Annotated in this window: 43 protein-coding genes, 3 tRNA genes and 1 pseudogene (1 of these 47 running past the window's edge); 18 read left to right on the top strand and 29 right to left on the bottom strand. The window is 42.1% G+C overall.

Annotated features, from left to right (window positions below; genetic code table 11):
- Nucleotides 1-167: 167 nt before the first annotated feature.
- Nucleotides 168-240: transfer RNA gene (locus tag I2I33_RS09575), tRNA-Gly, on the bottom strand.
- Nucleotides 241-251: 11 nt separating this feature from the next.
- Nucleotides 252-324: transfer RNA gene (locus I2I33_RS09580), tRNA-Gly, on the bottom strand.
- 253 nt (nt 325-577) lie between these two features.
- Here I2I33_RS09580 and I2I33_RS09585 point away from each other — a divergent pair.
- The 3 genes and pseudogenes from I2I33_RS09585 to I2I33_RS20275 all read left to right on the top strand — a co-directional run.
- On the top strand, nt 578-1,090 hold the full coding sequence (locus I2I33_RS09585; RefSeq protein WP_087420195.1) for a gamma carbonic anhydrase family protein: 513 nt from the start codon (nt 578-580) through the stop codon (nt 1,088-1,090).
- A gap of 29 nt (nt 1,091-1,119) precedes the next feature.
- Entirely contained in the window at nt 1,120-1,770 is a 651-nt protein-coding gene (gene rpe, locus I2I33_RS09590) for a ribulose-phosphate 3-epimerase (protein ID WP_087420194.1), read from the top strand.
- Between the two features lie 83 nt (nt 1,771-1,853).
- A pseudogene (locus tag I2I33_RS20275) lies at nt 1,854-2,501 on the top strand (cell division ATP-binding protein FtsE); the annotation flags it as partial.
- Between the two features lie 431 nt (nt 2,502-2,932).
- On the opposite strand, the gene I2I33_RS09600 reads toward I2I33_RS20275, so the two are convergent.
- Entirely contained in the window at nt 2,933-3,391 is a 459-nt protein-coding gene (locus I2I33_RS09600) for an SPOR domain-containing protein (RefSeq protein WP_051466006.1), read from the bottom strand.
- A gap of 388 nt (nt 3,392-3,779) precedes the next feature.
- Between I2I33_RS09600 and I2I33_RS09605 the strand changes: the two genes are divergently transcribed.
- On the top strand, nt 3,780-4,328 hold the full coding sequence (locus I2I33_RS09605; protein WP_087420193.1) for an RNA polymerase sigma-70 factor: 549 nt from the start codon (nt 3,780-3,782) through the stop codon (nt 4,326-4,328).
- A gap of 22 nt (nt 4,329-4,350) precedes the next feature.
- On the opposite strand, the gene I2I33_RS09610 is transcribed toward I2I33_RS09605, so the two are convergent.
- From I2I33_RS09610 to I2I33_RS09650, 9 genes are all read right to left on the bottom strand, one after another.
- Complete coding sequence (locus tag I2I33_RS09610) at nt 4,351-7,695, bottom strand: ABC transporter permease subunit (RefSeq protein WP_087420192.1); 3,345 nt, start codon at nt 7,693-7,695, stop codon at nt 4,351-4,353.
- 21 nt (nt 7,696-7,716) lie between these two features.
- On the bottom strand, nt 7,717-8,940 hold the full coding sequence (locus I2I33_RS09615; protein ID WP_087420191.1) for an amidohydrolase family protein: 1,224 nt from the start codon (nt 8,938-8,940) through the stop codon (nt 7,717-7,719).
- 40 nt (nt 8,941-8,980) lie between these two features.
- A complete protein-coding gene (locus I2I33_RS09620) occupies nt 8,981-9,799 on the bottom strand; it encodes a peroxiredoxin family protein (protein ID WP_162613730.1) in 819 nt (272 codons plus the stop codon).
- Nucleotides 9,800-9,809: 10 nt separating this feature from the next.
- Nucleotides 9,810-10,880 (bottom strand): TlpA disulfide reductase family protein, encoded by a 1,071-nt coding sequence (locus I2I33_RS09625; protein ID WP_087420189.1) that lies wholly within the window; start codon nt 10,878-10,880, stop codon nt 9,810-9,812.
- An 86-nt stretch (nt 10,881-10,966) separates the two neighbouring features.
- Nucleotides 10,967-12,397: a PKD-like family lipoprotein gene (locus I2I33_RS09630; RefSeq protein WP_087420188.1), complete on the bottom strand. Its 1,431-nt coding sequence runs from the start codon at nt 12,395-12,397 to the stop codon at nt 10,967-10,969.
- Nucleotides 12,398-12,417: 20 nt separating this feature from the next.
- On the bottom strand, nt 12,418-13,164 hold the full coding sequence (locus tag I2I33_RS09635; protein WP_087420187.1) for a DUF4843 domain-containing protein: 747 nt from the start codon (nt 13,162-13,164) through the stop codon (nt 12,418-12,420).
- A gap of 32 nt (nt 13,165-13,196) precedes the next feature.
- Nucleotides 13,197-14,651, bottom strand: coding sequence for a RagB/SusD family nutrient uptake outer membrane protein (locus I2I33_RS09640; RefSeq protein WP_087420186.1), 1,455 nt, complete (start codon nt 14,649-14,651; stop codon nt 13,197-13,199).
- A 4-nt stretch (nt 14,652-14,655) separates the two neighbouring features.
- Entirely contained in the window at nt 14,656-17,940 is a 3,285-nt protein-coding gene (locus tag I2I33_RS09645; RefSeq protein ID WP_087420185.1) for a SusC/RagA family TonB-linked outer membrane protein, read from the bottom strand.
- An 86-nt stretch (nt 17,941-18,026) separates the two neighbouring features.
- Nucleotides 18,027-19,193, bottom strand: a complete 1,167-nt coding sequence (locus tag I2I33_RS09650) for a FecR family protein (protein ID WP_087420184.1) — start codon at nt 19,191-19,193, stop codon at nt 18,027-18,029.
- Between the two features lie 278 nt (nt 19,194-19,471).
- On the opposite strand from I2I33_RS09650, the gene I2I33_RS09655 reads away from it, so the two are divergent.
- The 4 genes from I2I33_RS09655 to I2I33_RS09670 all read left to right on the top strand — a co-directional run bounded on the left by I2I33_RS09655 (nt 19,472) and on the right by I2I33_RS09670 (nt 24,926).
- Nucleotides 19,472-22,021 carry a prolyl oligopeptidase family serine peptidase gene (locus I2I33_RS09655; protein ID WP_229128256.1) on the top strand — a complete coding sequence of 850 codons (2,550 nt, stop codon included), beginning with the start codon at nt 19,472-19,474 and terminating at the stop codon, nt 22,019-22,021.
- Nucleotides 22,022-22,105: 84 nt separating this feature from the next.
- A complete protein-coding gene (locus I2I33_RS09660) occupies nt 22,106-22,573 on the top strand; it encodes a CYTH domain-containing protein (RefSeq protein WP_087420183.1) in 468 nt (155 codons plus the stop codon).
- An 80-nt stretch (nt 22,574-22,653) separates the two neighbouring features.
- Nucleotides 22,654-24,684, top strand: coding sequence for a transketolase family protein (locus I2I33_RS09665; protein WP_183312849.1), 2,031 nt, complete (start codon nt 22,654-22,656; stop codon nt 24,682-24,684).
- A gap of 169 nt (nt 24,685-24,853) precedes the next feature.
- Nucleotides 24,854-24,926, top strand: a tRNA-Met gene (locus I2I33_RS09670).
- A gap of 269 nt (nt 24,927-25,195) precedes the next feature.
- Here the strand turns inward: I2I33_RS09670 and I2I33_RS09675 are convergent.
- The 3 genes from I2I33_RS09675 to I2I33_RS09685 form a co-directional block, all read right to left on the bottom strand.
- Complete coding sequence (locus I2I33_RS09675) at nt 25,196-25,723, bottom strand: GNAT family N-acetyltransferase (protein WP_087420181.1); 528 nt, start codon at nt 25,721-25,723, stop codon at nt 25,196-25,198.
- A gap of 17 nt (nt 25,724-25,740) precedes the next feature.
- A complete protein-coding gene (locus tag I2I33_RS09680) occupies nt 25,741-26,664 on the bottom strand; it encodes an EamA family transporter (RefSeq protein ID WP_087420180.1) in 924 nt (307 codons plus the stop codon).
- Nucleotides 26,665-26,810: 146 nt separating this feature from the next.
- Complete coding sequence (locus tag I2I33_RS09685) at nt 26,811-27,377, bottom strand: Crp/Fnr family transcriptional regulator (protein WP_087420179.1); 567 nt, start codon at nt 27,375-27,377, stop codon at nt 26,811-26,813.
- 205 nt (nt 27,378-27,582) lie between these two features.
- Here I2I33_RS09685 and I2I33_RS09690 point away from each other — a divergent pair, with 205 nt between their 5' ends.
- Genes I2I33_RS09690 through lpxA form a run of 4 tightly spaced genes read left to right on the top strand, consistent with a single transcriptional unit; the run spans nt 27,583 to nt 34,167 of the window.
- Nucleotides 27,583-28,758 carry an efflux RND transporter periplasmic adaptor subunit gene (locus I2I33_RS09690; RefSeq protein WP_195666796.1) on the top strand — a complete coding sequence of 392 codons (1,176 nt, stop codon included), beginning with the start codon at nt 27,583-27,585 and terminating at the stop codon, nt 28,756-28,758.
- Between the two features lie 47 nt (nt 28,759-28,805).
- Nucleotides 28,806-31,979 carry an efflux RND transporter permease subunit gene (locus I2I33_RS09695; RefSeq protein WP_118302453.1) on the top strand — a complete coding sequence of 1,058 codons (3,174 nt, stop codon included), beginning with the start codon at nt 28,806-28,808 and terminating at the stop codon, nt 31,977-31,979.
- A gap of 6 nt (nt 31,980-31,985) precedes the next feature.
- A complete protein-coding gene (locus I2I33_RS09700) occupies nt 31,986-33,368 on the top strand; it encodes a TolC family protein (RefSeq protein ID WP_087420176.1) in 1,383 nt (460 codons plus the stop codon).
- Between the two features lie 19 nt (nt 33,369-33,387).
- Entirely contained in the window at nt 33,388-34,167 is a 780-nt protein-coding gene (gene lpxA, locus I2I33_RS09705) for an acyl-ACP--UDP-N-acetylglucosamine O-acyltransferase (protein WP_087420175.1), read from the top strand.
- 253 nt (nt 34,168-34,420) lie between these two features.
- Here lpxA and I2I33_RS09710 read toward each other — a convergent pair whose 3' ends face one another.
- Both I2I33_RS09710 and I2I33_RS09715 read right to left on the bottom strand, forming a co-directional pair.
- A complete protein-coding gene (locus I2I33_RS09710) occupies nt 34,421-34,723 on the bottom strand; it encodes a hypothetical protein (RefSeq protein ID WP_140402554.1) in 303 nt (100 codons plus the stop codon).
- A 342-nt stretch (nt 34,724-35,065) separates the two neighbouring features.
- On the bottom strand, nt 35,066-35,974 hold the full coding sequence (locus I2I33_RS09715) for a DUF5996 family protein (protein ID WP_087420173.1): 909 nt from the start codon (nt 35,972-35,974) through the stop codon (nt 35,066-35,068).
- Nucleotides 35,975-36,141: 167 nt separating this feature from the next.
- Here I2I33_RS09715 and I2I33_RS09720 point away from each other — a divergent pair, with 167 nt between their 5' ends.
- The 4 genes from I2I33_RS09720 to I2I33_RS09730 are packed head-to-tail and all read left to right on the top strand — an operon-like array spanning nt 36,142 to nt 39,564.
- Entirely contained in the window at nt 36,142-37,272 is a 1,131-nt protein-coding gene (locus I2I33_RS09720; RefSeq protein WP_087420172.1) for a hypothetical protein, read from the top strand.
- A gap of 18 nt (nt 37,273-37,290) precedes the next feature.
- Nucleotides 37,291-37,932 (top strand): ABC transporter permease, encoded by a 642-nt coding sequence (locus tag I2I33_RS20280; protein WP_087420632.1) that lies wholly within the window; start codon nt 37,291-37,293, stop codon nt 37,930-37,932.
- Nucleotides 37,929-38,843 carry a glycine betaine ABC transporter substrate-binding protein gene (locus I2I33_RS20285; protein WP_087420171.1) on the top strand — a complete coding sequence of 305 codons (915 nt, stop codon included), beginning with the start codon at nt 37,929-37,931 and terminating at the stop codon, nt 38,841-38,843. Before I2I33_RS20280 ends, I2I33_RS20285 begins: the two co-directional genes overlap by 4 nt.
- Nucleotides 38,833-39,564: an ABC transporter ATP-binding protein gene (locus I2I33_RS09730; protein WP_087420170.1), complete on the top strand. Its 732-nt coding sequence runs from the start codon at nt 38,833-38,835 to the stop codon at nt 39,562-39,564. The genes I2I33_RS20285 and I2I33_RS09730 overlap by 11 nt, the downstream gene beginning before the upstream one ends.
- Before the next feature lie 10 nt (nt 39,565-39,574).
- Here I2I33_RS09730 and I2I33_RS09735 read toward each other — a convergent pair whose 3' ends face one another.
- Nucleotides 39,575-39,724 carry a hypothetical protein gene (locus I2I33_RS09735; protein WP_158571833.1) on the bottom strand — a complete coding sequence of 50 codons (150 nt, stop codon included), beginning with the start codon at nt 39,722-39,724 and terminating at the stop codon, nt 39,575-39,577.
- A 151-nt stretch (nt 39,725-39,875) separates the two neighbouring features.
- On the opposite strand from I2I33_RS09735, the gene I2I33_RS09740 reads away from it, so the two are divergent.
- Both I2I33_RS09740 and I2I33_RS09745 read left to right on the top strand, forming a co-directional pair.
- Complete coding sequence (locus tag I2I33_RS09740; protein ID WP_087420169.1) at nt 39,876-41,495, top strand: hypothetical protein; 1,620 nt, start codon at nt 39,876-39,878, stop codon at nt 41,493-41,495.
- Nucleotides 41,496-41,504: 9 nt separating this feature from the next.
- Nucleotides 41,505-41,987, top strand: a complete 483-nt coding sequence (locus tag I2I33_RS09745; protein ID WP_087420168.1) for a GNAT family N-acetyltransferase — start codon at nt 41,505-41,507, stop codon at nt 41,985-41,987.
- 9 nt (nt 41,988-41,996) lie between these two features.
- On the opposite strand, the gene I2I33_RS09750 is transcribed toward I2I33_RS09745, so the two are convergent.
- The 11 genes from I2I33_RS09750 to I2I33_RS09800 all read right to left on the bottom strand — a co-directional run.
- Nucleotides 41,997-43,043, bottom strand: coding sequence for a hypothetical protein (locus I2I33_RS09750; protein WP_118594257.1), 1,047 nt, complete (start codon nt 43,041-43,043; stop codon nt 41,997-41,999).
- Nucleotides 43,027-44,301, bottom strand: coding sequence for a DNA cytosine methyltransferase (locus I2I33_RS09755; protein WP_087420166.1), 1,275 nt, complete (start codon nt 44,299-44,301; stop codon nt 43,027-43,029). The genes I2I33_RS09750 and I2I33_RS09755 overlap by 17 nt, the downstream gene beginning before the upstream one ends.
- A gap of 157 nt (nt 44,302-44,458) precedes the next feature.
- A complete protein-coding gene (locus I2I33_RS09760; protein ID WP_158571832.1) occupies nt 44,459-44,617 on the bottom strand; it encodes a hypothetical protein in 159 nt (52 codons plus the stop codon).
- Nucleotides 44,618-44,768: 151 nt separating this feature from the next.
- Nucleotides 44,769-45,326, bottom strand: a complete 558-nt coding sequence (locus I2I33_RS09765; protein WP_087420165.1) for a sigma-70 family RNA polymerase sigma factor — start codon at nt 45,324-45,326, stop codon at nt 44,769-44,771.
- Nucleotides 45,327-45,666: 340 nt separating this feature from the next.
- Complete coding sequence (locus I2I33_RS09770; protein WP_162613729.1) at nt 45,667-47,349, bottom strand: PKD-like family lipoprotein; 1,683 nt, start codon at nt 47,347-47,349, stop codon at nt 45,667-45,669.
- A 14-nt stretch (nt 47,350-47,363) separates the two neighbouring features.
- Nucleotides 47,364-48,059, bottom strand: a complete 696-nt coding sequence (locus I2I33_RS09775) for a DUF4843 domain-containing protein (protein ID WP_087420163.1) — start codon at nt 48,057-48,059, stop codon at nt 47,364-47,366.
- A gap of 29 nt (nt 48,060-48,088) precedes the next feature.
- The gene (locus I2I33_RS09780) at nt 48,089-49,555 is read right to left on the bottom strand and encodes a RagB/SusD family nutrient uptake outer membrane protein (protein WP_162613728.1); all 1,467 of its coding nucleotides are present in this window, start codon (nt 49,553-49,555) and stop codon (nt 48,089-48,091) included.
- A gap of 19 nt (nt 49,556-49,574) precedes the next feature.
- Nucleotides 49,575-52,967, bottom strand: a complete 3,393-nt coding sequence (locus I2I33_RS09785; protein ID WP_087420161.1) for a SusC/RagA family TonB-linked outer membrane protein — start codon at nt 52,965-52,967, stop codon at nt 49,575-49,577.
- A gap of 173 nt (nt 52,968-53,140) precedes the next feature.
- Nucleotides 53,141-54,328: a FecR family protein gene (locus I2I33_RS09790; RefSeq protein ID WP_087420160.1), complete on the bottom strand. Its 1,188-nt coding sequence runs from the start codon at nt 54,326-54,328 to the stop codon at nt 53,141-53,143.
- 52 nt (nt 54,329-54,380) lie between these two features.
- Nucleotides 54,381-56,666 carry a Gldg family protein gene (locus tag I2I33_RS09795; protein ID WP_087420159.1) on the bottom strand — a complete coding sequence of 762 codons (2,286 nt, stop codon included), beginning with the start codon at nt 56,664-56,666 and terminating at the stop codon, nt 54,381-54,383.
- Between the two features lie 18 nt (nt 56,667-56,684).
- A protein-coding gene (locus tag I2I33_RS09800) for a Gldg family protein (RefSeq protein ID WP_087420158.1) crosses the window boundary here: on the bottom strand, nt 56,685-57,671 show its final stretch. It continues 1,302 nt past the right edge of the window; the window shows 987 of its 2,289 coding nt (coding positions 1,303-2,289); the start codon falls outside the window, past its right edge; the stop codon is at nt 56,685-56,687.

A 57,671-nucleotide genomic window follows, 5' to 3' on the forward strand; every position in this document is an offset into this window, starting at 1 on the left:
AGATTATTTTATTGAACTATTTATAATTTTGCATGCATGAGAAAAGAAGGAAAATACACACTTTTTGAAACACTATCCATCTTTTTTTACCATGCGCCCAAACAGGGAATCGGAATATGAATTGAATAAAAAAAACGTGCCAAATAATTGACACGTTTCAAGCGACGAGCGAAAAACGGGGCTCGAACCCGCGACCCCGACCTTGGGAAGGTCGTGCTCTACCAACTGAGCTACTTTCGCATTTAAAAGCGAGCGAAAAACGGGACTCGAACCCGCGACCCTAACCTTGGCAAGGTTATGCTCTACCAACTGAGCTATTTTCGCATTTATTATTCCAATTAAGAACTCTGCCGTGGGTTATTCCCGACTGCGATGCAAAAGTAACACCTTTTTTCTAAAAGCAAAAAAAATCAGAGAAATTTTTCCAGCCTCAAGAATGAAATCTTTAAAAAGACCATCCCCTCTTGTTTTCTGCCATATATTTCGTAATTTCGACACGTTAAATTAGTTTACAAACCGGGAAGTTGAAAATTGAATTTCATTTTCCATTTTTCAACTCTCAATTTTCAATTATATTATGGCAATAATCAGAGAATTAAATGGACACACGCCGAAATTCGGTAAGAATTGTTTTTTAGCTGAAAATGCCGCTGTTATTGGCGACGTGGAGATGGGTGACGATTGTAGTATATGGTACGGAGCTGTTCTGAGAGGTGATGTACATTATATTAAAATAGGCAACAAAGTAAACATTCAAGATAACGCAACAATACACGCTACCTATCAAAAATCTCCGACCAATATCGGGAATAACGTTTCTATCGCCCACAATGCCGTGGTTCACGGATGCACGATTCATGATAACGTACTGATCGGCATGGGAGCTATCGTTCTTGACAACGCTGTCATTGAAAGTAATTCCATCGTAGCAGCCGGTAGTGTGGTGACGAAAGGTACTGTTGTTGAATCCGGTTGGGTATATGCCGGGGCTCCCGCTAAAAAATTGAAACAAATGGGTCCGGAACTCTTACGTGACGAAGTGGAAAGAATCGTGAATTCCTATTCCATGTATGCTAGCTGGTACAAATAATTTAAATTCTAAATTTTAAACTCTTTAAAATGAGCGTTATTGTTTCTCCCTCGCTATTATCTGCAGATTTTCTGCATCTATCAAAAGATATTGAAATGGTCAACCATAGCCAAGCCGATTGGTTTCACTTGGATATCATGGATGGCGTATTTGTCCCTAATATATCTTACGGACTTCCAGTAGTTTCCCAGATAAAGAAAATGGCCACGAAACCACTGGATGTACATTTAATGATTGTGCAACCGGAACGTTACGTGGAGGCTTTTCATAAAGCCGGAGCAGACATATTAACCGTGCATTACGAAGCGTGTACTCACCTGCACCGCACTATCCAGCAAATAAAAGCACAGGGCATGAAAGCCGGGGTTTCACTGAACCCACATACCCCGGTCTCTCTATTGGAAGATGTTATCGAGGATATTGATGTTGTTTTATTAATGAGTGTAAATCCGGGGTTCGGGGGACAGTCTTTCATTGAACAGACTATCAATAAAGTTGACAAACTGAAGAAATTGATTATGGAATCCAACTCCCATACCCTTATCGAGATTGACGGCGGGGTTAATTTCGAAACCGGAAAACGCTTGGTAAATGCCGGAGCCGATGCCCTGGTAGCAGGTAGTTTCGTTTTCAACTCTCCCGATCCGGAAGCAAACATCAAAGGACTAAAGGAACTATAAATGGAAAATTGAAAAGATTCAGTGATTACAAAACGGTGACCTTGTGCGGTTGGAATCTAAAATCCAAAATCATTAAATCTAAAATTAATAAGGTGGAAGCAATTATAAAACTGGAAAACGCCGTCATCCGGCAACAAAAAAACACGATTCTCAAAGATGTATCCCTAGAGATCAAAGAAGGTGAATTCGTTTACCTGATCGGTAAAGTCGGGAGCGGAAAAACGTCTTTGCTCAAAACATTATATGCCGAACTCCCCCTTATTTACGGTAAAGGAGAAGTTGCCGGTTACCAACTGAGCAAGATCAAGAAATCACAAATTGCTTACTTACGACGCAAATGCGGGATCGTGTTCCAGGATTTTAAATTACTGACAGACCGGAATGTTTACGCAAACTTGGAATTCGTGCTGAAAGCCACAGGCTGGAAAGATAAGAAAGCAATCAAGGAAAGGATAAACGACGTGTTGGATAAAGTCGGACTTCCTGACAAACGAGATAAATTCCCACACCAATTGTCCGGCGGTGAACAACAACGCATCGTACTTGCCCGAGCATTGCTAAATGCCCCTCCTATCATCCTGGCTGACGAGCCTACCGGAAACATTGACCCGGAAACTTCTTATCGATTGGTTGAACTATTGAAAGACATCTGCGATAGTGGCAAGACTGTCGTTATCGCCACTCACCAATATGACCTAATAAAACATTTTCCAGGAAAAGTATTCCGATGTGAAAACGGTGTTCTTCAAGAAGATTTTTCGTTTGCAGAAAACCAAGCAGCCATGACAACAATCATCTCAGAAAATTCCGTTATTGATATTGAGAGTCCTACGGAAGAGATAGAGGAACCAACAGTTGTACATGAAGTTATTTCTTTAAATGAAGATCCGGAAATTCTCTCTCACACCGAACCGACTTTACAAGAAGGGCAAGAAATTACACCCGTAATAGAGGAGTCTGAAACTACAGCCCCCACAACAGTATTAATAGAAGAAAAAATAACGGAAGAACCACGGGATACCTCCGAAGAAAATGTCTTATCTGAAAATGATGAAACGAAGAAAAAAGATGATAACGGTCCTGATATTGTGGGATTTGAATTGATATGATACTTAAAAGGTCGGCATTTAGCCGACCTTTTATATCATCTTTATCTCGTATTTTAGTTTTGCTTGGAAATCAACAACCATGCATCAGCAAATTCCGGATATTGTTCACGAACTTTTAATAATTCTTCACGAGCGGATGCCTCTTCGTCAAATCCAGCAATACTTACCCGACTCATCCCTGCACTATTCTTCATGATAATGCTGTGATAACCCATCCCGTTCAATTTCGCCTGTAATTTCAAAGCATTATCCACGTTTGAAAAACTGCCGACAATCACGTTATAACGTTTCAACACGTCCCCGTGAGTCATAGTTACATTCTCTTCCCGAGAAACGACAGGTTTTGTATTTTCAGTTTTCTTTGTGGGATTTTGTGCCGTGGTTTGCACGTTTTCTTTCACTACAACAGTCTCTGTCTCTTCTTCCTCAAAAGGTGGTGCGTAAACACGTTTGTTAGTACCGCAACTGACAGTGATAAATGCCAATAAAATTACAGATACAATAATTCTCATTTTTCCCAATTTTTAATGTTATCAATCTTATATTAAAAAGACAAATTTAGTGATAATACATGAGAATTGGATTGGAATAAAAAAGATTTTTTCTTACATGAACGTAAAAAGAGGAAAACACAGATAAATCTAACACACCTTACCCTTCTAGGCTATTATTAATTGTTATAACAATATACCAAAACAAACATAATCCTCCTATCAAAAAACGAACGATTAATAATCATACAAATATAGGTTATTAATGGTTATTTTCACATGAAATTATGTTTTTATTAATTTTTTTATTCTCAGTGTGAAAGAGGCTCTAGTTAGTATTTGGTCTTATCATAACGAAATCAGTACTTTTTACTATTATTAATCGTTGGTTTAAAGATACGGCATTTACATGGAAAGTCAAATAACAACAAATTTCTGGGGACAAGACAGCGATAAAGCTTTCCGCTATTTATATGACAAATACGCATCAACATTGCGCTATTTCTCAGCTAAATATGTAGATGATGATGCGACCATTGAAGATGTAGTACAAGATGCCTTTCTCAATTTGTGGGAAAAAAGGAACGAATTTAAAACAGAAAGCACGATAAAAGCTTATTTATACAAAATCGTACGTAGTTTCTCTGTCGATACCATCCGTCGCAGAAACATTGCGAATCGATATGCCGAGAAAATTGTTCTCGAAGAAGAAGATCAAGAATTCTTTCTGGAAAACATCGTCGAATCAGAAGTTTTCCAGATGATCCAAACCGTCTTTAACGAACTCTCCCCTTCTTGCCGAGAAGTGTACCAACTCAGTCTTCATGGGAAATCTCATGAAGAAATTTCCCAGTTACTGGACATATCGATAAATACAGTGAAAAAGCACAAGAACAATGCTAATCACTATATGCGTGAAAGATTGAAACACGTGCTTTCCTTCTTGATGTATATCTGAAATAGACTCTTATATTTCTCTTTCATTTTTTTACCCACTTCACCGCATCCGCAAAAATCAGTTGTCCGGGAAATGCCCCTTGACTGGAAAGGGTGATTTTCGCCTCCCCCGCTTTAAAATCAAACTCCCCAATGGAAACCCACATGGGTGCATTCCGAACTTCTGTTCCGAAAAGACTCTCATCTTCCCGTCCAGTGTTATCGGTCATGATAACCTTCCGATCTCCCGTAACATTTAAATCAACACGAATATCAGCTTTAAAATCTCCTTGTTCTAACGTGTAATAATAAGAGAACGTCTCTTGAGTAAACTGGAATCGTAAATTCAAACTCAAATGGTGAACGAATACTTCATATTTTTCCGTTTCCGGAAGATTGGCATTCCATTCTACCGAACTCGTTTCTTTCCCACTCTTTTTGAAGTGAAAACTTTGATAGGGATTACCATAAGCTTCCGGATTAATTGAAGCTTTCCACACTGGAAAATCTTCCATCGTGATATACGTTGAGTGCATATACTTTTCAGCATCTTGTCTCTGAAATTTCTGGGCTTTCTTTTCAACAACCCGGAATCCGTCATCTTCATTATCCACGATAATTTCGTTTTTACCTGGTAGAAACGAGGCTTGATCTAACTGTACCTCATTCAATTTCTCAACCTCTTCCGGTTCTCCGTTAAAATACCGGAAACACATGTTAGGCAGATTCATAGCCATATTTGTCGAAATACCAATTCCATCAACCCGATCAGGTAAAAATACATTCCAATGTTTACACGTTTTTCCCTCCACAACAATATTCTTAAATTCACGAAATTGCATATATTCTTCTCTCCTCGCCGTATACAAAGAAATCACGCCTTCACTTTCGGATGTATTCCAAACATCAAATGACAGGACATATCCCTCTCCAAACTTTTGTTGTTTAATATCTTTCACGTAAAACCAAGGAATTCCGTCAGAATCATATAACTCCTGCATCATATCTTCCATATTTATTCCAAAGGTCATATTCATTTCTTCTGTAAAACAAGAAAACGGGATATGTTTAAATTTATATCTCTGTTTAAAATCCACCATGAACTTCTGAAACTCGTCAGGATTCACCATTGCAAATAACTTCTTCTTTAAGTAACGTCCTTTCACTTGTAACACAGGATCTAATAACAACATGTCATCACAATTGTCGAGTATCTCTTTTAAACTATTACGAGCCAATAACTGTTCAGCTTTTCTCTCCTTTTCGATCTCCTGTCCGTAAAATTCCATACGTAATTCAAACGGTTCATCCTCAAACATCGTCTGAAAAATATTATTTACATTAGGAAATTTATCTGAAACCATATATCCCGTAAAATCGGTAAACATCGGTACGAGAGAATACAAATTTCGTTTATCTCCAATTACAGACAATTTAGATAATAGAGATTTTATAACAGAAGGTAAAGACATATCATTCGTCCGTTTTCCAAAATCCATGGCCCAAGTCGCAGTTAATACTCCTTTTATCATTTCTTCCTCTGTCTGTTCTTTATCAAATTTTTTAATGGTGGTAATATATTCTTGTAATGGAGTCGTAAAAATTTTGTCACACAGATTTTCCGGTCTAAATATAATACCCGGTTGAACAAATTCACTTCCCTCTTTCCATTCCCTTAAATATGAACAAAATGCCACAGGAACCTCAACAATCTTCATATTCGGAAAAGAGTATTTCATAAATTGTCCACGAACCATTTCATCCCACGCATTTTGAATCCCCTCACTTACTGCTTCTAACGCTCCATCACATTCCCGATAAAGCATACTCTGCTTATTAAAGTAATACATTTCAAAACTCATACTGTCTAACGGAATTGTATGGGTTTGATATTTTCCGATACACAAGGATACTCCCGACAAAGCATGGTCATTTATAAATATAGTGGTATTTTCTTGCTTCAAAGGTTCCCCTTGTGATATTGCAGTAAAACCTTCTCTATTGACAACGGTCAACCGATACTCCGAAAACATCCGATCTGTAACATTCGATTTGCCGGGAAACACGGGAGGAGTACTTACCGGGTACCACAAACATTCAGGTGTCAGTAGAGTAAAATCTTCCTCTAAAATGGCCTTATGCCGTCCATATCCCATCAGGCAATTTCCCCAAAAAGCATCGTGATACACTTTTTCATCTATATCCAGATAGCATACTCTTTCATCAATCTTACCTTCGTATTCCATAACTAAAGTAACATGTTCTCCTTTTCTCATGGGTAATTTAACTTTACAAACTTGCTCTTCCCGTTCATGTGAGATAACTCGATCCTCACAAGTCAATCCGGTAATTGTCAAACCCGGATTCAAATAAAGTACAAATTCATCCAGCAATCCCTCTCCCACGTTCTCGACAAGTAGCGAGTCCCGTACTTTCATTCTCTTCCCCTCCTGTTGATAAACAATATGCTGTTCAATAATATTCAAACCAGAATATTTTCCTTGAATTTCTCCATATAATTCCACATACTCTTGCCTTACTTTTTGTTCTTGAAAATAATAATGACAATAAATATATCCTGATAAAATCCCTACAATAAACACAATGCATCCGGACAAAACCGCATGACGAAAAGCATCCGTATTTCCCGGAATACGTTTCATGCGTGCCACAGCGAATAAAACAAGCGCAATACCAACCCAAGCAAAAGTCAACCGTTGTACAAGATAAGGAAACAATTCCACGTGTCCAGTTACTTGAGAAAACACATTCGGAAGTCTTAAAGCAAACATATCAAACACACCTTGATAAATATTTGTCAGTACACACACATCAAAAACACAATACCCTACCAAACAAACAATAGCTAAAAAGAAAGATCTGATAACACTATGCACGAACAATGACAATCCGGTTATAAACAGCAACGTTGGAAACGTCAACGTGAACAGGTAGAAAATATAAGGAAAGAAATCAAAAGTGGTATAATTAGTCACCAATTGAAAAACAGCGACAACAAAAGCCGTAAATATATTCAAACAAAAAAATACCAACACAATACCTATCACTTTACCTAAAAGATATTCCTTGTTTTCATAAGCCCGAGTTTGAATTGCCGCAATCGTGTCTTTCCGCGTATCCCGATGAATAAAATCCCCCGTGATAAAAATGACAAATAAACATTGCAAGAAATTATAAAATAAAGCATTCAAATAGGGAACAGAACAAGGTAACGCCCGCAAATTGTGAGAAATACCTGATGATTGTAGTACTATTTGTAAAAAAGACATCCCGGCAATAACAATAAACACGAAAAAAATGAATAACCAATTCCTTCGTATCTGTTTAATTTCTTGAAGAGCCACTAATTTTAAAGTATTGATTTCCATAATTTCCGTGTTTTATGATCATTATTTTATTTCCTTTCCATTCAAATACAAAGCAACTCGCTGCCGAAGAGCTTTTAATGACTCTAGGGGATTTGTCTTCAGCACGAGTAAATCCGCATCTGCACCTTCCCGAATAACTCCCACACTTCCAACCTGTCCGATCACTTCAGCCCCAACAGTTGTTGCTGCTCGCAAGACATCCGGAATACTCATCCCGCACGAATCTGCCAAAAGATCCAATTCATCTAGGAAAGCTGATCTCATGCACTCCCCTTCCATGTGTACCCAATCCGTTCCGGCAGCTATTTTTACTCCGGCCCGATATGCTTCATTCGTGTAACGGGCTGCAAATTCCATATTACCTTCCATACATATTTTTACTGTAGCATCTAAGATTGTACCCCTCCGGGCCATTTCTCTAAAAATAGAATCTCTTCGTTCAATTTCTTCCGGAGTAAAACGTTTTGCCTTAAATTCCGGAGTAAAACCTTCCATTCCATCAATTAGATAAGTATGAGATACGGTTTCAACCCCTGCTTTTATCACGTCCATCGCAGTTGCCGGAAACGTTGCAAAGTGCCCCCAAGGTTTGACGCCATGTTTATGACACAATGGAACGATTTTTTTCAACATTTCATAAGAAATATCATTATATAATTTAAGTCCCGTACAACCATATCCCTTTGCTTCTATAATAATCTTTTCCAAATGCTCTAAACTCGTACTATCCGTAATTTCCTGGCTCCAAGGAGCATTCACGGTCTCGTAACCTCGAGTATCCTGCCGGACTCCTTTCCCGTAATACTTCGGTCCTGCCCAAAATGATGAAATATATACTTTCGGTCCAATAATCTTTCCACTGTCCTGTTTTGCCTCATAGCGTCTCACGATTCGAGCGTCTCCCCCGGCATCCCGTACCGTTGTCACCCCATCTGCAATATAAGAATCCGCCATGCTTTGCATGTACTGGGGCGTGACACTAAAACTTCCCCAATGCGTATGCGAATCTATTAATCCCGGCATTAAAAAGAGTCCCGTGTAATCAGTCTGACCTTCTTTTATCTTTTTCTTTGCTTTCTTAATCTTATCAATCTTTCCATTTTTCAATGAAACGGTCATACCCGGAATAACTTTCCCATTTTCTACATCCACAATATTCACGTTATAGAGTTTCGCATTTTGTCCGTTTGTAACACAGGCAACACACAAAATGACCACGATACAACTAAATAATTTTTTCAACATTTTATCTTTCTAATTAATAGTTTATTATAGAATCTTGTACTCATGTTTCTATTGCGTCAAGATTTGGATTTTTACTTAATACTACTCCTTCCGGAGAAATCAAATATAAAGTTGGAATAAACTCAACCTTATAATCATCAGCCGTGTCACTCCCATTAATCTCTTCGTCTATCCGTAACTGTATCCATGTAGGTTGGTCTTCTTCGATCGCTTTTAACCATTGTACTTTATTTTCATCGCAAGAAATACCGATTACCTCTATTCCCAATTCCTTTAACCGAGAATGTTTCTCTTTTAACTTTTTAGACTTTATGCGACAGGGTCTACACCAAGAAGCCCAAAAATCGACCAAAACATACTTACTTTTATAATCTGAAAGTTTCACTATGTTTCCCTCCATATCTGGTAATTTGAACTCTGGAGCTTTACCTGTCAACTTCTTTGTTTCCTCTTCTAAAACTTTTTTACTTCTTACGACATATCGACCCCCTTCAAGAACAATTCCAAAATTTCCAGATTCCACCATTTTATTCTGATTCTGCCAAGCATCAACTATATATTGAAAAATATTCTCTGATATTTTAATTTCTACTCCATTCTTGATATTCCAACATAAACGTTCATTTTCCAAGAATAACAATTGTTCCATTCGATGTAAAGCTCTCAAATAAATAGCCTCATTTTCCCATATTACTTTAGGTTCATATAAATCCCCCTTAATCTCTAAAAAAGTAGAATCAGCATACGATATAATCTCTTTCCTATTTTTTATTCCTTGAGAATAAACATCTTGAATGAAATATATTTCAATTATACTACAAAATAAAAAAAACTTTATGCGAAAATTTAATGTATTCATAATATTAACATTATAAATGCTCATTCACCATCATCTCTATTTCATCCAAACTCGGATTCTTTTCCAAAATCTCACCTTCCTGAGAAATCAAGTACAAAGTTGGAATAAACTCAACCTTATAATCATCGGCCGTGTCACTCCCGTTAATCTCTTCGTCTATCCGTAACTGTATCCATGTAGGTTGGTCTTCTTTGATTGCCTTTAACCATTGTTCTTTATTTTCATCGCAAGAGATTCCTATTACCTCTATCCCTAACTCTTTCAACTGAGCATGCCTCTTTTTCAACTCTTTCGCTTTTACACGACAAGGTTTACACCAAGAGGCCCAAAAATCGACCAAAACATACTTTCCTTTATAATCCGAAAGTTTCACGATATTTCCCTCCATATCTGGTAATGTAAACTCCGGTGCTTTACCTGTAAGTTGCTTCTGTTTCATTTCCTCATATTTCTTTACAATTTCATTTCTTACATCAGATTCCGGCCCATTCCCCATTGCCTCAACACCTCGTTTAAAGAGTTTAAAATCAGAACTAAAAATCCACATATAATCAGCAACTAACATTGCTGCCATAGGTGTTTCCTTAAAGTCAGCGATCATATTTACAAGCAAATCGTTGCCCTCGTTCCATAATTGCTCATTCTCCTCTCCTAATTTTTCCTCGTCTGTCTCTGCCATTCTTTTTTGAACAGAGCGCATAGCATTTGCATTTTCTTCTATTTTCTTTAAATGAACATTTAATTTAGACTGAACACCTTCTTGTTCACTAATAATTTGAACCCCATCTTCTCCTTGTTCTAATAGATATCTACCTACTTCCGGGTAAAAATAAATTCGTCCTCCTCGGTTACCTATATTTAAATAAAGTAAACGATTTTCAGCTTTACCTTTTAAAACAAAATCACCATTCGCTTGCACGAAACATCGAGCAAGTGTATCAGCACCTTTCCCTTCACGAGAAAGCAAATAGATTTCTTTCACATTATTATTTTCTGGTAACGTTCCCCGAAGAACGTAAGAATCAGAAGACGTGCATGCCAAACATGTCATTCCTAACATGAAACTAATGATTGTTTTCATAGTTTATATTTAGATATAAAAAGGGAGGCCTGTATGGCAAATAATTCCATCACATTCCTCCCTTCAATTATGTATTCAATTATGTGTTAGTAAGTCCAGCTTCCTGTTCTTGCCATAGAAACGATTTTACCACTCATTTGTAAAGGTTCTTCTTTTTGTGCTCCAAAATCATTGACCAATGTACTAAGAACATACACCCAACTATTCACCCCATCGCTTGAAGCTACAAACAATCGTTCTTCTTTAGCATCCAATAACATATCCACTACAACTCCATTAGGAACCGTAAATAAATCACGAATTTCCCCTCCATCTCCATGCATCCTTACTATTTTACTTCCATTAGCAATAAACCAATAGAGAGAGTTCATTCCCAATACACTTATAGAGTTTTCATCTATCAAGTTCTCTCGTTCCATAATCTTTTCATACGAAAATTCCCATATTGGCAAAAAAGTAACCATATCCCACTCGTCCGCAATCATTTTCAAACGATAGAAATAAGCTTTCTTTTCTTCCGTATTGTAAAGCACGGGACGTAACTCGTCATATCCGTAATGTCCCGCTGTCAAGAATTTCTGTCCTTCTGTTGAAAACTTATCCGTGGTGATAGGAATTATTTCATCATACAATGCACCGGATCCATTATGTAATCTCACAAACTGATAATCAGAATTATCATAAGTAACCCACATATAAGCATCCATTGTCATATTTCCATCAACCCACGGGGCAAAATCATGACTTCCTGCCACCGGACGCATCAATGCTTGATTACTCATATAATTATATCCGAACAATCCTTCTTTCGCAACAATCATTCCTCCCATATAAAGTTTCATACTTTGAGGGGTAAATGTCCCTGAATACTCACCTTTAATAACCTCTTCCCCATAAATTCTCTCTAACTTCATCGTTTTAGGATTCATAGCTACCATTTTTCGATCCCCTTCAGCACAAAGTATTACAAAGTTGTTATTGTAATAATACACTTGTTTAGGTTGTTTACTCAAACTTCCTAAAAGCGGATTAGCTGTTTCAAATACATCATGAATTAATGGAGCCTTTGATCGATCTCTCCGTTGCATCGACAATTTAGCATTCCCCTCCGCATTTTCACTTAAGATATAAAGTGAATTTGTATAAGCCGTCCCCACTCTTACGGTAAAAGATTTGTAATACTTTAAATTCGTGGCATTATCCGTTACACACAAAAAAGCCGTATAGCCAGCACTACCAGAAGGAGTCGGATCTTCCGTAACCATCCCATCACAAATCCGTGAAGTGGAAATAACATTGTTATTCACTTTCCATTCAAAACTCAAATCTTCTGTATTTCCTATTTTGAAATTCAAGTAAGGTTCTATTTCCAATATATCAAACTGATCAATCGTATATAATTCTTTGATACTGTCAATTCCAATCTCATTTACAGTCGAATATGAGTAATTTCCATCATCATCCGCACATCCGATTGCCCAAAATAAGACAATAAATATATATAAACATTTTTTCATAGTGTTAATCTTTAATTGGTTTAATGCGTACACGGAATGGTTAAACGTACATTATTTTCATCATAGAATTCTTCTCGTTCAAACAAATCTTTTAATTCCAAAACTAAGGTCAATTCCAAGGGAGCAACCCACCAATCCGGTCGTTTTCCGGTTAAATCACCTGTTCCACCATACATTTTAATCCATTCTCGGAATTTTATCGGATGATAGGTTCCAAAACAATCACTCCAATCATTCCACCAAGATGGTTTTTCCAAGATGTCTGAAACCTGAACTGCCACAAACAAACGTTCCTGAGTCCCTTCGATAAAATCTCCACCTGTCTTAATTCTCAAACCAATCTTCCGAGCTACTTTATCCATATCACGACGGAAAAATTTTATACACAATGAATCTGTCGTTTTTCCAGTACTCAAAATTTGTTCCTTATTAATTGCCTCGTAATGAACCCCAGCTTGAGCTCCATTGTATTCTTCAACCTCTACCATGTATTTCCTTTCATGATCTGCAGCCATACCGCCAATTTGAACGGGAATACAAATCGTACGTTCTGTCGCTTCCATATCAAAAGCGAATGAATAAACCACTGTATCTTCACGGAAAATTAAACTGGAATCCAACTTCCTGTATTCATCTATATCATCACTGGTTTGCGGGATACGAAAACATATTGAATCGGGGCCTTTAAACATTTCTTTATCAGCTTCGCTACATGCAAACATGGATGCGAAAATGATACCCAATAATATATAATGTAATTTCTTCATTGTATTTAGTTTATCAATAAATAAAAACCTTATTAATTCCCTCCGTGTTCTAATTCACTATCCGGGATCGGCAACTCAAATAATGCACGGGAAGCTCTTATATTACCTTCTCTAGTAATTATATCCCGGTATTGGCGCTTATACTCATAAAATAGTTTTCCCTCTCCCCAAAATTCCTTCATATACTCATACATGATTTGTTCTGCCAAAACAGCTTTATTATTTTTCAACTCTTCAGGCAGTGGAGTAAGATTACGTGAAACTCGCACTTCATTCAGTAATCGATAAGTTTCAGGAGTATTCGTTTCTAAATTTGCCCCAGCAGCAATATAATACATTTCAGACAACCGAATCATAGGTAATAATTTTTCCCACACAGTAATATCTTTTCTTGTAACAGTAGACCCTGCGGTATTATTTTCATAAGTACGAGCATATTTACCCAGAACCCAAAAAGCTGTAGATAACTTCACCTCCTGCCACCAATATACTCTACGATAATCTTCTACACTTCCATAACCGTTTGTCTCATAAATAAATTCTCTAGATGGCATATCTATTTTATATTTATATGAAAAATAAAGCTGATACCCCATTTTTGATTCTATTTTTTCGTCATGAAGTGCCCATATCAATTCTCGTTCAAACATCAGATTAGGCCCTCTGCTATCCATAATATCATCTCGTTTCAATAATTGGAAAATTTCTGTTGCGTCAATAATCTCCTTGGCATACTTTAACGCTTCTGATTCATTTCCTTTTAGCTGATAAAAACGGGCTAAAGTTCCACAAACAGCATAATAATTCATGCGAACACCTCTGAATTGGAAAGCCAAATCCTTATTCTCCAAATTTTTATTTGCTTGCCGTCCATATTCTTTAATCGGGTCATTTACCAATAGAGTATACGCTTCAAGCAGATCTTTTTCAATCTTCCCCAGAACCTCTTCTGCTGTCATAAATGTAACAAGTTGGTTGGTAAACTCTTCCCTGTAAGGTATCGACTTCTGATTCAATCCTTCCTTCAATACAGGACCAAACAAGCGTAACAAGTCTAAATGAATGTAAGCACGTAGTCCTAAGGCTTCTCCTTTAATCAAATCATAATTTTCAAATTTTTCTTTATCACTGTCTTTCAGGTTCTGTAACAACAAATTAGTATTAGCTATGGCTTCATACATTTTTTTCCACGTTCCATCGAATCGACCAACAAGAGTTGCATCTTGATAATCAAACTCATACGCTTTACTAATTTTATTCCAATACCTCACAATTTCATCAACATAGCCAAGTGTCAATTCTTCTCCGTATGCCTCTTGGGAAGTAAGTAACATATAGGTTCCGGTTAAGGTCTGTAAACATCCCTTCTCGTCCTCAAACATCTTTTCTGCATCTACTTGTCCGAGTGGCTCCACATCCAACCACTTATTACACGCACCTAACGATAAAATAAGGCCAAGTAGCATGATATATTTTATTTTTCTCATAATATTAAAAGTTTAGATTTAACGAAAATGTAAACTGCCGGGCAAAAGGATATTCAATACCTCTTTCTCGTTTCACGGTAGACACATAGAATAGATTGCTACTATTCAATCCCAAACGTAATGCAGATACACCCACTTTTCTCAATAATTCCGGTGCAAAGCGATACGAAATAGAAATATTACTTAATTCCAGATAGTTATTATCCTGCACAAACCGACTTGAGGCTTTCGAAACGGAACGATCTGCAATATTTTTATAAAATGTATAATCACCGACCTTTTGCCATCTCTCCCCTAAAACTCGTTTATCTGCATTTGTTGTAGGATCAGCACCTTCAACCCGCTCTGCCAACGTTGAGTTGTAAACTTGTCCTCCAAAACTATAATTAAATAACAAATTCAAAGAGAAATTTTTCCAGATTACATTAGTTCCAATATTTCCTTCCAATTTAGCATCCGTACATCCTGCAACAATTTTATCTCGATAATCCCAAGTTTCCGTAATTTTCCCTTCTCTAGTCAAATAAAGTTCTTTTCCATTAGCCGGATTTATTCCCAAAGAACGTACAACCTTTATTGCATTCAAAGATTCACCTTCTTCATACATGGCAATCGCTTTTGTTTGATCCGTTTCAAGAGCATTACTTTCATCATTTAAGGCTCGTAAAGCATTACTGATCTTTTCAATGCTATTTTCATTATGAGTTCCACTGATATTCACAGCCCAGTCAAAATTCTTTTTCCGGATTATCACGGCATTCAAATCAAACTCATAACCTTTATTACGTTGTTCTCCAAAATTTTCAGTATAACTACTAAACCCAAGAGATGGAGCAACACTTACCGGTAATAGCAATCCACTCGTCAAATCATTGTAATAATCAAAACGAATTGTCAAACGTCGTTGCATGACCTCTAAATCCAAGCCAATATTTCTTTTTTGACTCCGTTGCCATTCCAACTTTTCATTACCATAAGTAATAAAAGAAGCCCCCAATGACTGATAATAAAATCCATCCTTAAACTCCAATGTCGTACGTGCAACATAAGGATCAAAATTCTGATTTCCAGTCAAACCGATAGAACCTCTTATCGTCAATCTACTCAACCAAGCGTTATCTTTTAAAAAGCTCTCATTATTCAAATTCCACCCCACACCGACAGACCATAAAGGAGCAAAACGCTTATCTTTACCATATTTAGAAGAGCCATCTATACGTCCGGAAAAATCTGCGAAATACCGATTATCATACGAATAGTTAATATTCCCGAAAAAACCGACCATTCTATCCGTTCCTTCCGATCCTCCCGGTTTGCCTCCATCTAAATAAGTTGCAGCAAACTGTACTTCATTGAAACGTTCATCCATAAAACCTGTTGCCTCGAAACTGCTTGCCGAAGATTGATTGTCAACAATATTTAAACCAATACCGGAGAAAAGCGTGTGCTTGTCAATTTGTAGTGTATAATTTAATGTTGTATTTATATTGTAGGAAAAACTTTTATTCAAACCTTGTTTATAACTTCCCTTTTTAGCGGCATCGCTCTCGTTTATAAAGGAAGAATGCTCCGGAGATACATACTTATCACTTGTACCTATTGTTTTAGTCAACGAAATTGATCCCATCAATCGTAAAGTAGGTGTGAAGAAATAATCAATTTTCAAATTATCTGTAATCGTTTGAAGGCTTTCCTCATCCTTATAAGGCAATCTTGAATTATAAATAGGATTCTGATACTGAGGATCGCTTGACTTTGTGTCCGCACCAATATGTACCGGATAAGTTTTTACCAATTTACCATCATCTCCGTAGATTGGGTTATATGGGTTAGCCGCTGCATAATCTGCAAATGAACCATAAGGTGAATTTTGTATTTTTGTTTGACTAAACTCGAAACTATTACGAATATTTATTTTTTCTCTCACACGGTAAGTCAAATCAAATGAAACACCTAAAACTTCCCGGTAGGACTTCTTCATTACTCCGTTATTACGGTTGTAATTAGCTCCTAAACCATATATAACGGCATCGCTTCCTCCTTCAAGATAAAGAGAATGAGAATGAGATACGGCATTACGTACCGGTTGGGCTAACCAATCAGTATTAACCCCTTTCGAAACATTAGACTTAATATACTCTTCGACTTCCATACTAGGTACACTCGTATCATCAAATAATCCGGCTTTTTGCTCATATTCTAATTTTTCTTTTGCATTCATCAAATCATAATCAGACAGATCTGCTATAGACAAACTGGTCCGATTAGAGTAAGAAATAGCAAACTTACCAGAAGCGGGCCTCCGGGTCTCAATTACTACCACCCCATTGGCAGCACGAGATCCATAAAGAATTGTTGCAGAAGCATCTTTCAAGATCGTCAGACTCTCAATACGATCCATGTCCATGTCAAAAACCCGTTGCAAGGTCACCTCATAACCATCCACAATAAAAGTAGGAATATTACTATTCCCCATGAAACTACTTTCTCCTCTAACAAAGAAATCCGGTAAAGAATTGGGATCCGATCCTCTCGCATTATTCTCTTTTATCTTGAACGCAGGATCTACCATCTTCAAAGCCTCTATCAAATTTACATTACCAAATTTACGGAGTTCTTCTCTTTTAACAGATGTTACCGCTCCGGTGAAACTTTCTTTTGATTTATTAAAATACCCTGTAACAACTACATCTTCAAGTTCTTCTGCATCTTCTTTCAATTTTACATTAATTTGACTTTGCGAGCCAAGAACAATTTCTTGAGATTTCATTCCCACGAAAGAAAATACTAACACTTGTTCTCCATCACTAGGAATTTCCAGTCTATATTCCCCATCAGGACTAGTTGCAGTACCTAAACTAGTACCTTTAATCATTACTGTAACTCCCGGTAATATATTTCCTTGTTCATCAGTAACTTTACCTGTAATAACTCTTGATTTATTCGCATCTTGGCTTACAGCCTTTTTACGAATAATGATCGTCTTACCATTTATCTCGTAACCGAGATCAGTCCCTTTAAGACAATCCGTTAAAATTTGTTCAATCGTTGCATCTTTAAAAGCAACATCTTGCCGGGCAAATGATTCCAGATTCACGTCACGATAAACGAAATCATAATCAGAATTCTTACGGATCTCACTGATAATCTCTTTTAAAGACGCATTTTTCAATGAAAACGTAATCTTTCTTTCCTGCGAATACGCATTCAGACTAATTTGGGTTGTGAAAATTAAGAAAAGGAGGAATAAAAACCGCCTCTTCCCGACGACATTAGAAATTTTCTTCATAACTTTGTTTTTTGAATTCAACAATTCCTCACGCCCTGTGCCAACAGGGAGTGAAATACGAAAAGTAGTGTTAGCAGCGCTACTTTTTATTTTACAATAACCGTGTTATCTTTTATTTCAAATTGTACTTCTCCGGTTTTACCAATTAATTCTAATACTTGAGTAAATTCTTCGTGTTTTTTCATGTTCAAAGAGAATTGGTATGAACGCAATTCATCCCGACTATAGAATACATCAATGTTATACCATCGTCCCAAGTCGGTCAGGATTTTTTCCAACGGACAATTATCATACACCAAACGTCCGTCCGCCCATGCCAAGTACAAATCGACATCCACGTCCCGAACTTCCAACCCCATCGTTGATTTATTAAACAACACTTGTTTATTCGGAACAAGCTTCACACTTTTACCTTCCACCCTTACCGTTACTCGACCACTTTCCAATGTGGTTTGTATATCCTTTTCGTCTTTATATGCCCGAACACCGAAAGTAGTTCCGGTAACCAGCACTTCCAATTCTCCGGCTGTCACTACAAAAGGATGTTCCGTATTTTTCGCCACTTTAAAATAGGCTTCACCGGTTAAATACACCTTACGCTCCTTACCCTGAAATTTCACGGGGAAGCTTAACGTTGATTCCGAATTTAAATAGATCATCGTACCATCCGACAGGGCAAGTAAATATTCTCCACCCCGAGGAATCTCCAACGTGTGAAAAATTTCCGTCGTGTCGGGAGAATCAATATCCCTGTATTTTAAAGATCTGGCGCTAACCAATAATAAACTGTCACTCTGAGCCAGATCAGAACGTAACACTTCGTTTTCCAGATCAACTTTACGCCCATCGGGTAAAATCAAAACGGCCCGGGAACCGGGAACTTGCACCTCATTCTTAGCTATCGGAAGAATTTCGGTTTGTTCTTTATCCCCGGAAAAATAAAAAACACCTCCCACGCTTAATATTAACACAATAGCAGCCGCATACGGGAACCATTTTATCTTCCGAACAGATCGACCGGATCGTGCTTTCTGTTGGAGTTGCCGCCATCCTCTCTCCTCCTCTTCTTCCGTTTTCACGAAACGGGAAATACTTTTTTCCACGTGTTCGCTTGACAACATTCGTTGAAAAAGTTCTTCATGCCTCGGGGAAACCGATCTCCATTCGTCCAGTTCTTTCTCCTGCGCATTGTCCGTCATTCCCTGTATATGCAGGAAAATCAACCGGGCTATATGTTCTTCTTTGCTTAACATTTTTTTGGCTTTTATACTAAAGCGATTTGGGGTGCGTTTGGTGTAATAAAAAAATCACTTTTTTTCTCACTTTTTTATTATCATCTCTGTATTTGCAAGTTAGCGTCTTCGTTTTCTGGCAATAGATGTAGAACTGATACAAGAGCATCTATTTATAAATCATTGATTTACAAGAAAGATATTTATAACAGTCCAAAAGATGCAATCAACGGGGTTACAAGTTAAAATATAATCCATATTTTTGCGAAAGAGAATTCAAATGATCAAAACACAATAAAATGAGAAAACTATTATTTTTATTCATGCTGATCTGTACCATGCAGTTACACGGGCAGACAGTCAGGGAATGGATGGGATTACCTCCCGTTCCGGTAGAGTTTCCGGCTTTCGGGGACATGAAAAACGTGGAAAACAAAACATTTTCCCAAGCGGATTTACTAACTCTTTCCACGTTTAATATCGAAAACCTAACCCCTGCCGTGGGCGAACAAGAACTACAATATCACTCTCTGACTTGGGAAACTGCAACCGTGAATGATAACATTGTTATCTCCCAAAATAAAAGTACCGTTCCGGCAATTGGATTGTATGCCGTTTACGCGGAAAACACGCAATGGATGAGCGGGAAACTGCAATTTTCATTTTACGGGAATGCCGAAGTTTACGTGGATGGAGTGAAAAAAATCACGTACACCAGCCACAAGGGAACCGAAGCCGTAAACCAAGAATGTGCCTTGCAATGGGTTCCGGGAAAACACTCCATCATCGTGAAAAGTTTGCAAACGCAAGAAAGCGACAAACTATTTTCAGCTCAATTTATTGCAGATCCCAATTTCAAGGATGCCCCGGTGGATTTTACCTTATCCCCAAAACGCGGGAAAAATATACTGGACGTGCTGAACGGTCCCAGAATCGGAGGGATTCAGGTTTCTCCCAGCGGAAAATACCTGATCATGACAGAAGGTGAGATTATAAAAGGTAAAAGCAGTTCCATGACGAACGTGTACAGAATTGCCGACAAAGAAATCGTGTACACGTTCTATGGCAACAATGTCAGTAACTTGACTTGGATACCCGGAGAAGACAAGTTGTCTTACCTGATAAAAGAAGGAACGGGAAACTCCCTATACACCTACGACATTGAGCAACAAAAATTGGAACGCCTGTTCCGGGACGATCAGACGATCAGTTCTTTCTCGTGGTCACCGGACCGGAGTTATCTTATCTATTACAAAAATGAGAATTACACCCCGAAAGAATGGGAACTCCGCAAACTCGACGGGATTGAAGATCGACAGGCTTATTATCGCAATCGGTATTTCCTATGCAAATATGATTTGGCAACGGGCATACATACTCGCTTAACTTGGGGAAACCAAACGACTTCCATCATGGACATCAGTCACGATGGTAACCAAATTTTAATCAGCACCGGACGACCGGATTATAACGAATACCCGTACCGGAAACAATCTGTCTACCTGTTAAATGCCCGCACGAATCAACTTGACACGCTCTGGAAAGACCGTCTGGTTGACATTCAATGTGTCTTTTCTCCCGATGATTCAAAATTATTAATTGCCGGAGCGGCTGACGCTTTCGGACAAATCGGGGTAAAGATTGCTAAAGGACAGATCGTGAACGGATACGACACGCAGCTATACATTTATGACTTAAATTCCAAAGAAGTAACTCCGATTACAAAAGATTTCAATCCCGCTGTCTCCAACTACATCTGGCACACCGACGGGAATATCTATATCGTGGCCGGGGATACCGATTACGTTTACTTATTCCGGTATGGGAAAGACGGGAAAATCACGAGAATAGAATGTCCGGGTGATCTCGTACAAAAGATCAGTTTGGCTCAAAACGGGAATACCGGGATCTACACTGCCTCAGACGAGAGTTACCCGACGCGGGTCTATACCTTGGACTTGACAACCCTCAATGCACAGGAATGGGCCGATCCGCAAGGTGAACAATACAAAAATATAGAATTCGGACAAGTAAAAGACTGGGACTACAATTACAAGAAAGGAACCACGATAGACGGACGCTATTATCTTCCGGCAAATTTCGATCCCAAGAAAAAATACCCGATGATCGTGTATTACTACGGGGGAACAACCCCGGTAGAAAGGACTTTCGGAGGAAGATGGCCATTCAACCTATACGCTGCGAATGGGTATGTTGTATATGTGATGCAACCCTCTGGTGCGACCGGATTCGGACAAGAATTTTCAGCCCGTCATCAAAACAACTGGGGTAAAATCACGGCAGACGAAATCATTGCCTGCACGAAAGCATTCTTGAAAGCACATCCTTTCGTGGATGCACAACGTGTCGGATGCATGGGAGCCTCTTACGGTGGATTCACAACCATGTACCTGCAAACCCGCACGGACATCTTCGCTTGTGCCATTTCACATGCCGGAATTTCCTCCATTTCCAGTTACTGGGGTGAAGGCTACTGGGGATATAGTTACAGTACGAACGCATCGGCTCATGCTTTCCCGTGGAATAGAAAGGACATCTACGTGGATCAAAGCCCGCTATTCAACGCGGACAAGGTAAAAACCCCCATGCTTTTGTTGCACGGTACGGCCGATGTAAACGTACCCACGGGTGAAAGTATCCAGTTCTACACCGCGCTGAAACTCTTGGGCAAAGACGTAGAACTCGTATTAATCAAGAATGCCGATCATGCCGTCGTGGATTACAACCAACGAATCATCTGGGGTAACACCATCATGGCTTATTTTGCCAAATACTTGAAAGGTGAACCCGCTTGGTGGGAAAATATGTACAAGGACAAGAACTTATAAATAATTTAAAATTGAGGATGTAGAATTTAAAATTGAATGCATCTAAATTCTACATCCTCAATTCTAAATTCTACTATTAAAAAAATGGCACAGGAAATTGAACGTAAATTCTTAGTGAAAGGGAAATTCAAACCGGAAGTATTCAAATCTACCCGTATCACGCAGGGGTATCTCTCTTCCGTACCGGAACGTACCGTTCGGGTGCGAATTAAAGGAGAACAGGGATTCCTCACGATCAAGGGAAAAGGGAATCATTCCGGCATCAGTCGTTACGAATGGGAAAAAGAAATACCTTTAAACGAGGCGGAAGAGTTATTACAACTCTGCGAACCCGGTGTTATCGACAAAACCCGTTATCTTGTAAAAGCCGGGGAACACACCTTCGAAGTGGATGAATTTCATGGGGAAAATGAAGGTCTGATCATGGCAGAAATCGAATTAAAGACAGAAAACGAGAACTTCATAAAACCTGCATGGCTTGATAAAGAGGTGACCGGGGATGACCGGTATTATAACGCCATGTTGACAAAACATCCGTACACGAAGTGGTAAAGTTTTTAGATACTTTGATTTCCCGACAGAAAAGCATACCTTTGCCGAAAATTTAAAATTTTCATCAAAAAAATATAGGCATGGATAAGATCCTTAATCGAGCAGCGGACAACATCCGCATCCTTTCAGCTTCTATGGTTGAAAAAGCCAAATCAGGGCATCCGGGAGGTGCAATGGGTGGCGCTGATTACATTAACGTGTTGTATTCTCAATTCTTGAATTTCGATCCGGATGATATGACATGGGCAAACCGGGACCGATTCTTCCTTGACCCCGGACATATGTCCCCGATGTTGTATTCTATGTTGAGCCTGATCGGCACGTATAGCATGGAAGACTTGAAAAACTTCCGTCAATGGGGAAGTGTAACCCCCGGACACCCGGAAGTGGACTTCAAACGAGGCGTGGAAAACACCTCCGGTCCTCTCGGTCAAGGTCATGCCATGGCTGTCGGAGCTGCTATTGCAGAGCGTTTTCTGGTAGCTCGTTTCGGAGAATGGATGGCTCACAAAACATACGCTTTTATCTCTGACGGTGGCATACAGGAAGAGATTTCACAAGGAGCCGGACGTATTGCCGGAACACTGGGATTATCCAACCTGATCATGTTCTATGATGCAAACGAAGTGCAGTTATCTACCCGTGTAAATGAAGTAACTCACGAGGACACCGCGGCCAAATATCAGGCTTGGGGCTGGAACGTGATCACGATCAACGGGAACAACGCTGACGAGATCATCAAAGCATTACAAGCCGCCAATGCCGAAAAAGAACGTCCGACATTGATTATCGGTAAAACCTTGATGGGTAAAGGGGCCATGGGTGCTAACGGGGAAGATTTCTCCGACAAAGTTTCCACTCACGGACAACCCTTAACCGGGGCCGGGGCTTCTATCGAAAAGACGATTGAAAACTTGGGTGGCGATCCGCAAAACCCGTTCACGATCTTCCCGGAAGTAGCCGAGTTCTACGCTAAAGTACTTGATGAAAAACGGGCTTACGCCAAAGCTAAAAAAGCAGAACAGGCAGCTTGGGAAAAAGCAAACCCGGAATTAGCAGCCAAACTGCACAAATTCTTATCCGGTAAAGCTCCCGAAATTGACTATAAAGCAATTCAACATAAAGCAAACATTGCCACACGTGCCGCCTCGGCTGACGTGTTGGTAGCCTTGGCTCAACAGGTAGAGAACATGATCGTTTCTTCTGCCGACTTGAGTAATTCTGACAAGACCGACGGATTTATCAAAGGTGGAGCCCGCAACCTCGTGAAAGGAGATTTCAGCGGGGCATTCTTCCAAGCCGGAGTTGCAGAGTTGACCATGGCTGTAATCTGTAACGGTATCGCTCTTCATGGGGGTATCTTCGTGGCTTGCGGAACCTTCTTCGTGTTCTCCGACTACATGAAACCTGCCGTACGTTTGGCAGCGTTGATGGAAGTTCCGGTGAAATACGTTTGGTCTCACGATGCCTTCCGCGTGGGAGAAGACGGACCGACTCACCAACCGATCGAGCATGAAGCCCAATTGCGTTTGATGGAGAAATTAGAGAATCATTCCGGAAAGATGAGTTTGTTGGCTTTGCGTCCTGCCGATGCAGCAGAGACTTCCGTTGCCTGGAAAATGGCTATGGAAAACACCTCCACCCCTACCGCTTTGATCCTGTCCAGACAAAACATCACGGATCTTCCGGGAACAGATCGTTATGACGAGGCTTTACAAGCAGAAAAAGGTGCTTACGTGGTATGCAAAACCGGAGAGAACCCGGATGTCGTGCTAGTTGCTTCCGGTTCTGAAGTTTCTACTTTAGTGGAAGGAGCCAAACTTCTTCAGGAACGGAAAGGGATCACCGCACAGATCGTGTCTGTGATCTCTGAAGGTTTGTTCCGTCACCAGCCACAAGCATACCAAGAACAAGTTATCCCGGCTAACAAACCGAAATACGGACTGACAGCAGGTTTATCCGTTACCTTGGAAGGTTTGGTTGGTTGCAATGGTCGTATTCATGGTGTAAACCATTTCGGATACTCAGCCCCTGCCAAAGTATTGGATGAGAAATTCGGATTCACCGGAGAATGTGTATTCAACGAAGTATGTGAAATGTTAGGAAAGTAATTTTCTAACACGCTAAATATCAAACGGGAGTAACCATGGTTACTCCCGTTTTTCTTTCCTTTCGTGACAACTAATTTTATTTATTCTAAAAAAAGAAGGAAATACTTGCATACACGATAAATATGTACTATCTTTGCCGACGCAAAACAGAAGATGTTTTGACTGATATTGCGGGATGGAGCAGTTGGTAGCTCGTTGGGCTCATAACCCAAAGGTCGTCTGTTCGAGTCAGGCTCCCGCTACAAAATAAGGATCGAGAAATCGATCCTTATCTTTTTTCCTCTTCCCCCTTATAGCAAACTTAATTTTCAGCCACCCCTTCTCTATCCTTACACTAAAACACCAAGGGAATACAGACACGACACTAATATAGCATATACATATACCAATGTTCATGCTATGTACTTGATGTGTTCATGCCATGTTCATGATCAAAGGAAAGGATAGTTCAACTTTAGCGAAAATGTAGGTTATCATTAGATAAGTAGTACGCCTAAAGAAAGTTTCCTTGTTATCGATTTTCTCTATAAGCCACTTGTTTTATCCGCTCTATGAACTCCTGTAAACGATCGGATTTCCGGTTACCCATAATCCAAAGATTACCGACTTCAATGTCTTCATCGTAAGAAGGCTGCATATACGTCTTGTCGAGAATCTCATACCCGTTACGACGATAGTAATTCACCCGGCGAGTGGTCATCTCATCCGTGGTCGGTTCCACTTCCAACAATCGCATACCGTCTAAATGTTCCGCGATATAATCCAACACCTGTTGCCCGACTTTCAGATTACGCATTGGGGTAAAAACGGCTAAATGTTCAAGGTAATAAAAATCCCGCATATCCCAGTAGATAAACAAACCGGCCAAAACACCATCCGTCTCTATGGCATTAAAATGCATCTCCGTTTTTTCCCGTATCAACCGTTCCAATTGCTTGATATTTCGCCTCTCCTCCTCCGGGAAAGCCTCCTTATAGAGTGGGATAAGTTTTTGTAAACGAATATCTGTCGGCTCCGTTATTCTAATCAAATTTACCATAACACGAATCTTTAATTTTATTTTCTTATTCTTATAAATGCCGGGATCAAACGTTTCATAGAAAAATGTCCCGGATGACTGGATAGGATCACGATGAACACGGCTACCAGCACGATAACAACTCCCAGTATCTGCCCCAACCCGAAACGTTCTCCCAAAAACAAAACTCCCATACTTACTGCCGTCAAGGGTTCCATACATCCCATAATAGCGGCCGTGGTTGACCCCACGTGCTGTATTGCCAATATTAACGTTAAATCGGACACAAGGGTTGGGATTAAAGACAGCAAAAAGATATGCACCACGGCATTCGCATTCGGCATCATATCCAATCCCTGCCCTTTTAACAGGATGTTGGCTCCAAAGATGATTGTACAACAGAACAACATATAAAAGGTCATTTTTAATCCATCCATGTGCTGTATACAGGATTTATTTACCCCAACGATATATATGGCATAAGTCACCACGGTCGACAATACCATGAAAAGTCCTTTCCAACTCGTCACTCCTTCCCCTTCACCACTACTTAATAAATAGACTCCCAGAATAGCCAGAACCGTGGCAATGATTACCGAGAGTGCTATTTTATCTTTGAAAAAAGCAATCATGATAGCGGTAACCAACACCGGATAAAGAAAATGAATCGTTGTGGCCACCCCGCTAGGAATGTACAGGTAAGATGCTGTCAGAAAAAGTGAAGTAGAGGCATACGTTCCTCCTAACAGGAACATCGTTCCAAACTCCTTTAAAGTTATCCGAAGGTCCACACGCCGTAAAAGCAAATAAGCACCCACGACCACCGCGGAAATGGCAAAACGATAAAACAATACGGAGTCCAATCCCACCCCCTCTTGCATTGCCGGAAGAGCAAACAATGGAATCAACCCGAACGTGGATGATGAAATCATCGCTAATAGTACACCTTTCAACTGCCGCATTTTATTTTCTGCTTTTAAATTAACGGCCCCAAAGGTCTGTAAAATTCCCGACTTTTCAATTTACATATGTAAAAAATAGTATCAAGTCAAAACATGATAAAATTAAGAAACATTGGATTTGTGCAGTTAGAATTTAAAATCTAAAATTACTGAATTCCTGCCCTGATCCTACTTAATGACACTTGAGAAATTCCCAGAAATGATGCGATATGACGAAGCGGAACCTTCTTTAGAATCTCCGGTTCCCGTTCAACCAATAAATGATAGCGTTCCGAGGCAGACATGAAATAACGTTCCATGAATAATTTCTCGAATTTCAATATAATTCCGTCAGACATCCGTCGTCCCCAATTCGCCAGTTCAATATTGGAATCAAATAAACGATTTAATGTTTCGTTTGATATTTTCAACAGGTCACATTCTTCCAGTAACTCCACGTTCTCATACCCGGCAGTTGAAAACATATACCCGTTCATTGACAAAAGGGACATACCCTCGGAGGCAAACCAGATCGTAATATCCTTATCCTCCTTATGGAAAAATCCCCGGGCAAATCCTTTTATTACAAAATAAGTATATTTTGCAACCGTTCCTTCCCGCATCAATAATTCACCTTTAGGAAGAACAACTCTTTCCGTGTGACCGAGCAATAAACGAACGGTTTCATCCGATAACGGGTAAGCTTCCCTTATTTTCCTGATAAAAACCTCCATGATCCAAACCTTTTCGGCAAAGATAATGTAAAATTGAGCAGAAACTTAAAATTAACTGCTCACATATATAATTTTTCTATAAAAGAAATAAAATCTACATTTCTATTTACAATTTTGGTATACCTTTTGTCTATTCGACACTGTGTCGCCTGTTATAGGGTGTTTTTAAAGTTATACACGAATACAATTAATTAAAATCTAGCATATGAAAATTAGAAAGTCAATGATTATTTTGTCTCAAAGATTGATTGTAATTATGTTAGGGACTACACTTTTTGCCTGTGGAAACAAACAGGCTGGACATCAAGCGGGAGTTCCTGAATATGCGGTCATCACAATTGAGCCTAGCGTATCAAAGTTGAATAATTCTTACCCGGCAACAATCAAGGGATGTCAGGACGTTGAGATACGTCCAAACGTGAGTGGATTCATCACGAAGTTATGCGTGGATGAGGGTTCGGTCGTAAAGAAAGGTCAAACGCTATTTGTTATTGACCCCGTACAATACGAGGAAGCCGTGAACGTGGCCCGTGCTGCTGTTAAGGTTGCGGAAGCAGGAGTTGCAACAGCGGCGCTCACCGCCGAGAATAAAAAAATGCTGGCGCAGAAAAACATAATCAGCCAATACGAATTACAAACGGCAGAGAACACATTAGCACAACAGAAGGCTAATTTGGCCCAAGCCGAGGCACAATTAATCAATGCGGAGAAGAATCTGTCCTACACGCAAGTCTCCAGCCCCGCGGATGGAGTTATCGGGAAAATTCCTTATCGTGTCGGTAGTCTCGTTAGCCCCAGCATGACAACGCCTTTAACCACGGTATCAGACAATTCCAAGATGTTCGTTTATTTCTCCATGAACGAGAAAGATCTTCTCAAACTAACCCGTCAAAGCAATGGAGCTACCCAAGGAGTATTAAACCAAATGCCGGCAGTGGAATTACAATTGGTTGACGGATCAATCTATTCCGAGAAAGGAAAAATTGAAACGTTAAGCGGGGTAATTGATCAAACGACGGGTTCTGCCAGCGTGCGTGCCACCTTCCCCAATCCGAACGGGATCTTGCGTAGCGGTGGATCGGGAGTAATCCTGTTGCCGGAGGAATCAGACAACGCAATCATCATCCCTCAAAAGGCAACCTCGGAAATTCAGGATAAAAAGTTCGCTTTCATCGTGACGGACAGTGCTGTTGTGAAAACCAGAGAAATTACCATATTACCCATTAACGACGGCAAAAACTATGTTGTTACTTCCGGGTTAAACATCGGGGACCGTATCGTGGTTGAAGGCGTAGGTACATCCGTGAGAGACGGGATGTCCATTAAACCGATCACCCCGGCTGAATCGGCAGCAAAACGCCAACAGGCAATTGCCCGGTAAGCGGGAATGGAAGAACATAAACAAACTACTTTGAATGAATTGAGATTATGAAATTAGATAATTTTATTAAACGTCCCGTTCTCTCCACGGTGATTTCCATCATCGTCGTGATCTTGGGTATCTTGGGGTTGATTTCCATCCCCGTCACGCAATACCCGGATATCGCACCTCCTACTGTTCGGGTTAGCACGTCTTACACCGGGGCAAACGCAGAAACGGTGCTAAACAGTGTGATTGCCCCGTTGGAAGAGCAAATCAATGGTGTGGAAAACATGATGTACATGACTTCTACCGCTACCAACACGGGAGAGGCCTCTATCGAGGTATATTTTAAACAAGGAACAGACCCGGACATGGCCGCAGTTAACGTGCAAAACCGCGTGGCCAAAGCTCAAGGATTCCTACCTGCCGAGGTGACTCAAGTAGGTGTGATCACTAGTAAACGCCAAACCAGTATGTTGTTAGGTTTCACCGTTTACAGCACGGATGACCGGTTTGACCAAACGTTCCTTCAAAACTATATGAAGATTAACTTGATTCCGCAAATCCAGCGTGTTCCCGGAGTGGGCGACGTGATGGCGTTCGGTGCCGATTATTCCATGCGTATCTGGTTAAAACCTGACGTGATGGCACAATACAAGTTAATGCCTTCTGATATTACGGCAGCCCTGGCAGAACAAAACATCGAGGCTGCTCCCGGACAGTTTGGGGAAAGTGGCGATCAATCGTTCCAGTATATCATGAAATACAAAGGACGTCTCCAGACGACAGAAGAGTTCGAGGATATAATCATCCGGGCCACTTCCGACGGGGAAATCCTACGATTGAAAGATGTTGCCCGCATCGAACTGGGAGGATTAAGCTACGGCTACTCGAATAACGCGAACGGTCATCCCGGAGTTACCAGTATGATCTTCCAGACCGCGGGCTCCAACGCCACGCAGATCATTAAAGACATCGAGGCATTACTGGAAGATGTTTCCAAGGACTTCCCTCCCGGTGTTGAGTATAGCATACTGCTAAGTGCCAATGACTTCTTGTATGCATCTATTCATGAAGTACTGAAGACATTGATCGAGGCATTTATCCTCGTGTTCTTGGTTGTATTTATCTTCCTGCAAGACTTCCGGTCCACGTTAATTCCTGCCATCGCGATTCCGGTTGCATTGATTGGTACCTTCTTCGTGCTTTACCTGATCGGGTTCAGCATGAACTTGTTGACACTTTGCGCCCTCGTTCTGGCTATCGCAATCGTGGTCGATGATGCCATTATCGTGGTCGAGGCCGTCCATGCGAAACTAGATCAGGGATATAAATCCCCGCTTAAAGCCTCCATTGACGCCATGAATGAAATTTCCGGTGCTATCGTGTCCATCACCCTCGTGATGATGGCCGTGTTCATCCCCGTAAGTTTCATCACCGGTACTTCCGGTACTTTCTACCGCCAATTCGGTTTAACAATGGCTGTTTCCATCGGTCTGTCTGCCATCAATGCCTTGACACTAAGTCCCGCATTATGTGCTATTTTCCTAAAACCGCATGACAAAGGTGAGGATCACAAGAAAAAAGGACTTATCAACCGGTTCCATGCCGCCTTCAATGCCGCTTATGACGTAACGTTAAACAAATACAAAAAAGGAGTTAGTTTCTTCATCAATCACAAGGTGACCACATTTATCACGGTCATTGCCAGCATGGTAGTCCTTGTATTCCTGATGCAGAAAACCCCGACCGGGTTAGTACCCAACGAGGATACGGGAACTTTCTTCGTGATCGTGGACCTTCCACCTGCCACATCGTTGGAAACCACGGAAGCCGCCTTGGCACAAGTGGACAGCTTGATTGCCAGCAATCCGGCCGTTTCCGACCGTACAGAAATTGCCGGGTATAGTTTCATTGCCGGGCAAGGTAGCTCTTACGGTACATTCATCTGTCGTCTGAAACCGTGGGATGAACGAAGTAAGGGACAGGATGTAAACAGCGTGATCGGACAATTATACATGCAAACCCAAGGATTGATCAAGGATGCCCGTGTTCTTTTGTTCGCACCTCCGATGATTCCGGGATATAGCTTGACGAACGGATTCGAATTCAATCTTCAGGATAAAACAGGTGGTGATTTGAACGAATTTTTCAATATAACCCAGAACTTCCTGGAAAAGCTAAATGCTCGTCCGGAAATTGCCGCAGCACGAACCTCATTCAACCCGAATTATCCACAATACATGGTAGACATTGACGTGGCCAAGTGTAAAGAAGCCGGGTTATCCCCCAGCGTGTTACTTTCTGCATTGCAGGGATATTACGGTGGTCTGTACGCCTCTAACTTTAACCGTTTCGGAAAATTGTACCGTGTCATGATTCAGGCGGATGCCAATTTCCGTGCAAATCCGGAAACCTTAAATCAAATTATGGTCAGAAACGGGAATGAAATGGCACCAATCACCCAATTCGTCACCTTACGTAAAGTATACGGTCCGGATAATATCAAGCGTTTCAACATGTTTACGGCCATTAGCGTGAACGGTTCTCCTGCCGACGGGTACAGCTCCGGGCAAGCCATCAAAGCCATCGAGGAAGTGGCCGCCGAAACGTTACCTACCGGATACGGGTACGAATTCTCGGGTATGACCCGTGAGGAACAAAGTTCCAGTGGAAACACCACCGCATTAATATTCGTACTTTGTCTCGTGTTCGTATACCTGCTGCTGAGTGCCCAGTACGAGAGTTACATCCTACCCTTGGGTGTTATTCTTTCCGTACCTTTCGGATTAATGGGTAGTTTCATATTTGCACAATTTATGGGTGTTGAAAACAACATCTACATGCAGATTGCATTGATCATGTTGATCGGTCTGTTGGCGAAAAACGCCATCCTGATCACCGAGTTTGCTCTCGAAAGACGTCAATCCGGAATGAGCATCGTTTCCGCTGCCGTGCTAGGAGCTTCTGCCCGTCTCCGTCCGATTTTGATGACCTCACTGGCCATGGTTATCGGTTTGTTACCGATGATGTTCGCTAGCGGTGTTGGTGCAAACGGTAACAGCACGTTAGGCTCCGGTGCAATTGGCGGTATGTTAATCGGTATGATTTGCCAGATTTTCACGGTACCTGCCATGTTCGTTGCATTCCAGTATCTGCAAGAGAAGATTAAACCGATCGAATGGCATGACACGGATAACACGGAACTTGAATCTGAAATAGAACAATACACAAAATAAAGAAAGATGAAACAAGTTGTTATATACACGATATGCATGGGCGCCCTGTTAAGCAGCTGTAACATTTACAAGAAATACAACCGTCCGGACGTGGATGTGGAAGGCCTGTACCGGGACCCGGTTTCTGTAAATGACACGCTGGTATCGGATACCACGAATATGGGTAATTTACCCTGGGAAGAGGTATTCACGGACCCCCAATTACAGAAATTAATTCGTCAGGGACTGGAACAAAACAGTGACCTGCAAACTGCCATCTTGAAAGTGAAAGAGGCAGAGGCAGGGTTAATGTCCTCCCGCTTGGCATACCTACCTTCCCTGGGATTATCTCCCCAGGGAACAGTAAGTAGTTTTGACAAGGGCGCCGCCACGCAGATTTACTCGCTCCCGGTAGTCTCTAGTTGGGAACTTGACCTGTTCGGCAAATTAACAAATGCCAAACGCGGAGCAAAAGCGACCTTATTACAAAGCGAGGCATACAAGCAAGCCGTTCAGACACAAGTCATCTCGACTATTGCCAACACCTACTACACGCTGCTCATGCTGGACAAGCAACTGGCCATCACGGAAGAGACAGCCGTATTATGGCAAAAAAGCGTGGAAACCATGAAAGCGATGAAAGAGGCCGGGATGGTAAACGAGGCCGCTATCGCACAAAGTGAGGCTAACAGCTACATGATTGCCGCCTCCATTCCCGACTTGAAAAAAAGCATCCGGGAAGCAGAAAACTCACTTTCCCTGTTATTGAAACAAGCCCCGCAACGTATCGAACGGGGAAAACTGGAAGACCAATCCCTCCCTACCCTGCTGAATGTAGGTATACCTGTTCAATTGCTATCGAATCGTCCGGACGTGAAATCCGCCGAAATGGCATTGGCCAGCACGTTTTACAACACGAATCAAGCCCGTTCGGCATTCTACCCGCAAATCTCGATCAGCGGAACACTCGGATGGACGAACAGTTCCGGCTCATACATCACGAACCCGGGTAAGATGATTGCCTCTGCCGTGGGATCACTGACACAACCGATCTTCAACCGGGGAGCCCTCACCGCCCGTTTAAGAGTTGCCAAGGCACAACAAGAAGAGGCCTTGATTAGTTTCGAACAGGCTATATTAAACGCGGGAAGTGAAGTTAGCAACGCATTGGTGCAGTACCAAACGGCACAAGATAAAATCGAACAACGTGAAAAGCAGATATTTTCTTTAGAAAAATCCGTGGAATACACGCAAGAATTACTAACTTTAGGAACATCCACTTACCTGGAAGTGCTCACGGCACAACAGTCCTTGCTTAGCGCACAACTCTCCGGAATATCCGACGAGTTTCAACGCATACAAGCCGTTGTTAACCTGTATCATGCCCTGGGTGGTGGACGAACCGAATAACCTTTAAATACAAATTATCATGATAAGTCCACTAGCTTACGTTAATCCCGATGCAAAAATAGGAAAGGATGTTACTATCCATCCTTTCGCCTATATCGACAAGAACGTCGAGATCGGTGATAACTGCACGATCATGCCGTACGCCAGTATCCTGAGCGGTACCCGCATGGGAACGAACAACACGGTCTACCAGGGAGCCATTATCGGGGCGACCCCGCAAGATTTCAAGTTCAAGGGGGAAGATACCCTTTTAAAAATCGGGAATAACAACACGATCCGGGAGAAGGTTATTATTAACCGGGGAACTAACACGACGGATTGCACGATTGTCGGTGACGGGAATTTCCTGCTGGAAAGCGTGCATCTGGCACACGACACCCATCTCGGTAACAACTGCGTGCTGGGAAACGCAGCCAAGACAGCCGGGAATTGTATTATCGACGACTACGCAATCTTAGGTGGTGGCGTAATCGTGAAACATGGATGCCGCATTGGGACTTGGGCCCTGGTGAAGGACGGATGCCGGGCCAACAAGGACGTTCCCCCTTACATCGTTGCCGCCCATAACCCGATCGCTTACTACGGGATCAACGCTTACATTCTGCGTAAAGAGCAGAAACTCACGGAAGAAATCATTGATGACATAGCCAAAGCCTACCGCCAAGTATATCAATGTGGGACAAGCGTTGAAAACGCCCTACTGAGAATCAAGGAGACCATTACTGTCGGACCGGAAATTCAACGCATTATTGATTTCATAGAACAATCCACGAAAGGACTGATCGGTACAACCATGTGACACTAACACTTTTCTAGCAAATAACGATTCGGGGCTGCCAATTCACATTGAACAGCCCCGAATTCATTTACCCCTTATGCCATCAGTGTCCCTGTACTCTCTCGTCGGTATCATGAATGAATATCAAGAATAAATCAGGAATAAATTGACGACACGTGTCGAATACTTATCGAACACTTATCGAATAGTTATCGAACACTTACTAGCGAATCACAAGTACAACAAGCTTTATAGTGTATCTCGTCCAATACTTTCACGCTCCCAGCATTCTCCACATTCCCCATGCCACGAGCATAACTAATAGCAAAATTCCCAGAAAAGCAAACATGAAACGGGTGTAATACACCTTTTCGTCATGTTCTCTCGATTTTATGTCTCTTTCGATTTGTTCCATTTCCCCTTCCGCCAACTTGTTCGGATACCCCGATAAAGGTTTCTCGTTCATTTTCTCAACGAGATCTTTCATCCGGTCACGACGCTCCTGAAGCATTTTTCGATTCTGTTTCGTGCGTCGAATCATATCAAATACGTGTCCTTCGCCTCCCATGACGTTCATAATTTAGTTAGTAATATCGTACTATAAATATATGAAAAATAATTATAAAAACCAATTATTTTATAAATATCGCTTCATAATTAAAACCCGATATACATTATGACTATTGGCCGTAGATAAGGCGCTCGCTAGGGACAGGAGCTGTCCAAAAAGTCATTTTATTTCAAAAAACTCCTCCGTCACTTCGTGCCACCTCCTCTATAAACAGAGGAGGAGCTGGTAACTTATCCCGAAGACAGGGAGTATTTCAACTCTCCCTCTGTTTATAGAGGGAGTACGGCGAAGCCGGGAGGGAGTTTGAAAAATGACTTTTTGGACAGTTCTAATTTTGGGAACTCCCGTCTATTTCGTGTAAGTCAATGGAGTCGTGATCCAGTCCAGATGCTGCCACGGACGTACTTTCTGCATGATATCAAAACTGGATTGCAGGAATTGATGTACGGCATCAAACGGGTCATCATAAGCCAAAGCATCTTCCAGTGTCAGAAAAAACTCTTTCTTCTCGGGCTTGAATATTGCCATCGCGGGACGAATCAAATGATCATTACCTTTTATATCACTTATGAAAGGATAAGGCAACCCGTAGAAAGCAGGACGAGGATAATTTACGTCTCCCGGCCAGAAACCGCACTCGAAATAACGTTCATCAAAAGCATGATCTGAAATCGGTTTATTCATGCCAAACGGAGCCGATTCACCGCTATACACAATTCCAGTGAGGTCCATCGTACCGAAATAATAAGCCGGTCCATCCACTTTTCCCCGGAAACCGGAAAGGAATCCCCGTAATGCCTCATGTGCAAAAAGATGGTTCTGGTGCCAAAGTTGTACGGCCTCCTTATCGTAATGATGATGTTTAGTGTCCTTGTCAAAATCAATCGGATCGTAGAACTCCTGCGCACGGACATTGATCGCTGTCGGGGAACCGATCTCTTCCAGTCCCTTCATGAACTGTTTATAGAATTCCATCACGGAAAGCCCGTCCTGTAAAGTAAACGTAACCACTTTCCCGTTTCCGTTACGGAAAATGACCAAATGTTTCATAAAATTTGCCTGAATCTCGAAAGGAGAATCATCACCGGGTATAATCCCCGTGGATACCCCTTCCACCGTCAAGTAAAGACGCACGTGTGCCCACTCGGGACGTTGGTGACAACGCATCAATTTCACTTTGCCCAACATCTGAAGGTACATATGCAGCGTGTCGGCAGTTCCTTGCCAATCCGTATAATTTAAAAATTTCTTGTTCATCTTATTATTTTTTATTTCGTTATCTTTTTTCTTTAACGGCCAAGGAGTTAAAAAGGTTCTACTTTTCCACCGTCTAGTTACTTTAAAATTGATTTTACTAACAAATGATAAATTTAAGGAAACTATTTTTTAACATTCCCGTTATACCTTGAAAGATAAAAATGGATATGAAATATAAAAGACTGTTTCTAGGAATATGCCTAACGCTACTGGTGGTGATAAGTCAGGCACAAGAACGGGTGTTACCGAAGTTCAAACTCGGGGGAGCGCTCCGTTTTAATTACAATTTCTGCGATTGGAAACCCGGACATCGTGACCGGGGTGGAGATTTTGGTTTTGACGTGTTATACTTCAAATTGTCAGGTTCCTACCGAAATATCATTCTAAGCGCGGACTACCGCTTTTACAGTAAAGATTTCGGTGGTCCAATGCTGAAATACGGGTGGATCGGCTACCAGTTCAACGACAAAAGCCAAATGCAACTGGGGCTAACGGGAGTGCCTTTCGGTATTCAACCTATCGCCTCGCACAACTTCTTCCTGCAAATCGCTTATTACATCGGACTGGAAGACGATTCTGATATGGGAATCAAGTATTTATATCAAGGTGACACGTGGGATTTTACTCTCGCTTTTTTCAAGAATGCAGATGAACTACTTTTCGGGTCAGATAACGAGACTTCCGATGATCGATACGGTTACGACGTGGCCGGACGGAACAAAGAGATCAATCAATTCAACGGACAAGCCTTTTATAAATTCGGGGAATCTACCCGGCAACGATTAGGCGGATCGGCAGAGTTCGGACAACTTTACAACCTCGACACCCGCAAGAACGGTACACATTACGCTTTCGCCCTACATTATGAACTAACCACGCAAAAAGTCAGTCTGAAAGCACAATTGACAACTTATGCCATGAATCCTAAAAATGGCGAGGGAGACGACGATGAGCTGATCTCGATGACGGCTTACGGGGCTCCCTATCTGGTAGCCGCCAAAGCAAACGTGTACATGTTGGGAGCCGGATACACGATCCCGGTAAACAGGAAATTTCTCAAGAAAATACAAGTGTACAACGACTTCGGTTGGCTCGACAAACAGAACAACGATTACAAAGATAGTTTCCAGAACGTCACGGGATGTATGCTGGACGGTGGTCCCGTGTGTATTTACGTGGATTACGCTCTAGGTAAAAATCACGGGTGGCTGGGACCTGATTTCAACGGTTTCGGTGCCGGTGGCGAAAGTGATTCCTGGCATGCCCGTTTTAACGTGAACGTGGGTTATTATTTTTAACTTTTAAACGCAATGCAAATGATAAAAGAGATTTACACGCTATACGTGGAACGTTGGCACTTTTTCTTGGACCTCACGTGGGAACACCTGCAAATATCGCTGACATCCATCGTGATCGCCACGATTGTCGGATTGGGGCTAGGAATCATGATCAGTATGTACCGCAAGGGTTCATCCACCGTGTTGGGCCTCACGAACTTCATTTACACCATCCCATCAATTGCCTTGTTCGGTTTCTTGATTCCTTTTTCCGGAATCGGTAACACCACGGCCATCATCGCTTTGAGTATTTACGCCCTGCTCCCTATGGTCCACAATACCTACACGGGAATTATCGGTATCGACAAGGAGATTATCGAGGCGGCACGGGGAATGGGCAGCACAACCTTCCAGATACTCTATAAAATACAGATTCCTCTGGCATTTCCTGTTATCCTGTCGGGAATACGTAACATGGTCGTGATGACCATTGCCCTCACGGGTATCGCCGCATTTATCGGTGCCGGAGGATTAGGAGTAGCCATCTACCGGGGAATCACAACCAACAATTCGGCCATGACGATTGCCGGGAGTTTATTAATAGCCCTGCTGGCCTTGCTGGCAGATTGGGGCGTGGGACGCTACGAAAAGTATATTAAAAGAAAACGTAAATTACTATGAAAAAATACATGAAAAACGGACTACTTGCACTATTCATTGGCCTCGTATTCCTGTCGGGATGCGAGTCGAAAAAAGACACGATCCATATTGCCACCAAACCGATGAGCGAACAATTCATTCTCGGAGAGATGCTTGCCCTACTCATTGAAGAAAACTCCGATCTGCACGTGAAAATCACGAAAGGCGTGGGTGGTGGCACGAGCAACATTCATCCGGCCATGATCAAGGGAGATTTCGACCTTTACCCGGAATACACGGGTACAGGCTGGTTGGTGATCTTGAAAAAAGACACGCTACTCCCACCCGACCAATTATTCTCCGAGTTACAAAAAGAATATTCCCGGGAATACGGGCTGAAATGGGTTGCCCCGTACGGCTTTAACAATGCTTATAGCTTGGCTGTAAGTAATGAAATGGCAAAAAAATATAACTTAAAAACATTTTCCGATCTGGCCCTTTATCCCGATTTATTCACTTTCGGGGCGGAATATGACTTTTACGAAATTAATGACGGGTACGCGGATCTCTGCGCCTACTATAACCTCAAATTCAAGAAAAACTTGGATATGGACATTGGATTGAAGTACGAAGCCATGAGATCCGGCAAGATTGATGTGATCAACATTTTCACGACGGATGGACAGTTAAGCCATGCGAATCTTACGATTCTAAAAGATGACAAACACTTCTTTCCTTCCTACTATTGCGCAACAATAGTACGAGAGGAAACATTGAAGGAACACCCGGAACTGGAAAGGATACTGGAAAAGATGAACGGTATACTGACTGATCAGGAAATGGCCGACATGAATTACAACGTCGACGTGGAACATCGTACGGAACGGGAAGTTGCCGTGGAGTTTTTAAAGAAAAAAGGTTTACTTAATCCACAATTGAGTTATGGAAAATAATGTTGCTATTCGTTTTGAACACGTCAATAAATCATACGGGAACCGGGAAATATTAAAGGACTTCAACTTGGAGATCCGGAAGGGCGAGTTCCTAACCATTATCGGAAGTTCCGGTTCTGGGAAGACAACCGTACTAAAGTTAATTAACGGGCTGATCTCTCCCACTTTCGGGATCATTTATGTCGATGGGAAAGATATTTCGAAGGAGAACCAAACACTTTTACGTCGTAACATCGGGTATGTCATTCAAGGTATCGGACTGTTTCCTCACATGACCATTCGTAAAAACATTGCTTACGTCCCCAGCCTACTGAATCACAGGAATAAAGAACGTACCCGCAAAGCGGTGGAACGATTGATTGACGTGGTCGGTCTTGACAGGGATATGCTCGACCGCTACCCGGCAGAACTGTCCGGTGGTCAACGCCAACGAGTTGGTATCGCCCGAGCCCTTGCCGCAAACCCGGATATCCTACTCATGGACGAACCGTTCGGGGCGGTTGATGAGATTACACGCAAAATGTTACAGAGTGAAATTATTCGTATTCACGAGCAGTTAGGAGTGACTATCGTGTTTATCACCCACGATATAAAAGAGGCCCTAAAACTGGGTACCCGAGTTATGGTCATGAACAAAGGGCTTGTTGAGCAACTGGACACCCCGGATCATATCAGGAATACCCCGGCAACACCTTTCGTGAAAGAATTAATAGAAGGCTGACACTTACAAGTCAGTCTTTTTCTTTCCATTTCACATCACTATTCTTTTTGATGTATATCCGCAATGCGACATAAACATTCCAAAGTAAAATAACCAAACCGACAAACAGTATTAGTTTTAACACCACATACAAAATTCCAACCACTCCTCCTAACATCATACTTATTATTATTGATTAAACACTTATTTCTATCGAGTTAGGAAAGTTAATGAATATTTTTAATATCTCCTAATAAATCAGCTTTTATGAAAAAATACTTTCTCCGTTTTATTTATAAAATTTGCTTATATTTGCACGAAACGTGCGTACTATGAGAAATTACAACCAGTGTGAATCCGGTCTTATCTACAATGAATTTTCCGTCATTCTGATACAGACCTTTACTTCTGCCGGAATTGAAATTCCCTTGAACCCCGAAACGAATTTCTTCATCAAAAAGGATGATGACGGGCATTTTGACGACCAGTTGTTTACCCATTCGGATAAAGTCATCAACCGTTATCGTTTGAAAGGGTTCGATATATGTATTGACATTGACGGGAACGCTCCCGCTAGGCTATGGGGACACGTACATGTACGGGCTGCCGTATTCTTCAACAAGACAGTTGAAATCTCCTACCGGATTATCGTGAGCCCGACAGGAAGAATTAACGGGACCAAATTTTGCCAAACAGATGTTCCATTCAACACGGATCAACTGATTGCCGTGGCGGGGATCGTGCAACATGTGGAACATTGGGTTTACAACAACAAGAAGAAAGGCCAAGAAATCGACGGTTCCTTGAAAGTCGTTTCAATCAGTGACCTGCACATCGACGAAGAATCACACGTCCACACGACAACCGTGAAAACAAAAGGTGTCACTTTCGATGAAGTACAAAAGCGTTACCGCTATTTCTTTGACGGGCAAAGACAAAAAGATTCAAGAAAAAGTAAAGAATCCAAAGAGTTCGAATACGGATGGCATAATTATATCTTTCTGGATATTTGGGAAAGTATCGGTCACGAGGGACGAATCCGTTTTGACCAGATGCGGGAAGACCAAGTTATCGAACATATCGAACAATGTCACAAGGCGGAACTCGTGGGCCTCATGAGTCTTTACCCCGAAGAGTGGCCCTACCGCATGGATTCCAGTTTTGAAGATATTTGTGGGAAAAACATCGCCATTGACACCGATGATCTTGTGCTGGCAAATGAAAACATGAGTCTCGTTATCGGTACGTACGGAAACCGTGGGAAAGAAGCTCCCACCGACTGGAAAAAACACTTGGCCCGACGAGACCGTTATCACGTCAGTTGGCCGGAATATCTTGTGTTAGTCGAAATCCTGTTGGCTAAAAAACACACGATCAACTACGTGCTGAATAAATATATCTTCAATTCCCGACAAGCGATCAAGGATAACAGTCACCCGGAATCAAAGGACGGACAACAGGGATTCACAATCATCAATGACAAGATTCTGGACATGATCGAGCAGAATGCCCGCCTAAGCATCAGCTTATCCGATGTCATACTGCAACTCGATTCGGTACGCTACCTGCGCTATATGTCTCACAAACACATGTACCACGAGACAAGCCGAAGACTACGAATTGACGCAGACGAGCAGCAATTAAAGGACATCACGGAAAGAGTGGATAAATCCTTGACAAATGCCAACAATATAGCTGATCTGAAAGAGGCTAACAGCACGAAGAATATTCTTCTTTTCATTTCCATAGCCTCCCTTTTCGGAGTATTATTGGAAGGTAACGGCGAGGCTCCCGTGTTTTCGATGATTTCCAAAGAATTTGGGATATTCACAGCTGTCGTTCTGGTCGTTATCACTTCTATTGGTATATATTTCAGTATGAAAATCATGATCCGGGTAATTATTCACTACCTTCGGAAAAAACATAGTAAAAGAAAATCACACCAAATTTAATTTATATATATGATACAGACATATTCTATCGATTACAGGACGCAACTCTGCGAGTTTTTCTCTCGCATTATCGAATCACACAAAGCCTACATTTCCCACGGGGAACTACAAATGGGAATCGCTCTCGATAGTAACGAGCTTGCTCCTAATTACAAGGAAATGTGGCTAAATTATCTCGATCGACAAGTAGAAAACCCGGACAACACGCTCCTGCTATATCTGGAAAACGGAACAATTATCGGGTTCGTATTGTTCGGCATCACGAATGACGGAGCCAGACCTTACGGGGTTATCTTTGACCTCAGTGTCGATCCCGCGTACCGGGGAAAGCGTATCGGACAGGAACTCCTGCAAAAAGCGACGGAAAGTTTCCGGGACAAAGGAATACAGGATTGTTATCTCGAATCGGGCGTCAACAACCATTCTGCCCATCAATTCTTCGAGCATCACGGCTTTAAACAAGTATCCGATATTTTCCGGTTAAAATTGTAGAAAACGAAATTAACAGATTAATTTCTTCAAAGGGATTCCGGTTGTGTTGATTGTTTCAAGATTATTGATTGCCAATTGACACCACGTTTCCCATTTTTCCCCGATATTGAATTGACATTTCCAATACTCCTGCAATTCAGCATCATCAACCTGCTGAATAAATTCTTTTATTGCAGATAATTCCCGGTAGAGTTTCCCAATCACTTTTGACACACCAGGATAACTCTCTCCGTTTTTCGTAATACACTCCTTCCCTCCTGCCGAGAAAATATCTCTTAGATTCGGACAAACAACTCCTTCTTGAGTTGCAAGCCAAACAGCCATACGATTGAATTTATCCGAACGATTACTTAATAACTCTGGGAAAAAGATAAATCCTTTAATTTGGTATTTCTGTTTCTCTTGCGGAGATAGCGAACTCCACATACGAATCACAAGGTTAGATACCTTAGAATGATCATTATCCAACCACCATAATTCTTCCCCTTCTTTAAGCCGGGAACGATAGTAATCAAGAATGGTTCGAATCGGATTCGGTTGACAACGCAATTCATCATAAGGAATTCCCAACTTGTCAAAAATTGTTTCTCCTTTTAATAAATTCATATCTACCAAATAACGAGGAGAGTGGGTTACCACGACTTCCGATAAACACTCTTCGTAAGGCTTGCAAACAAAACAAACCGGTTCACACATTTTTCCAAACAAAAGGTATACTCGCTCCACATCTTCCACTCGAGTCCCCTCGGCAACACTACTTCCCGTAGACTTCCAATGATTAGCTTTCGTTGTTTTCACCTCAACCCCGTAATAACCACCAATAACAATATCAGGAAAACGTTGCCCGGAATATTTCACGATCTGATCTTCAAAACATGTCCCGACAGCACATTGTTGCAATACCTCCACGACTTTGTCTTCTAATTTACTACCTAATAAACCAGTATACCTTTCCGGAAACGTCAATGCTTCCCGATTCATGAAGTCTATTACTTTTGCTAATAGCTCTTCGAAAGCACGATCATCTTGCATATGAAAACTAAATAATGACTTCATCAGGTTCGAAATAAAGATCCCACAAATTCTCAATTCGTTTTCCTATATGGTAAGCCAATAAAGGCGGAACGGCATTTCCTATAATCTTATAGGCTGCCGAAGGACTTAGAATATATCTCTGTTTGTTTTCCTCATGAGGAATCACAAATTCATAATCAAGAGGGAAAGTCTGTATCAACGCACATTCTCGCGGGGTTAAACGACGCTCTTTCAATCCCTTTTTCAATTCCTTGTCAATGATACCGCCATGTTCTTTTGACAGTCGTCGATATTCAATGTTACCATGATGTTCAGCCCGAATCGTCGGCCCGATCCCGTTAACATCCACCTCTGTCTGACCTTGACAATGAGTACCCATAAACTTGGCTTTGGAATAGACCTTTTGTGCAGGATCATCACTATCTTCCGGTTCCTTCAACCCGGCAAACATCCCTCCCACCGTCTGGGGGGGCATTAATCCCTTATTCTTAATATGATATGCATGACTGGGCGACGGATAAGGCACGTATTCATCGGGGATAACATCACGCATCAAAGCCTCACGGGCTGCAGGTGTTAACGCAGATTTACGTATACCGATAAAAATTACCCTCTCACGGGATTGGGGGACACCGTAATCCGCAGCGTGCAGAACACGAGGTTCCAGCACGATATACCCATCTCCATCTGCCCGGGAAAAATCCTGCTGAATAATCTCCTTCACATTGGAAAGATTTACCAATCCTTTCACGTTCTCCGCGATAAACAGCTTGGGCTTCGTGATTTCAATCACCTCTTTCATCCACATATATAACTTACCGCGGGTTTCTTCCGAGGCAATCTCCCCATCAATAATTTTTCCCTTATGATCTTTATGAGAATTGAAACCGTTACGTTTCCCCGCCACACTGAAATCCTGACACGGGAAACCTCCTGTAACCACGTCTACTTTTTCCGGGAAAACCAATTCCCCTGCCCTGTGCCGTTTCACGAGATCCACGATACTTTCCTCCCGGTAAACATCCGGCGTGTAACCGTACTTGGCGAAATAATGGGTCCAAGCCGTCCGGGCCTCTTTCAAAATATCATTGGCGAAAACAAGTTGAAAACGAGTAGAATGTAATTTTACCAAATCACCTCGCTCTTGCTTTTCAATAAAATCAGGATTACTTTTTTCATTAATACATCCCTTATGGATAGAGAATCCTCCTTCCAATCCTAAATCCATTCCACCACAACCTGAAAATAAAGATAATACCCGAATCGTTTTAGATGCCATTTACTTGTACGTTTTTACACCTACAAAAATAACAATATTTATCGGGTTATTGACACTGCTCGGAAAATTTATCCGCCATTTATTCCTTCCTTGGTTAATCTACCATTTAACCAATTCCCCCAAGTGTTACCTCCCCGGGTTCACAACGTTAATTCCATTACAATCCCACCACTTTCATTCCCGTGAATGCCTCGCTCGCAGCATGATCAAAAAAATTGATTAACTCCGCAAAACTTATCCACGTGTAAACAACAATACTCGTGATGACGACCAGTAGTAGAACTACGATTACCATTTGATTCCATTTAGTTTTCATCTCTTTTCATTTTAAAAGTTACTAACTCAAATCAAACTCTCGCTCCTATCATTGCTCACTGTAAATATATAACATTATTTTGTATTTACCAAACATTTTCTTAATAGAATCATAAATTTAACATCGTGTAAAATATATTCCGAAACACCACTCACAAGTCCAGTTCCCGACGACAATGAATCAGCCGGTCACGCAAATATTTGATACTTTTGTTCTTTTGAACCTTCACCGTGTTCACACTAATACCCAATTTATCGGCAATTTCCTTCCCGGAGAAACCACTAATACTTAATTTCATGATCTGCCGTCTCACTCGCGGTAAATCACCAATATGAAGATGTAGCAAGCGCACGATCTCTTCCTGCACGGTGTCCAGCATGAAATCCTTCGAGAAATCCTCGTTTTCTTTCTCTTGGTCTATTTTATCAAGAATCATCGCCCTCTTTTTCTTGTTACGGATATATAATAAAGAATTATTATACAAAGATTTATACAAGTACCCCATCAATTCCCGGCCGGAAGCGAACCGAATATCCGAGTGCCAGAGATTCACCAGTAAGTCCTGCACGATGTCCTTGGAGCAATCCATATCCTTCACGATCGACTCCACGTACACGCACATCGCCGCATAGCAAGACGTGTAGAGTTGCTCCCAGCATCTTTCATTCTTCGCGTTAATGCCCGACAAAATAGATTCAAGGTTTACCATATCTATTTCTATTAGACGTCAAATATCATTTACATAGAGATAAAACATCAATTGAAGACACAAGAACGACCAAGGGGCGAAGATTCAATAATCAAGCGATTATCTACCCCTCGTCAGAAGAATTTAATTCACATTTTCCCTTGTCCCGTTCTCCGTTTGTTACAATTTGTTTATCTAATAAATCCTATCACTTAGTACCACATATTCAGAATAAAAATACTTAAAAATGAGATAAGTACTACCTTAAAAGACAAAAAATAAACGACTTTAATAAAATTGTTTAACAATCCAGCCGTGTAGCCGGATTGTTAAACAGCCTTCTATCAACACTCCTTAAATCCTATATTGCATGTTTAGCCGGACCATCATACCGTATATCGATAATCTTGCCATAACTCTTGGTTGACATCCACTTCGGGGTTATACCCGTGCCAAAATGAGAGTTATTCACGTTGAACATATATATTTCCCCGGTTTCAAGCGCCACGGTTAAATCCATCCCCATCGCACCTCCCCCACTTCCTGATTCTGTCGATGAGATCCGGGTAATCTTCCGTCCACCAAAATCAAACAACTTCACCGGATCCGTTCCTCCCGTTCCCCGGAATATATATCCCCACAACTCGCTGTCATTCACCCCGGAACTAAAGAACAGAAATTCATATTGCCCGTTGGGAGAAACAAAGAATTGGCCATCTTCATGAATCGCGTATTGGAAAGCCGCCGGAAAAGCCCTTTCAACCTTGGGTGTCGCCTTGTTTATCCACAAATCATAATCTCGAGCAAACAGGAAGGTATAGATACAATATTGCCCTACGTTCGCACTCCCTGCCCGGTTATCCTTGTAAAGCATAAACACGTCGGCAGTATTCCTTGGACGACCCGATTCCGACTCGACTTTTCCCACGTAAGAACCACAATAAAGAATGTCTATATCTTTTAAGTCATTCAAAGCGAGAGTTATTCCATTGACAGGTTCAGTAAACACTTCAGTAATCGCATTCGCATCCCCCCAAACTCCCTCGTATTCCAAATCATTCTCATTCTGAATATAAAGCAAACGATCATGCAGAACATCAAGAGCAAAAGTTCCCGTAATATCCCCGGAGTAAGACATCCGTATCAAACGATCAATTTTCATTCCTCCTTCTATCGTGGCAGGAACATCAATGTATTTACCCGTGAACCATACATCCAGATTTTCCACCGCTTTCAAATATACCCCCCCATCTTCAGAGAGTAGAACATGACACTTTGAATTCGCCACTGCATCCTTGAAGTTCACGTTAGGTAACACACCATTCATGAAATCATCTTTCAAGTAAAGCGCCCGACGATAATCCTGATTTCCCATGTAAACCGGGCCAATACCCCCATTTTGAAGAAGAAGTAACATTCCGGGGGCTGACGTACTTCCACCTGCCAACCAATGGTTCATGATCTTCACCGGACGACCACCCAGTTCCTGCCCCTCATTCTGCGTCGGGTAATAATTCAACATTTCGCGGAAACGATACACGTAATTATCCCCCTCCCAACTACTCACGTCTTCAAGTATGGAGAAACAGGCCTTGCCATCCACCTCGGAAAGCACCATCCACGCCTCTGATGTCGATTCACTATTCGTTGGCCACATGGCTAATTCTTCATGAATGATTTGATAACCTGTCACCGTGTCTGTAATAAACAGGGAAATCCTTATGAAACCACCCATATCCGTCTCCCAAACCAACTTCTTGCCGAACCCGATCGTTTTCAACTCATCGGTAGTCCCATTCTCGGCAATCCACTCGAATTTCAAAGCGAGAGCCGTGGAATCACCCGTGTATTCAAGAATAGGTTCGACCTCCACCACGTCACCTACCGTTAAAGCCCAGAAACTCCCAAGCTCTTCCTCGTTCGTGATATAACCGAGAACTTTCACCTCAGGAATCCCCGTGTAGTCATAATTTCCCTTATCGTCAAAACAGCCGTAAAGGAAAAACATCACAACCGCACACCATATATATTTATGTATCTTCATGACATTCATTTTAATTATCCAACAATAGGAACACTCATTTCCACGTCTCCATCCATGACCGGAGTTCCGGCATTTTTCAATTCCAGCAAGTGGTATTTCAACTTCAAAGCGTAATACCTTAATTCGGTAGGACCAAAATTAGTCATATCACTAATGCCGGTAGCCTCGATAAATTCCGCGTATTTAGCATCACTATAATCACCCAGGTAATAACGTGCGATATGGGCATCCCACCAAGCCGGAGCTATCGCCTTCGAGGTAAAAGCAATCCGCTGACTACGTGCATTTTTTGTCGGTCCGATTTCGAAATCAGTTGTCGGAGAGACTTTCAAAACTACCCGGAACATCTGGTTATCCAATTTTGCCGTTTTGATCAATTTCAACACGAGCGTGTCACGTTCCTCGCCTGCCTGCCATGTCCTCTCGGATTCGAAATCGAAATCCGTTCCCTTTACGGCAGTAGTCAAGCTCTCATCTACTTCAATCCGGTAGGTCATGTTCTCTGTCACCGGGTCACCGGCAAATAATAACTCCAACCGAATATCATGCGTGGTCTCGTCCGGGTAAAAGAAAAAAGACTCGGTAATACTATCGGCCGTTATTCCCTTCGCGAAGTACAAGTACCTCGTCGAATCGTAAGTCGTGAACTTATCCTCGGAACAAGCCGCAAAAACGCATATGGCCACGAGAATTATAATTATGTATCTCATCTCAATTTACTTTTTTAGGTTTACAAATTCTAAAAGACCACTTCTTCGCTTTTAGGAACAGGCAACGTGTACAGGTTCCGGAAATCAACATTTTGTAGCCCGTCAAAAACAGGCAGGTTCAAGCGCTTGAACAAATAGAAAGATTGTCCTTCACCGATAAATTCCTTCCGGGCATCTGTCAACATCGCCTCGATATACCCCATTTCCGTGGTGATCGTGTTCAAGTCATCCATAGAAATATCACCCCGGGAACTTCTGATTTCTCGTAGCAAATCCACGGCCTCACTTACTTGCCCGATAGATGCCAAGTACTCACCCTTGATGTAATACAATTCACTCTTGCGTAAAATAGGAAGATATGCAACATCATTATTCCCTTTTTTACTCTTGATAGACAAGTAATTTCCGCTCAACATACTGAGCAAGCGTTCAAATCGCCCGTCAATCTGGTGCTGTGCCGGGAACAAATCATAAACATTACGTATATAAAGCGGTCGCTCGGCCGTCATAAACGGGGCATTTATATCTCCCGCACGGGTATTGTAAACATTAAAAACCACGTCACTCAACAGGCGACCATGCCCCGGCTCAATCCAGTCCATGTCTTCAAAGCCCCACGGTTCCCACTTACCGCCCATCGCGAAAGCCTCCTCGATAGCATCGTACGCTTTCTTTTTCTCTCCCATATAGGAATACACGCGTGCCAACATTCCCCGTATGGACGCCATGTTCAGACGAGAACGTTGGTGACCGAAGAATTCCGCGATTTCACTCTCGGTATTCCAATCCGTCCAAAAACGTTCCATGATATGCCACATCCGGATAACTTCCTCGTTATAATAATCACTATAAACAATGGCTGAATCCCACGGGACCATACACGTGTGAGCCTCCAGTAAATCACGCACCACGTTCTCCAACACTTGTTTTACAGTCAATTTATTATTAATCACGGACTCCGAGCTAGTCACGTAAGGAATCCACGAGCCATTTTCATTCACCGTGGGAGCCGGGGCAAAAAGTCGGAGCAAATCGAAATGTACAAATGCCCGCACGGCAAGAGCCTCTCCCCGTATTTTCAACCGTTCGGGTTCACCAAGCTCGAAAATACTGTTGGAGGCTTTATCCACGTGTTCGATAATATTATTACAATCGGCAATGACCTTGTACATCCCCGACCAAATTCCGTCGATTATCGACAGGACATTGGCATTTTCGTACTGGCGATCATTCACCTCTTGGTAGGCATTATCCAAATTCTGCCGGACATAATACTGTCCTAGAACATCCAGAAAACCCCACGTCAATTCCTGGGCATACAGACTACTGCTCCCCAGACTTTTATACAAACCGTTCACCTGCATCCGGAAACCGTTTCCCTTCTCGTACAGGTCATCACTACTCACTTGGGTTTCCGGGCTTACCTCGAACCAATCATTACAGGAAGTCAAGGCAAAAAATAGGAAGAATCCCATGATATATCTTATTGTTTTCATAATCACAAATTTAATTCGATTAGAATCTAACATTCACGGAAAAGTTTACCGAATTTGCATACGGGTAACTTAAACCTCTTTCAGCCTTCACCGTGGAAAGCCGCCACAGATCGTTCGTTCCGACTTCAATCCGGATATTCTCGATCCCGATCCGTTTCAACATCTCCCGGTCCAACTCGTAACCAATCGTCATGGAATTCCAACTCAACACGTTATTCCGCTGCATAAAACGGGAAGTCGGATCGGTGGTCTGCCTGTTATCCTTAATATCCTTATACATGACGACATCCCCGAATTTCTTCCAACGCTGGCTCATGGCACGACGATCCACGTTATATTCCTCAATCTTGGCATTTTCCACCTTGTCAATCAGCGTCTCGTTATAGAAATCGCCACCAAATTCATACAGGAAACTGGTACTGAACGTGATGTTTTTCCACCGTAAATTCACGCCGAAAGAACCGGTACCCCAAGGCATTTCATCCCCGATATTTCGCATCTCGGTGGCTATCCAATCGTAGCTCACCGTCCCATCCCGGTACACGTAAAGTTCCTGCCCGTTTGCAGGGTCTATCCCTAAGGATTTCAACCCGTACTTCGCGGAAAGGGATTGCCCTTCCTCGTATTTCGTCATCACCCGGTTCAGATTTGGATTGTCCTTGTCCCAGAGACTTTCGATTTCTTGGTTGTAATACTCGTTCACCGCGTCATTATAAGCCTTCAAGGCATCGGATATTTTCTTTATCTTGTTCGTATTGTGTGCTAAATTGGCAAAAACAGCCACGTACCAATCCACAGTACTAAGCAAGTCACTCCGAAACTGGATCTCGAACCCCTTGTTCTCGACCTTTCCCATGTTACTCTTGTACGTTCTGAACCCCGTGGAACTCGGCAACGTGACATCGGTGATCAGGCCGTTTGTGATTTCATTATACCATGAAAATTCAAGATAAAGTAAATTTCTCAATAACCCCAGCTCAAAACCGACATCAAACTTATTCGTCTTTTCCCATTTCAGATCCCGGTTTCCGCGGGTCGTCATCAAACTTGACGCCGGACCGGAAATATACCATTCGTCAATATCAATCTCGTGAGTAGGAACTGCCGCGTATGGTGCAAAATTCACCTTACCCGTTTGCCCGAAGGAACCCCGTACTTTAAGATGATTGACAAAACCGTATTTCTCCATGAACGCGTACTTGTGAATATTCAATCCCAAACCTCCTGAAAAGAAAGGAGCGTAACGTTTGTCGGAACCGAACTCGGAAGAACCGTCAATTCGAAGAGATGCATCCAGAAGGTATATATCCTGATACGAGTAGTTCAAACGGGCGAACATACCGAATAGACGAGTTTGCACTTCTTGGAAATTAGGCTTATATGGCATCGACCGGGCAAATTCGGGTGAAGAAAACTCGGCAGACTGAAACCCTTTATAAGTTCCGGTATTCGTGCGCCTGCGTGTCGTTTTTACTTCCAATCCACCCCCGACATTGATGTTATGACTATTGATCGATTCATTATAGGAAATAGCCAGTTTCCCCTCCCACGAGGTGTATTCCGTGTTCGTTAAAGTTAAACTCCCCACGTTAGTCCGGTCATCACCATATTCCAGATTATTTTTAACGGACAAAGGATCAATAAAAGCCTCCCGTTTACCCGTGGAATGGCTGATGCCCAACTCTCCTTTTACCCAGAAAGTAGGCTTGATAAACCAATTCACGCTCAAGTTCTCAACCAGCACGTTAGTTTGTCCCTTGTCATAATTGCCCAAATCGGCCTCGTATAACGGGTTGTACGGTTCGAAATCCAATACCCGCGACCATTGTAAAATACGCAACATTTTACCGTCGTCATCCTTGTAGCGCTCGTAGGGTAACATCTTGGTATATTGCGAGAATTCCCCGTAAGGTGATTCCTTCTCTTTTGTCACGCCATAACTGATATAATTACTCACCTGTACTTTTGAGGTCGTGTAATAAATCGAGAATCCAGCATCGATACGATCCCGGTAAGATCCTTTCATGACCCCATTCTCGTTATTATACCCTAAATCAATTCCGTAACGGAATTCCTCGTTTCCCCCTTCCAGGTACAAACTATGCTTATGATTAAATTCTGTACGCAAGGGTTTCGCCAACCAATAGGTGTTCACTCCCTCCCGCACGTTTTTCAGTTTCCCCTGGTACTCCTCTATTCTTATTTTTTTAAACCAAAAATCCTCTCCTTCGGCCTCGTACATTCCGGATGCCACTTCTGCCTCCAGTTTCTGACGGGCATTCATCAGGTTATAATCATTCAAGTTAGGCATTGAAATCGTCCCGACCATGTTGTAAGTCACCCGCACTTCTCCCGATTTGGGAGCTACCGTCGTGATGACCACCACGCCATTGGCTGCCCGGGAACCATACAATGCTGTCGCTGCCGCATCCTTGAGAATGGTTATACTCTCGATACGGTTCGGGTCCATGTCATACACTTTTTGTATCGTGGTCTCGAAATTATCCATGATGAAGATCGGCAGGTTGGGATTATTTTCCAAGGCTGATTTGGAGAGCGTGTTGCGGTCCAAATCCTTCACCCCGATACTCGATTGTCCCCGGATCTGCATCTCCGGTAAGGCGTTCGGGTCGGAACCCCATTGGTTATTGGTCTTCACACGGAACGAGGGATCGTATACCTCCAAGGCTTTCATGACGTTTGTTTTAGAAACCTTCAATAGTTCATCCCTCGAAACGGTCACGGAATTACCCGTAAAACTCGTTTTCCGGACATTACCGTAACCGGTCACGACCACTTCTTCCACCTCTTTCGTGTCAGATTTCATACGCACCACTACTTCCTGTGCAAAGTTCGTGATCGCAACCTCTTGGGTTTCCATACCGACGAAGCTTACCAACAAGTAGATCGTATCCATCTTGGGTAGACTGAACACGAACATTCCTTGGTCATTCGTGCTTCCCCCGATGCTGGTTCCCTTCACAATCACCGTGGCACCGGGCAGACTCATTCTCCTTTCATCCAACACTTTTCCCCGGACGGTAACGGGCTCTAAGGTTTTCTGCCGCTTTTGGATCACGATCATGTTCTGAAACAAGCGGAAAGTATATTCCGTTCCCTCCAAACAGGCTTGAAGTACCTGTGAGACCGGAACAGATTTGAAAGCATGTGTCACGGCCGGAATTTTCTGGATTTCCTCGTTATTGAAAAGGAAATCAAGTTTCGTGTGACGTTTGATGTAATTGATCACGTCTATAAAAGGAGCTTCGCTGAACTCCACGGTCAATCTCGGTTCATCGTTCGACTGTGCCCGACTGACTCCGATTCCAAAGGACTGCAACAGGATCACCAGCATCAATAACGTGCCGACTCTCCCGCGTTTTGCAGATAGATTAGACTTCTTCTTTTTCATATAGATCAGTTTTAATTTTCATAAGGATGAAACCTTGCTTGACATCATATCCCATTACGATCTCCCGCACGGGTTTCATCGCGGTTTGTAGATTAGTTAGTAGGTATACTTCTCCCATTTAGAATACCTATGGTTCTATCAATTCATGTTTAAATGTTAATTTCTTACGTGCTTTAATTTTGTTTAATGGTTATCATTCCATCCCTCAAGGAGAATTGTAGATTTGTCGTGGTACTTAATGCCTCCAACAGCTCTTTCAGTGGCATAGTACTGGCAGGCGCCCCGGTAAAACGACGCTCTCTAATTCCCGGAACCGCATACAGTACTTCTACATCGTACCAACGACAAATCTTCCTCATGATCACATCCAGTCTTTCGTTACTAAAACCGAATTTTCCATCCATCCATGACACTACGACATTTATATCTGTTTTTTGAACCGTCATCCGGTTATCACTTGTTATCGACACTTGCTCGCCCGGTAGCAACCGAACCGTATCACGCCCGGAAGTAGTTTCCACTTTCCCGGTTAACAAGGTGACACTCGATGCGAATTCATCATCATAACTCATCACGTTAAAGCTGGTTCCCAGCACCCGCACGTCAAAATTCTTGACCGACACGATAAACGGGTGTTCCTCGTCTCTGGTCACCTCGAAATAGGCCTCTCCTTCCACGTATACTTTTCGCTCTTCCCCACGGAAAGCCACCGGATATTTCATCGTTGACTGTGCATTCAGCACAACCCAGCTGCTATCAGAGAAAATGACTTTCTGCCTCTCTCCTTTGGGTACGATCAGCGTGTGGTATTCGACCACGCTTTCCAAGGTATCGTTCTTCACGTACTTGTAGTTCAAGGTTCTCAGACCCTCAGAATGTAATATTCCTCTCATGTCTAACACGGTTGCCTCGTTTTTATGAGTCAACGGGATCATTTGATTATCCCCCAGGATTAGACGAACGCTATTCCGGTCGATGGTTGTCTCGATCACAACTTCCAGATTCTCTTTGGGGAAATCCATTGTCGTCCGCTCCGACCACCACACGCCACCAGCCATGATAAAGACAAGCAAGGAGGCTGCCACGTAAATCGTACGACGCACGCTCGTGGTCAAGATTCTCCGTTTCTTATGTTTCCGGATTCGTTTCAAGAAACAAGAAAAATCGGCAATCTTATCGTATTTCTCGTATTCTTTAAAACGTCCCATGATAAAACGATCATCTTCCAGATCCCGTTTCAGTTGTGCCCACTCCGGATCTTCCAACAACTCGTCCAAGCACTCCTCTTCGGGTTGCGTGAGCGTTCCTGCCCAGGATTTTAGAATCAAATCCAATATGATATGTATGCTATCTATACTCATAACTATCTAAAGAATACTTGAAATACAAATTGGTACTACTTTTCCAAGGAAATTATCTTCCCCTTCTTCTGATAGACACGAAAATCGCACCGATCAGTAGAGCAATCGGGATAAACCACTTGAATAGTATATCCGTGACTTTTACTCCGGTTTTTCCCAAGAACAAACGATTGTCTATCGACTTCGGACGACGCACATCTACAGGAGCTTCCCCGTCTGAAAGCCACGAGAAGGAACCCAAGATTATGTAGAAATTACCGGATTCGACTTCTTCACGGGATTTAAAGAGTTCCACGTTGCTGATGCAATCCGCGTCCCCCAGTATCACGATCTTCTGTTCCCGATCTCCCATCGGACGGGACAGAGCCACTGCCGTCGTGTATAGTTGTTCTATCTCCCCGACTGCCGGGTTAAAGCGAACCGTGTCGTCGATAAAGTTTATCGTTTCCAACTCGTTCCACACGCCAAGGGTATCGGTCTGCAAGACCGGGGTCACCTTGAATCCCTTGTCCTCAGTATATTTCAATCCGGCAGCCCCCGGCATAACGGCACTCATTTTCCAGTTATCCATTGTCTCGTAGAAATACGATAGCTCTAATGCTCCGGGCGTCGGTCGGGACATCACCAAATCAGGTTGGAAGTTCTCCGTCGGTTTGACCAGTACTCCTTCCATGAGTTCCACACCGAAGAGCTGAGTCAACGGGTTCATGTAGTCCCGGCTATTCGGATCACCCACGATAAACAGGTTACCTCCCCGGTCTATATATCGCTGTAGACGTTCCATCTCTTCTCCGGTGAGGGGTTTTGCCATGTCGGCTATGACCAGAATATTAACTAAGGTCGGGATATCCTCGTTCAGATTCACCTCCTGTACATCAAATCCTTGATTCAATAGAGCATAGCGGAAACGTTTATCACGGGCGAAACAGGCATAATCCCGGTCTCGATAAAGATTCATGTCCCGTTCCCCGTGTCCAGTCAGGAATCCAACCGTGGGCAGTTCCATGACCATCCGTTTAAAGGCGGCTGAAATCTCTGCCTCGGAAGGGTCACGCCGCATATCATCAAATTGTCGCAGGAACATCTTCTCGCCACTTTCCCGGGTCACTTGACGGACAAAGCGATTATCCTCCGGAGTTAAGTCAATGATCTGTTTGATCTGATCGGGACTTAAATACCTCGAAAACTTGATTTTATAGGAGTGTGCAATCTGTCTGGCTCTTTTTTCTAAAGGAAGATCAGATAGAAATCCCCTTCTTTTTGTGTTTTGAACCGAGTCGTAATAGTACACGTATTCCATCTTGATCTCCGGTTTAAAACGAACGTATTCCCGGAAATTGCCCTTATCGTAATTCTGATAACGAGGAATGGCTTTCATGAAATCATCATCCAACAGGTTACTATAGGTTGTGATTGTCAGACCACCCTCCAGTTTTTTAACGATTTCCTGGCTATTCGGGGTGAGCGTACGGCTCTTTTCCCGGGTCGTATCAACATATCCCATCAGATGAGGGCGGGAACTCAGATAACCGACAACAGCCACCACGAGGAAGACTCCCACGTATTTCATGGCATTCCGTCCCTTGGAAGCATGGCTTACCCGAGACGATAGTTTAATGATCGAGAACCAAAGGAACATTCCCGGAACCATGATGAAGTAAATCATATCCTCGCTGGAGATCAATCCTCCCGTGAAACTTTCTGCCCGTCCCCGAAGCGATAACCAGAAGGTTATATCCCGCACGAAATCAATATCCTGCCAAATTCCACTCACGAAGTTTAAGAACGTCAGAAGTACGAAGGTTCCCACCGCCGCGATGATCTGGTAAGAGGAAATCGTTGACATGAACAGACCGATCGAGGCATACGTGCATATCAGCAAATAAATACCCAGTATCCCGGTAAGAATATAGCATAGGTCAAAGTTTTCCACCACGAACAGGCTGTAAATCACGTAAAGCACAAAGATTCCCACCAACAACAGGGCAAAAATCATCATGGAAAGGAATTTTCCCAGAATGATCTGTGAATTCGTCATGGGCGAAGAATGCAGTAACTTAATCGTACCCCCTGCCAAATCACGGCTAACCAATCCCATCGTCAACAAAGGGATATAAAGGAAAAGATAATCCTGTATATTATAGAACAGGCGATTGAAAAGCGAAGCACTGATAAATATCGTATCATAGCCCATGGCTTGCTCCCGTTCGATCATTTCAATCATCCCGGAGAAAATCATCCCCGATTGAAACGTAAATATAATCAAAACCAACCAGGCTACAGGCGAGTAGAACAACATCTGCAACTCGGTCTTTGCTATTTTATATATCATATTCATAAAATAAACTTTTAAAGATTAACGGCCGCGGCGACGCACCCATATAATGATCCCGGCAAGAGCAAGGAGAACAGGTATCACGATCATGAACACGATAGACCAGACTTCCATGGCAGCCTCGCTGATATACAATTTCCGATCGATAGGTTCAGCTCCTGATGTATTCACTGGTAGCTCTTCATGCGACAACCAATAAAAAGCGGCATGCTTCAACATTCCATTAAAATTCCTAACCTCTCGTCGTCCCATAGCAAATTCCCCGTTACTAAGGAAATCCGTGTTTCCGGCAATAAGAACCCGTTGTTCTTGACCATTCACCTCACGGGTTAATGCTAAGGTTGTCGTGAAAGTTCCTGCTTGATCACCCGCTTCAGGAGTATACAGAACGGAATCCCGCACGAAATCCGTTGACTCGATTCTATTCCAACAACCCGTCGTATCAGTTGAAAGTAACGGTGTAAATGTTATTCCGTCTGTTTGGGTATATTCCAAGCCCACGCACCCCGGCATGGCCACGCAGCCTTCATTCTTACGGATAAAATCCAATGCTGACCAAAATGCAACACCCTCGTCCGTCGGGATAGCCTGAATCAAATCCGCTTGAAGTAACGGGGTGGGTTGCACCAATTGACCCGGCATGAAGCGAACTCCAAACTGTTCAATAATCGGGTTCATCAATTCCTGTCGTCCGGGACCTCCCAGAACAAAAAGATTACCTCCCCGGTTAATAAACTCTTGTAAATGGTCCATTTCTTTTGCCAATAAAGGGGATCTTAACTCGGATATGACTAGAATACTAATACTATCCGGAAGCGGTGCATTTAAATAAACCTCCTCGATATCAAATCCTTGGTTAATCATCGACGAGCGGGAGTTTTTATCACTGGAAATCCGCTTGTATTCCCGATCCCCCTCCCGGTAAATATTCCGTTCGCCATGTCCGGCAAGGAAACCGATCGTAGGGACATCTGATACCAACCGCTTGAACGCAGCCGAAATCTCTGC

Source organism: Butyricimonas sp. BSD2780061689_150309_C8 (assembly GCF_015560935.1).
GTDB lineage: Bacteria > Bacteroidota > Bacteroidia > Bacteroidales > Marinifilaceae > Butyricimonas > Butyricimonas paravirosa.

Bases quoted from the DNA above. Each gene is read 5' to 3' on its own strand.
- I2I33_RS09585 (WP_087420195.1), top strand. From the start codon at position 578: ATGGCAATAATCAGAGAATTAAATGGACACACGCCGAAATTCGGTAAG.
- rpe (WP_087420194.1), top strand. From the start codon at position 1,120: ATGAGCGTTATTGTTTCTCCCTCGCTATTATCTGCAGATTTTCTGCAT.
- I2I33_RS09600 (WP_051466006.1), bottom strand. From the start codon at position 3,391: ATGAGAATTATTGTATCTGTAATTTTATTGGCATTTATCACTGTCAGT.
- I2I33_RS09605 (WP_087420193.1), top strand. From the start codon at position 3,780: ATGGAAAGTCAAATAACAACAAATTTCTGGGGACAAGACAGCGATAAA.
- I2I33_RS09610 (WP_087420192.1), bottom strand. From the start codon at position 7,695: ATGGAAATCAATACTTTAAAATTAGTGGCTCTTCAAGAAATTAAACAG.
- I2I33_RS09615 (WP_087420191.1), bottom strand. From the start codon at position 8,940: ATGTTGAAAAAATTATTTAGTTGTATCGTGGTCATTTTGTGTGTTGCC.
- I2I33_RS09620 (WP_162613730.1), bottom strand. From the start codon at position 9,799: ATGAATACATTAAATTTTCGCATAAAGTTTTTTTTATTTTGTAGTATA.
- I2I33_RS09625 (WP_087420189.1), bottom strand. From the start codon at position 10,880: ATGAAAACAATCATTAGTTTCATGTTAGGAATGACATGTTTGGCATGC.
- I2I33_RS09630 (WP_087420188.1), bottom strand. From the start codon at position 12,397: ATGAAAAAATGTTTATATATATTTATTGTCTTATTTTGGGCAATCGGA.
- I2I33_RS09635 (WP_087420187.1), bottom strand. From the start codon at position 13,164: ATGAAGAAATTACATTATATATTATTGGGTATCATTTTCGCATCCATG.
- I2I33_RS09640 (WP_087420186.1), bottom strand. From the start codon at position 14,651: ATGAGAAAAATAAAATATATCATGCTACTTGGCCTTATTTTATCGTTA.
- I2I33_RS09645 (WP_087420185.1), bottom strand. From the start codon at position 17,940: ATGAAGAAAATTTCTAATGTCGTCGGGAAGAGGCGGTTTTTATTCCTC.
- I2I33_RS09650 (WP_087420184.1), bottom strand. From the start codon at position 19,193: ATGTTAAGCAAAGAAGAACATATAGCCCGGTTGATTTTCCTGCATATA.
- I2I33_RS09655 (WP_229128256.1), top strand. From the start codon at position 19,472: ATGAGAAAACTATTATTTTTATTCATGCTGATCTGTACCATGCAGTTA.
- I2I33_RS09660 (WP_087420183.1), top strand. From the start codon at position 22,106: ATGGCACAGGAAATTGAACGTAAATTCTTAGTGAAAGGGAAATTCAAA.
- I2I33_RS09665 (WP_183312849.1), top strand. From the start codon at position 22,654: ATGGATAAGATCCTTAATCGAGCAGCGGACAACATCCGCATCCTTTCA.
- I2I33_RS09675 (WP_087420181.1), bottom strand. From the start codon at position 25,723: ATGGTAAATTTGATTAGAATAACGGAGCCGACAGATATTCGTTTACAA.
- I2I33_RS09680 (WP_087420180.1), bottom strand. From the start codon at position 26,664: ATGCGGCAGTTGAAAGGTGTACTATTAGCGATGATTTCATCATCCACG.
- I2I33_RS09685 (WP_087420179.1), bottom strand. From the start codon at position 27,377: ATGGAGGTTTTTATCAGGAAAATAAGGGAAGCTTACCCGTTATCGGAT.
- I2I33_RS09690 (WP_195666796.1), top strand. From the start codon at position 27,583: ATGAAAATTAGAAAGTCAATGATTATTTTGTCTCAAAGATTGATTGTA.
- I2I33_RS09695 (WP_118302453.1), top strand. From the start codon at position 28,806: ATGAAATTAGATAATTTTATTAAACGTCCCGTTCTCTCCACGGTGATT.
- I2I33_RS09700 (WP_087420176.1), top strand. From the start codon at position 31,986: ATGAAACAAGTTGTTATATACACGATATGCATGGGCGCCCTGTTAAGC.
- lpxA (WP_087420175.1), top strand. From the start codon at position 33,388: ATGATAAGTCCACTAGCTTACGTTAATCCCGATGCAAAAATAGGAAAG.
- I2I33_RS09710 (WP_140402554.1), bottom strand. From the start codon at position 34,723: ATGAACGTCATGGGAGGCGAAGGACACGTATTTGATATGATTCGACGC.
- I2I33_RS09715 (WP_087420173.1), bottom strand. From the start codon at position 35,974: ATGAACAAGAAATTTTTAAATTATACGGATTGGCAAGGAACTGCCGAC.
- I2I33_RS09720 (WP_087420172.1), top strand. From the start codon at position 36,142: ATGAAATATAAAAGACTGTTTCTAGGAATATGCCTAACGCTACTGGTG.
- I2I33_RS20280 (WP_087420632.1), top strand. From the start codon at position 37,291: ATGATAAAAGAGATTTACACGCTATACGTGGAACGTTGGCACTTTTTC.
- I2I33_RS20285 (WP_087420171.1), top strand. From the start codon at position 37,929: ATGAAAAAATACATGAAAAACGGACTACTTGCACTATTCATTGGCCTC.
- I2I33_RS09730 (WP_087420170.1), top strand. From the start codon at position 38,833: ATGGAAAATAATGTTGCTATTCGTTTTGAACACGTCAATAAATCATAC.
- I2I33_RS09735 (WP_158571833.1), bottom strand. From the start codon at position 39,724: ATGATGTTAGGAGGAGTGGTTGGAATTTTGTATGTGGTGTTAAAACTA.
- I2I33_RS09740 (WP_087420169.1), top strand. From the start codon at position 39,876: ATGAGAAATTACAACCAGTGTGAATCCGGTCTTATCTACAATGAATTT.
- I2I33_RS09745 (WP_087420168.1), top strand. From the start codon at position 41,505: ATGATACAGACATATTCTATCGATTACAGGACGCAACTCTGCGAGTTT.
- I2I33_RS09750 (WP_118594257.1), bottom strand. From the start codon at position 43,043: ATGAAGTCATTATTTAGTTTTCATATGCAAGATGATCGTGCTTTCGAA.
- I2I33_RS09755 (WP_087420166.1), bottom strand. From the start codon at position 44,301: ATGGCATCTAAAACGATTCGGGTATTATCTTTATTTTCAGGTTGTGGT.
- I2I33_RS09760 (WP_158571832.1), bottom strand. From the start codon at position 44,617: ATGAAAACTAAATGGAATCAAATGGTAATCGTAGTTCTACTACTGGTC.
- I2I33_RS09765 (WP_087420165.1), bottom strand. From the start codon at position 45,326: ATGGTAAACCTTGAATCTATTTTGTCGGGCATTAACGCGAAGAATGAA.
- I2I33_RS09770 (WP_162613729.1), bottom strand. From the start codon at position 47,349: ATGAAGATACATAAATATATATGGTGTGCGGTTGTGATGTTTTTCCTT.
- I2I33_RS09775 (WP_087420163.1), bottom strand. From the start codon at position 48,059: ATGAGATACATAATTATAATTCTCGTGGCCATATGCGTTTTTGCGGCT.
- I2I33_RS09780 (WP_162613728.1), bottom strand. From the start codon at position 49,555: ATGAAAACAATAAGATATATCATGGGATTCTTCCTATTTTTTGCCTTG.
- I2I33_RS09785 (WP_087420161.1), bottom strand. From the start codon at position 52,967: ATGAAAAAGAAGAAGTCTAATCTATCTGCAAAACGCGGGAGAGTCGGC.
- I2I33_RS09790 (WP_087420160.1), bottom strand. From the start codon at position 54,328: ATGAGTATAGATAGCATACATATCATATTGGATTTGATTCTAAAATCC.
- I2I33_RS09795 (WP_087420159.1), bottom strand. From the start codon at position 56,666: ATGAATATGATATATAAAATAGCAAAGACCGAGTTGCAGATGTTGTTC.